This is a genomic window from Niastella yeongjuensis (genome assembly GCF_900110245.1).
In the GTDB taxonomy this organism is placed as follows: domain Bacteria; phylum Bacteroidota; class Bacteroidia; order Chitinophagales; family Chitinophagaceae; genus Niastella; species Niastella yeongjuensis.
In genome coordinates this window covers 576240-633124 of the sequence record NZ_FOCZ01000001.1, presented here as the reverse complement: position 1 = coordinate 633124, position 56885 = coordinate 576240, and the positions used below count along the sequence as shown (strand labels likewise).

57 protein-coding genes (2 of these 57 cut by a window edge) are annotated in these 56885 nt (G+C 43.6%); 37 read left to right on the top strand and 20 right to left on the bottom strand.

The annotated features are described in order from the left end of the window. Nucleotides 1-595: the 5' portion of an alpha/beta fold hydrolase gene (locus BMX95_RS02910; protein ID WP_081198919.1), read on the bottom strand. Its footprint begins 221 nt before the window's first position; 595 of the gene's 816 nt are visible here — the first part of the coding sequence; its start codon is at nucleotides 593-595; the stop codon falls past the left edge of the window. Nucleotides 596-759: 164 nt separating this feature from the next. Here BMX95_RS02910 and BMX95_RS02905 point away from each other — a divergent pair, with 164 nt between their 5' ends. Further along, nucleotides 760-1203, top strand: coding sequence for a MarR family winged helix-turn-helix transcriptional regulator (locus tag BMX95_RS02905; protein WP_081198920.1), 444 nt, complete (start codon nucleotides 760-762; stop codon nucleotides 1201-1203). Nucleotides 1204-1263: 60 nt separating this feature from the next. After that, entirely contained in the window at nucleotides 1264-3054 is a 1791-nt protein-coding gene (locus BMX95_RS02900) for an acyl-CoA dehydrogenase family protein (protein ID WP_081198921.1), read from the top strand. Nucleotides 3055-3112: 58 nt separating this feature from the next. Here BMX95_RS02900 and BMX95_RS02895 read toward each other — a convergent pair whose 3' ends face one another. Further along, nucleotides 3113-3319 carry a hypothetical protein gene (locus BMX95_RS02895; RefSeq protein ID WP_081198922.1) on the bottom strand — a complete coding sequence of 69 codons (207 nt, stop codon included), beginning with the start codon at nucleotides 3317-3319 and terminating at the stop codon, nucleotides 3113-3115. 219 nt (nucleotides 3320-3538) lie between these two features. Here BMX95_RS02895 and BMX95_RS02890 point away from each other — a divergent pair, with 219 nt between their 5' ends. Continuing rightward, nucleotides 3539-4924 carry a deoxyguanosinetriphosphate triphosphohydrolase gene (locus BMX95_RS02890; RefSeq protein WP_081198923.1) on the top strand — a complete coding sequence of 462 codons (1386 nt, stop codon included), beginning with the start codon at nucleotides 3539-3541 and terminating at the stop codon, nucleotides 4922-4924. Between the two features lie 126 nt (nucleotides 4925-5050). Here the strand turns inward: BMX95_RS02890 and BMX95_RS02885 are convergent, their stop codons facing one another. Then, nucleotides 5051-6619 carry a DUF6770 family protein gene (locus BMX95_RS02885; RefSeq protein WP_081198924.1) on the bottom strand — a complete coding sequence of 523 codons (1569 nt, stop codon included), beginning with the start codon at nucleotides 6617-6619 and terminating at the stop codon, nucleotides 5051-5053. A gap of 39 nt (nucleotides 6620-6658) precedes the next feature. After that, a complete protein-coding gene (locus BMX95_RS02880) occupies nucleotides 6659-8107 on the bottom strand; it encodes a M48 family metalloprotease (protein ID WP_081198925.1) in 1449 nt (482 codons plus the stop codon). A 116-nt stretch (nucleotides 8108-8223) separates the two neighbouring features. Between BMX95_RS02880 and BMX95_RS02875 the strand changes: the two genes are divergently transcribed. Further along, a complete protein-coding gene (locus tag BMX95_RS02875; RefSeq protein WP_081198926.1) occupies nucleotides 8224-8631 on the top strand; it encodes a Dabb family protein in 408 nt (135 codons plus the stop codon). A 9-nt stretch (nucleotides 8632-8640) separates the two neighbouring features. Next, nucleotides 8641-9048, top strand: a complete 408-nt coding sequence (locus tag BMX95_RS02870; RefSeq protein ID WP_081198927.1) for a DUF2251 domain-containing protein — start codon at nucleotides 8641-8643, stop codon at nucleotides 9046-9048. Nucleotides 9049-9061: 13 nt separating this feature from the next. Here the strand turns inward: BMX95_RS02870 and BMX95_RS02865 are convergent, their stop codons facing one another. The 6 genes from BMX95_RS02865 to BMX95_RS02840 form a co-directional block, all read right to left on the bottom strand. Further along, nucleotides 9062-9913 carry a polysaccharide deacetylase family protein gene (locus BMX95_RS02865; RefSeq protein WP_081198928.1) on the bottom strand — a complete coding sequence of 284 codons (852 nt, stop codon included), beginning with the start codon at nucleotides 9911-9913 and terminating at the stop codon, nucleotides 9062-9064. Further along, nucleotides 9879-10835 carry a glycosyltransferase family 2 protein gene (locus BMX95_RS02860; protein WP_081198929.1) on the bottom strand — a complete coding sequence of 319 codons (957 nt, stop codon included), beginning with the start codon at nucleotides 10833-10835 and terminating at the stop codon, nucleotides 9879-9881. The genes BMX95_RS02865 and BMX95_RS02860 overlap by 35 nt, the downstream gene beginning before the upstream one ends. Before the next feature lie 314 nt (nucleotides 10836-11149). Next, complete coding sequence (gene pgl, locus BMX95_RS02855) at nucleotides 11150-11872, bottom strand: 6-phosphogluconolactonase (RefSeq protein WP_081198930.1); 723 nt, start codon at nucleotides 11870-11872, stop codon at nucleotides 11150-11152. Between the two features lie 116 nt (nucleotides 11873-11988). Continuing rightward, nucleotides 11989-13518, bottom strand: coding sequence for a glucose-6-phosphate dehydrogenase (gene zwf, locus BMX95_RS02850; protein ID WP_081198931.1), 1530 nt, complete (start codon nucleotides 13516-13518; stop codon nucleotides 11989-11991). A gap of 29 nt (nucleotides 13519-13547) precedes the next feature. After that, nucleotides 13548-14963: an NADP-dependent phosphogluconate dehydrogenase gene (gene gndA / locus BMX95_RS02845; RefSeq protein ID WP_081198932.1), complete on the bottom strand. Its 1416-nt coding sequence runs from the start codon at nucleotides 14961-14963 to the stop codon at nucleotides 13548-13550. A 273-nt stretch (nucleotides 14964-15236) separates the two neighbouring features. Next, nucleotides 15237-15704, bottom strand: coding sequence for a c-type cytochrome (locus tag BMX95_RS02840; RefSeq protein WP_081198933.1), 468 nt, complete (start codon nucleotides 15702-15704; stop codon nucleotides 15237-15239). A gap of 426 nt (nucleotides 15705-16130) precedes the next feature. On the opposite strand from BMX95_RS02840, the gene BMX95_RS02835 reads away from it, so the two are divergent. Continuing rightward, nucleotides 16131-16457: an RNA recognition motif domain-containing protein gene (locus BMX95_RS02835; RefSeq protein WP_081198934.1), complete on the top strand. Its 327-nt coding sequence runs from the start codon at nucleotides 16131-16133 to the stop codon at nucleotides 16455-16457. Between the two features lie 107 nt (nucleotides 16458-16564). Here BMX95_RS02835 and BMX95_RS02830 read toward each other — a convergent pair whose 3' ends face one another. Next, the gene (locus tag BMX95_RS02830) at nucleotides 16565-17020 is read right to left on the bottom strand and encodes a sensor histidine kinase (RefSeq protein ID WP_081198935.1); all 456 of its coding nucleotides are present in this window, start codon (nucleotides 17018-17020) and stop codon (nucleotides 16565-16567) included. Between the two features lie 468 nt (nucleotides 17021-17488). Between BMX95_RS02830 and BMX95_RS02825 the strand changes: the two genes are divergently transcribed. The 4 genes from BMX95_RS02825 to BMX95_RS02810 all read left to right on the top strand — a co-directional run bounded on the left by BMX95_RS02825 (nucleotide 17489) and on the right by BMX95_RS02810 (nucleotide 21174). Further along, nucleotides 17489-18721 carry a TCR/Tet family MFS transporter gene (locus tag BMX95_RS02825; protein ID WP_081198936.1) on the top strand — a complete coding sequence of 411 codons (1233 nt, stop codon included), beginning with the start codon at nucleotides 17489-17491 and terminating at the stop codon, nucleotides 18719-18721. Continuing rightward, nucleotides 18718-19089 (top strand): YccF domain-containing protein, encoded by a 372-nt coding sequence (locus BMX95_RS02820; protein WP_081198937.1) that lies wholly within the window; start codon nucleotides 18718-18720, stop codon nucleotides 19087-19089. Before BMX95_RS02825 ends, BMX95_RS02820 begins: the two co-directional genes overlap by 4 nt. Before the next feature lie 136 nt (nucleotides 19090-19225). Further along, nucleotides 19226-20503, top strand: coding sequence for a M23 family metallopeptidase (locus BMX95_RS02815; protein ID WP_081198938.1), 1278 nt, complete (start codon nucleotides 19226-19228; stop codon nucleotides 20501-20503). A gap of 89 nt (nucleotides 20504-20592) precedes the next feature. After that, complete coding sequence (locus BMX95_RS02810; protein WP_081198939.1) at nucleotides 20593-21174, top strand: porin family protein; 582 nt, start codon at nucleotides 20593-20595, stop codon at nucleotides 21172-21174. Nucleotides 21175-21230: 56 nt separating this feature from the next. Here BMX95_RS02810 and BMX95_RS02805 read toward each other — a convergent pair whose 3' ends face one another. Further along, nucleotides 21231-23378 (bottom strand): S9 family peptidase, encoded by a 2148-nt coding sequence (locus tag BMX95_RS02805; protein ID WP_081198940.1) that lies wholly within the window; start codon nucleotides 23376-23378, stop codon nucleotides 21231-21233. A 135-nt stretch (nucleotides 23379-23513) separates the two neighbouring features. Here BMX95_RS02805 and BMX95_RS02800 point away from each other — a divergent pair, with 135 nt between their 5' ends. Continuing rightward, complete coding sequence (locus tag BMX95_RS02800; protein WP_081198941.1) at nucleotides 23514-24539, top strand: 2-oxoacid:ferredoxin oxidoreductase subunit beta; 1026 nt, start codon at nucleotides 23514-23516, stop codon at nucleotides 24537-24539. A 751-nt stretch (nucleotides 24540-25290) separates the two neighbouring features. Here the strand turns inward: BMX95_RS02800 and BMX95_RS02795 are convergent. Continuing rightward, the gene (locus BMX95_RS02795) at nucleotides 25291-26181 is read right to left on the bottom strand and encodes a cupin-like domain-containing protein (RefSeq protein ID WP_081199872.1); all 891 of its coding nucleotides are present in this window, start codon (nucleotides 26179-26181) and stop codon (nucleotides 25291-25293) included. A 166-nt stretch (nucleotides 26182-26347) separates the two neighbouring features. Here BMX95_RS02795 and BMX95_RS02790 point away from each other — a divergent pair, with 166 nt between their 5' ends. Both BMX95_RS02790 and BMX95_RS02785 read left to right on the top strand, forming a co-directional pair. Next, on the top strand, nucleotides 26348-26965 hold the full coding sequence (locus tag BMX95_RS02790) for an L-threonylcarbamoyladenylate synthase (protein ID WP_081198942.1): 618 nt from the start codon (nucleotides 26348-26350) through the stop codon (nucleotides 26963-26965). 33 nt (nucleotides 26966-26998) lie between these two features. Next, entirely contained in the window at nucleotides 26999-27601 is a 603-nt protein-coding gene (locus BMX95_RS02785) for a GNAT family N-acetyltransferase (RefSeq protein WP_081198943.1), read from the top strand. Nucleotides 27602-27823: 222 nt separating this feature from the next. Here BMX95_RS02785 and BMX95_RS02780 read toward each other — a convergent pair whose 3' ends face one another. Further along, complete coding sequence (locus BMX95_RS02780; RefSeq protein ID WP_081198944.1) at nucleotides 27824-28423, bottom strand: ribonuclease HII; 600 nt, start codon at nucleotides 28421-28423, stop codon at nucleotides 27824-27826. 86 nt (nucleotides 28424-28509) lie between these two features. Here BMX95_RS02780 and BMX95_RS02775 point away from each other — a divergent pair, with 86 nt between their 5' ends. From BMX95_RS02775 to BMX95_RS02730, 10 genes are all read left to right on the top strand, one after another. Continuing rightward, nucleotides 28510-29142: a Crp/Fnr family transcriptional regulator gene (locus BMX95_RS02775; RefSeq protein WP_081198945.1), complete on the top strand. Its 633-nt coding sequence runs from the start codon at nucleotides 28510-28512 to the stop codon at nucleotides 29140-29142. 232 nt (nucleotides 29143-29374) lie between these two features. Then, nucleotides 29375-30169 (top strand): sulfite exporter TauE/SafE family protein, encoded by a 795-nt coding sequence (locus BMX95_RS02770; RefSeq protein ID WP_081198946.1) that lies wholly within the window; start codon nucleotides 29375-29377, stop codon nucleotides 30167-30169. A 90-nt stretch (nucleotides 30170-30259) separates the two neighbouring features. Continuing rightward, complete coding sequence (locus BMX95_RS02765; RefSeq protein ID WP_081198947.1) at nucleotides 30260-31678, top strand: MBL fold metallo-hydrolase; 1419 nt, start codon at nucleotides 30260-30262, stop codon at nucleotides 31676-31678. A gap of 94 nt (nucleotides 31679-31772) precedes the next feature. Next, nucleotides 31773-32342 (top strand): YeeE/YedE family protein, encoded by a 570-nt coding sequence (locus BMX95_RS02760; RefSeq protein WP_081198948.1) that lies wholly within the window; start codon nucleotides 31773-31775, stop codon nucleotides 32340-32342. Between the two features lie 10 nt (nucleotides 32343-32352). After that, complete coding sequence (locus tag BMX95_RS02755) at nucleotides 32353-32880, top strand: DUF6691 family protein (RefSeq protein ID WP_177193672.1); 528 nt, start codon at nucleotides 32353-32355, stop codon at nucleotides 32878-32880. A 365-nt stretch (nucleotides 32881-33245) separates the two neighbouring features. Beyond that, entirely contained in the window at nucleotides 33246-33941 is a 696-nt protein-coding gene (locus tag BMX95_RS02750; protein WP_081198949.1) for a twin-arginine translocation signal domain-containing protein, read from the top strand. Between the two features lie 125 nt (nucleotides 33942-34066). Continuing rightward, nucleotides 34067-35050 carry a c-type cytochrome gene (locus tag BMX95_RS02745; RefSeq protein WP_081198950.1) on the top strand — a complete coding sequence of 328 codons (984 nt, stop codon included), beginning with the start codon at nucleotides 34067-34069 and terminating at the stop codon, nucleotides 35048-35050. Nucleotides 35051-35072: 22 nt separating this feature from the next. Further along, on the top strand, nucleotides 35073-35489 hold the full coding sequence (locus BMX95_RS02740; protein ID WP_081198951.1) for a DsrE family protein: 417 nt from the start codon (nucleotides 35073-35075) through the stop codon (nucleotides 35487-35489). 189 nt (nucleotides 35490-35678) lie between these two features. Next, the gene (locus tag BMX95_RS02735; RefSeq protein WP_081198952.1) at nucleotides 35679-36764 is read left to right on the top strand and encodes a COX15/CtaA family protein; all 1086 of its coding nucleotides are present in this window, start codon (nucleotides 35679-35681) and stop codon (nucleotides 36762-36764) included. A 96-nt stretch (nucleotides 36765-36860) separates the two neighbouring features. Beyond that, nucleotides 36861-39107 (top strand): patatin-like phospholipase family protein, encoded by a 2247-nt coding sequence (locus BMX95_RS02730; RefSeq protein ID WP_081198953.1) that lies wholly within the window; start codon nucleotides 36861-36863, stop codon nucleotides 39105-39107. Here BMX95_RS02730 and BMX95_RS02725 read toward each other — a convergent pair. Next, complete coding sequence (locus BMX95_RS02725) at nucleotides 39097-39999, bottom strand: diacylglycerol/lipid kinase family protein (protein ID WP_081198954.1); 903 nt, start codon at nucleotides 39997-39999, stop codon at nucleotides 39097-39099. The genes BMX95_RS02730 and BMX95_RS02725 overlap by 11 nt on opposite strands. Nucleotides 40000-40240: 241 nt before the next feature. Between BMX95_RS02725 and BMX95_RS02720 the strand changes: the two genes are divergently transcribed. From BMX95_RS02720 to BMX95_RS02705, 4 genes are all read left to right on the top strand, one after another. Continuing rightward, nucleotides 40241-40753, top strand: coding sequence for a hypothetical protein (locus BMX95_RS02720; protein WP_081198955.1), 513 nt, complete (start codon nucleotides 40241-40243; stop codon nucleotides 40751-40753). A 533-nt stretch (nucleotides 40754-41286) separates the two neighbouring features. Beyond that, nucleotides 41287-41793 carry a hypothetical protein gene (locus tag BMX95_RS02715; protein ID WP_081198956.1) on the top strand — a complete coding sequence of 169 codons (507 nt, stop codon included), beginning with the start codon at nucleotides 41287-41289 and terminating at the stop codon, nucleotides 41791-41793. Nucleotides 41794-41925: 132 nt separating this feature from the next. Continuing rightward, nucleotides 41926-42378 carry a hypothetical protein gene (locus BMX95_RS02710; RefSeq protein WP_081198957.1) on the top strand — a complete coding sequence of 151 codons (453 nt, stop codon included), beginning with the start codon at nucleotides 41926-41928 and terminating at the stop codon, nucleotides 42376-42378. Nucleotides 42379-42577: 199 nt separating this feature from the next. Next, nucleotides 42578-43009 carry a hypothetical protein gene (locus BMX95_RS02705; RefSeq protein WP_133053888.1) on the top strand — a complete coding sequence of 144 codons (432 nt, stop codon included), beginning with the start codon at nucleotides 42578-42580 and terminating at the stop codon, nucleotides 43007-43009. Between the two features lie 76 nt (nucleotides 43010-43085). On the opposite strand, the gene BMX95_RS02700 is transcribed toward BMX95_RS02705, so the two are convergent. Continuing rightward, a complete protein-coding gene (locus tag BMX95_RS02700; protein WP_081198959.1) occupies nucleotides 43086-44081 on the bottom strand; it encodes an alpha/beta hydrolase in 996 nt (331 codons plus the stop codon). 77 nt (nucleotides 44082-44158) lie between these two features. On the opposite strand from BMX95_RS02700, the gene BMX95_RS02695 reads away from it, so the two are divergent. The 6 genes from BMX95_RS02695 (at nucleotide 44159) to BMX95_RS02670 (ending at nucleotide 49987) form a co-directional block, all read left to right on the top strand. Further along, nucleotides 44159-44383 (top strand): DUF2905 domain-containing protein, encoded by a 225-nt coding sequence (locus BMX95_RS02695; protein ID WP_081198960.1) that lies wholly within the window; start codon nucleotides 44159-44161, stop codon nucleotides 44381-44383. Between the two features lie 144 nt (nucleotides 44384-44527). Next, nucleotides 44528-45634 carry an acyltransferase family protein gene (locus BMX95_RS02690; protein WP_081198961.1) on the top strand — a complete coding sequence of 369 codons (1107 nt, stop codon included), beginning with the start codon at nucleotides 44528-44530 and terminating at the stop codon, nucleotides 45632-45634. A gap of 185 nt (nucleotides 45635-45819) precedes the next feature. Then, nucleotides 45820-47628: a translational GTPase TypA gene (gene typA, locus BMX95_RS02685; protein WP_081198962.1), complete on the top strand. Its 1809-nt coding sequence runs from the start codon at nucleotides 45820-45822 to the stop codon at nucleotides 47626-47628. Between the two features lie 262 nt (nucleotides 47629-47890). Beyond that, entirely contained in the window at nucleotides 47891-48592 is a 702-nt protein-coding gene (locus BMX95_RS02680) for an FkbM family methyltransferase (protein ID WP_165758872.1), read from the top strand. Between the two features lie 19 nt (nucleotides 48593-48611). Further along, nucleotides 48612-49667, top strand: coding sequence for a glycosyltransferase family 4 protein (locus BMX95_RS02675; protein ID WP_081198964.1), 1056 nt, complete (start codon nucleotides 48612-48614; stop codon nucleotides 49665-49667). Nucleotides 49668-49762: 95 nt separating this feature from the next. Next, nucleotides 49763-49987, top strand: coding sequence for a hypothetical protein (locus BMX95_RS02670; protein WP_081198965.1), 225 nt, complete (start codon nucleotides 49763-49765; stop codon nucleotides 49985-49987). A 34-nt stretch (nucleotides 49988-50021) separates the two neighbouring features. Here BMX95_RS02670 and BMX95_RS02665 read toward each other — a convergent pair whose 3' ends face one another. Genes BMX95_RS02665 through BMX95_RS02650 form a run of 4 tightly spaced genes read right to left on the bottom strand, consistent with a single transcriptional unit; the run spans nucleotide 50022 to nucleotide 53684 of the window. After that, complete coding sequence (locus BMX95_RS02665; protein WP_090519270.1) at nucleotides 50022-50903, bottom strand: hypothetical protein; 882 nt, start codon at nucleotides 50901-50903, stop codon at nucleotides 50022-50024. A gap of 15 nt (nucleotides 50904-50918) precedes the next feature. Continuing rightward, nucleotides 50919-51812 carry a methylmalonyl Co-A mutase-associated GTPase MeaB gene (gene meaB, locus BMX95_RS02660; protein WP_081198967.1) on the bottom strand — a complete coding sequence of 298 codons (894 nt, stop codon included), beginning with the start codon at nucleotides 51810-51812 and terminating at the stop codon, nucleotides 50919-50921. A 37-nt stretch (nucleotides 51813-51849) separates the two neighbouring features. After that, nucleotides 51850-52875: a glycosyltransferase family 9 protein gene (locus tag BMX95_RS02655; protein ID WP_081198968.1), complete on the bottom strand. Its 1026-nt coding sequence runs from the start codon at nucleotides 52873-52875 to the stop codon at nucleotides 51850-51852. A gap of 38 nt (nucleotides 52876-52913) precedes the next feature. Beyond that, on the bottom strand, nucleotides 52914-53684 hold the full coding sequence (locus BMX95_RS02650) for a glycosyltransferase family 2 protein (protein WP_081198969.1): 771 nt from the start codon (nucleotides 53682-53684) through the stop codon (nucleotides 52914-52916). A 236-nt stretch (nucleotides 53685-53920) separates the two neighbouring features. Between BMX95_RS02650 and BMX95_RS02645 the strand changes: the two genes are divergently transcribed. The 4 genes from BMX95_RS02645 to BMX95_RS02630 all read left to right on the top strand — a co-directional run. After that, nucleotides 53921-54562 carry an LON peptidase substrate-binding domain-containing protein gene (locus tag BMX95_RS02645; protein ID WP_081198970.1) on the top strand — a complete coding sequence of 214 codons (642 nt, stop codon included), beginning with the start codon at nucleotides 53921-53923 and terminating at the stop codon, nucleotides 54560-54562. A 92-nt stretch (nucleotides 54563-54654) separates the two neighbouring features. Continuing rightward, entirely contained in the window at nucleotides 54655-55389 is a 735-nt protein-coding gene (locus BMX95_RS02640) for a type III pantothenate kinase (RefSeq protein WP_081198971.1), read from the top strand. 27 nt (nucleotides 55390-55416) lie between these two features. Next, entirely contained in the window at nucleotides 55417-55998 is a 582-nt protein-coding gene (gene lptC, locus BMX95_RS02635; protein ID WP_081198972.1) for an LPS export ABC transporter periplasmic protein LptC, read from the top strand. Nucleotides 55999-56052: 54 nt separating this feature from the next. Next, a protein-coding gene (locus tag BMX95_RS02630) for a potassium channel beta subunit family protein (RefSeq protein WP_081198973.1) crosses the window boundary here: on the top strand, nucleotides 56053-56885 show its 5' portion. 157 nt of this gene lie beyond the right edge of the window; the window shows 833 of its 990 coding nt (coding positions 1-833); the start codon lies at nucleotides 56053-56055; its stop codon lies off the right edge, out of view.

The following is a 56885-nucleotide window of genomic DNA, read 5'->3' as shown; positions in this document are numbered from 1 at the left end:
CGCGCATACAGGTCCAGCGTTCGTACAACAACCTGCGTACAGCAGTATCATTAATATAATAGCGGGTAAATTTAAAAACACTCTGGTTGATCAGCTTTAACTTATTGCCAGCCTGTAACAGGGAAAAGAACCAGCCGGGATGGTTCATGGTATATTCGAACAGGTGGTTACCAATATAAGTTTGGGTGGCCAGCCAGTACCAGAAATTCACCTTCAATCCATCAGGTGCCAGCAACACTGTTCTTTCAATTTGGATAGATAACGATTGCAATAATTGTAATGCCACCCTTCCACCCATGCTATAACCCAGTAAGGTGATGCGTTGGGTACCATCACAATATTTTTTATGCAGGGTTTCAGTAATGGCTACCAGGTCGGCAACAGAAAACTGCAGGCCCTCGTTCCATTGCGTTTTGCCATGAAAAGGAAGATCGATGGCAATGAGTGTATAGTCGGCACCAATGTATTTCCCCAAAAATTGAAACGACGCGGATGATTCGCCATAGCCATGAAAACAAAGGATCAGCTTTTGCCCGGTTCCAAACCTGCAATACTGCACTTGCGAAGACCGGTATGAAAGGACAGCAGTTTCCATGTTGCTAATTCGCCTACAATATAAGTATTAAGCGGCACTCCGTGTTTTTGCCATTCGGTTGTGCAAAAAGGATATAAAATCCGCCGCTAACAAATATTTGCGGTACAAAAAGTTGTTGAAATGGAGGGAAAATGCTAGATTTGGATAGTTGTATAAACAACTATATGGCAAACAACCAATTCAAGAGAGGCGAATTATACAGTTTTATCACTGGAAAGGCATCGACGGCTATTGCCCGTCGGCTGCAGAAAAAGTTCAATTCAGCGAATCTTAATTTAACCATTGAGCAATGGAGTGTGCTGTACCATTTATGGAAACAGGATGGCATCAGTCAGCAGGAATTGTGCAATGCTTCGTACCGCGATAAACCCAGTATTACGCGGTTAGTAGATAACCTGGAGAAATTGCAACTGGTAAAAAGGGTTTCATCGGAATCGGATCGCAGAATGAACCTGATTTATTTAACGGGGCGTGCGCAAAAGCTGCAGGACCAAACCATGGAACTGGCCAATGAAACTTTGCTGGAAGCGCTGGAGGGAGTATCTCCGGATCGCATAGATGTGTGCCGGGAGGTTTTGCAGATAGTATATGATAATCTGGCTGGTTGAGGCGGTTTCACTTTAAATAACGATTGTAATATCATTTACCCAACAATAAACATTAGTCGTATGAGCTCCACCACACAACAAAACATACTCAAAGGCGGTGAATGGCTTATAAAGGAAAGCTCCCCTTTTGATACCTTCATCCCTGAAGATTTTTCAGAAGAACAGCAAATGGTAAAAGACATGTGCGCTTCGTTTCTCGATGCCGAGGTATTACCAATCCTCGACCGCATTGATAAACTGGAACCGGGTCTTATGCCTTCATTAGTGACCAAAGCTGGCGAACAGGGGTTACTGGGCGCTTCCATTCCCGAACAGTATGGTGGGTTGGGTAAAGATTTTATCACCTCCAACCTGGTAGGTGAAGGTTTAGGCGGCGGTTTTTCATTCTCCGTCGCCGTATCGGCCCACATGGGCATAGGCACCCTGCCAATCCTCTATTTCGGGACCGATAAACAAAAAGAGAAATATATCCCCAAGCTGGCTACAGGCGAATGGAAGGGCGCTTATGGCCTCACAGAGCCCAATAGCGGCAGCGACGCATTAGGTGCCAAAACAACGGCTACATTAAGCGCCGATGGAAAACATTACCTTTTAAATGGCCAGAAGTGCTGGATCACCAATGGTGGTTTTGCAGATGTATACACCGTGTTTGCCAAAATAGACGGCGATAAATTTTCAGCCTTTATTGTGGAAAGAGGTTTTGAAGGGTTTACCCAGGGAGCCGAAGAACATAAAATGGGTATCAAGGGATCTTCAACCGTGCAGTTGTACTTCCAGGACTGTAAAGTACCGGTTGAAAATCTGCTGGGCGAAATCGGGAAAGGACACATTATAGCCTTTAATATTTTGAACATAGGCAGGTTGAAATTGTGTGCAGCTGCGCTGGGCGGTGCCAAACGGGCCACTACCACCAGTATTCAATACGCCAATACGCGCGAACAGTTTAAAACCCCGATCGCTACATTCGGCGCTATCAAAAATAAGCTGGCAGAAATGGCCATTACCATGTGGGTAGCCGAAAGTGCTTTGTACCGCACTGCCAAATGGATCGACGACAAAGAGCATGAACTACTGGCCGCCGGCAAATCATTCAGCGAATCAGTTCTGGGAGGTGCCGAAGAATATGCCATCGAATGCGCCATTTTAAAAGTATTTGGCAGTGAAACACTCGATTTTGTAGTGGATGAAGGCGTACAGATCCATGGTGGTAATGGTTACAGCGATGAATATGTTATTTCAAAAGCTTACCGCGACAGCCGCATCAACCGCATTTATGAAGGCACCAATGAGATCAATCGCCTGTTAACGGTTGATATGGTATTGAAACGTGCCATGAAGGGCCGGTTAGACCTGATGACGGGCGCTATGAACGTACAAAAGGAATTGATGAGCATACCCGACTTTGGCAACGGCGACGAAGAAGTATTTGCCAAAGAGAAAAAGCTGATCACCAATTTTAAAAAGGCCATTCTGTTAACTGCAGGCGCTGCTGTGCAAAAGCTGATGATGAAGATCGAGCAGGAGCAGGAAATACTAATGCACATTGCCGATATGGCAATAGCAACCTTTGCCGCCGAAAGCGCCCTGTTACGCGCCATGAAGCTGGCTGATCGCAAAGGCGAAGCCGCAGCTGCCTTTGAACTGGATATAACAAGAACTTATTTATACGATGCCGCCGATCTTATTAACAAACATGGCAAGGATGCCATTAATGCGTTTGCAGACGGCGACGAACAGCGGATGATGTTATTGGGATTAAAACGCTTTACAAAAGTAGAACCCTTCAATAGCAAAGAAGCCAAACGCCGCATAGCTGCGAAGCTGATTGCCGATAGCAGGTATCCACTGTAAACTTATTTATCTGGACGGTAAATACAACCCTTTTGCCTTAGCGGGTAGAAGGGTTTTTTTATAACACTTCTTCCCCTTCTCCGCCTTCATCCTGTTTAAAGGCTGCACGGGCCAGCAATAAAAAACCAGCAGCGGCATGAAGTATAAAACAGGAATGCGAAACTCTATCGTTATAACCAGTTCTGGTGAGCATAATGGTCATGGAAGCTATAACAGCCAGAAAACAAACGATCAGCAAGCTGTTTACAAAGGGTATGATACGCATAGGGTTTGATTTTGTAGCACGAAATTCAGTTTGAAAATAATATCTGTCTTGCAATTATTATAACTTTTGGCAAAAATCAATTGGGTTTTGTAGCCAGTCTAAGGGTTTGCCCCGGTGCTATCAGGGTTTGGCAGCCCTAAATACACATTAAGCCACAAGGTTTTGCGAAAGACAACATGGATTTTAAACCCTCGCCGTTTTTCGGTTATTTTTGTCGCCATGAACTGGCAACAACTTACTAGCAGCAAACGGAGTGGCTCTGAAAACAAAACTGCGTATACGGATGCAGTACGTACTTCTTTTGTACGGGATTACGATCGCCTGATATTTTCAAGCGCCTTCAGACGGCTGCAAAATAAAACCCAGGTATTCCCGTTACCCGGGCCCGGCGTGTTTGTACATAACCGCTTAACGCATAGCCTGGAGGTGGCATCGGTAGGCCGGTCGCTGGGTAAAGCCGTGGGAGATGCCCTTGCGCAGAAATATCCACTGGAAAACGATTACTTCCACGAGTTCTATAAATATGAATTGCCTTCGGTAATTGCTGCCGGTTGCCTGGCGCATGATATCGGCAATCCGCCGTTTGGGCATTCGGGTGAAGAAGCTATCCGCACCTTTTTCCGGGACCTGACGGGAACGGAAAAGGCGCAGTTTTCGGAATTGCTCAGTGAGAACCAGCAACGAGATTTTCTTTTTTTTGAGGGGAACGCCAACGCCTTCCGCACCCTTACGCACAGTTTTAATGAAAAATCGGCAGGCGGTTTCCGGTTAACTTATGCAACACTGGCTTCCATTGTAAAATATCCATCCGATTCACTGAGTGGGTTTAATAAAGAACAGCTGGTAACAAAAAAATCAGGTTTCTTCGATTCCGAAATAGAAACCTATAAACATATTGCCAAAGAACTGGGCATTCCCCGTCTGCATGAGTCAAAAAACATTTTTGCCCGTCATCCATTTGTGTACCTGGTTGAAGCAGCCGATGATATCTGTTACCGCATCATTGATTTTGAAGATGCGCACCGGCTGAACATCATTTCCATAGATACCATTAAAGAACTGTTCCTGCAGTTTTTTGATAACGAAACCGGGTACGATGCCCGGGAGCGCGTGGCACAGGTATTTAACGATATAAACGACAACAACCAGCGCGTGCAGTTCCTGCGCGCCAAACTCATTAACCTGCTCATTAACCGGGTTACCAATGTGTTTATGGAAAAAGAAGAAGAGTTGTTGCAGGGCACCTTACAGAAGTCATTGATCGATTACCTGCCTGAATCGGAATTACAGTTGATAAAAACCATCGACGAATTTTCCATCGAGCATATCTATAACCACCGGTCGGTGGTGGAAATTGAAATTGCTGGTTACAATGTAATTGGCGGACTGCTGAAAGAATTCTTTGCCGCGGTGATCAGCCCTAAATCGACCAAATCTAAAAAACTGTTGCAATTGATCTCACAACAGTTTGTAATTACCGGCGAGCGCGACAGGCTGTACAACGATATGCAGTCGGTGGTTGATTTTATTGCCGGTATGACTGACCTGTTTGCCGTTGATGTTTATAGAAAGATCACTGGAATTGAGTTTCCGCAAATACGATAACGAGGTAGGATGTAAGAAACAGGAAGTACGAAGCTCGCGATTTCTTAGCTCCTGCTTCATAAAGTTTAAAAGCAAAGGGGCTGTCAATATTTTGACAACCCCTTTGTAATCCTGGTAAGAACCTAATTAGTTCACCTTCTCAATATGCATATCGAGGCGCTTATCCTTTTTAAAGTATTCCAGGATCATTACCGAGCCGGTTTTGGCTGGTAAAATACGCATGCTGCTTGAAGAGGTTTTAAGGTTGATCTTATCGGTAGTGATGTTGTTGTTATAGTAACTGATGGAATTAAAGGTTAACCCTTTATAGTCTTTGGAGCGTACATAGTCAGTGTACCCTACCACAAATGTACTGTGCGCTTTATCGGTTTGTGAAAAAGCATAGTCAAAGCCGTTGTACACATATTTGATCTGGTAAGCCAATAACTGTGCACTCATAAAATCGCCACCCATCAAATTCATGCTGTTGCTGTTTTTGTCATAGATCTGTGCGTTTACCACGTCGAATTTATTGTCGAACTGCATCATAACCATATCGGTTATCTTTATTTTGGTGGTGCTGTTGGAGCTGCTGTAACCGCCCGCCATGGCACTTAATGCAGTAATTCCGATACCCACGGCATCGGCTACTCTTTTATAACCTTCGCCAATGGCAAAGATCTTACCATCGTTTGTTTGCAGAATTCTATGAAAGAAGATATAACCCAGGTCATCTACCCGGCCGCGGGAGTCGATCTTTAAATGTTTGCTGATGTCGCCATCCCAACTGTTGTATTTGGCATTGGTGATCTTTCCCTGGTTATTCAGGATCCATACACCCAGGCCTTTGCTTTTATCTTTTAGTACATTGTCTTCTTTATCGAAATATGGTCCCATGAGCATAAAGTTGTCTGTGTTGCGCAAAGAGGCAACGTTCATGGGAAAGAAATTGAATTTTTCAATATTGGTTTCGAATTCAAAGGCTTTTTTACCGTTGTGCAAGTAGATGCCCAACAGCCAGGCCTCGTTTTTATTCGACATTAATTTGGCCCTTTTCATTACCTGAAACACTACCACACTATCGGTATATCCCAGGAATTGCGGACTGGCTATTTTCTCCGGATCTTCAGGATTGTATGTCCATTGGCTCTTTTTATCTGTTTGATAAAAGTGCACTTCATAAGTATATTGCCTTCCTTCACGCAGGGGTGTTGTGGTAATAAACCCTCTGTTGCCAATGCCAAAGATGCTTTTGTTCTGGGTTTCTTCTGTATTGGCGGCAAGTACCTGTTCGATGTAAGCTTTTGACTTTTTATCGATTGGTTGTTGATAGCTGTTTTTTTGTTTGCCATCAACACCATACGTGCGGTAATCGAGCAGTTTTTGATCGGAGTCATAGAACATGAACATGATGTCGGAACCGTTGTACGTTGATTCTATGAGCTGAATGTACTTGGAGTCGGTGAATTTGATGCTTTTCACCTTATTCACATTTTCATCCAGGATCTGCAGGGTATATTCATTGGTGTTTTTATCGATCTTGTCTGATTGATAAAACAGAAAATATCCTTTTATTTCTTCTGCCTCGATAATGGGGCCCGAGTTACGCAGGTATACCGATTTAATGTTATCGATACTTAGTTTTGACTGGGCAAAACTGATTTGCTGCAGTAACAGCAAGGCGATCAGCATCGCCAGGGTAGCTTGTTTTTTCATGATTATTAGTAAATGATGTTTAAAGGTTTTGGAAACGAGTTAAAAATGATATTTTCCTGAAGGGAATTGTTTTTTGTACATATCGATCAGTGCCTGTTTTTCATCAGGCTTGTTGAAATTGGCCTTACTTTCAATTAATGCTGCCAGAAAATCTTCATTCGACATGAGCGTGTTTTGATTGTGCAGTAAATAATAATAACTGAAGGCGCCCAGGTCGGTCAAACGCACGCGTTGTATAAATTCCAGTAAGTCATTATAATTCTTATCTCCATAAGGGGAAGGCATATCTACTACTTTGCCAAGCGTATGGTTCTTTTGTGCAGTAAATAATTTATTGATGCACCGGCCGGTATTGGTGATCAAATAAGGGTTGGCAGGCTGTGTCTGCAACATCTGCAGGGTAAAGTGCAGGCTGCGCGAAACATCGTCTGACCGGTACAGGTAATCAATGATCTCATAATCGAAATCATGCTGCAGTTGTTTGAATTCTTTTTCATTCACCACAAATGCCCGGCTATCGGGTTTGTAATATTGCTCCACTTTGCTTTTAAGCAGGCTGATGCGTTTGCTGCAATCGGGGTGCGTTTTTAAGGAGTCTCTTTCTTTTTGGCTTTCCTGTTCACTGCTGGCGGCCATGGTGCTGAATAGGGATTTTTCTTCCTGCATCCATTTTGCCTGAAAGGGGTATTCCTGAAAATTAAATACCCGGTTTAAAGCAGGTGCTACATTGTACTTTTCAACGTCGATGCTATCCAATAATGCCAGACAGGTTAGTGACTCACGTACATCGAACGGAGTATTTTTCAGCCATTCAACGGCCATGCTATCAGCCTGAGCTTCATGTTCGCGGCTATGCTGGCGGCTGTTAAAGGTTATTGATTTTGTAAGATTGTCGAGTTGTTGATTCTTTTGATACTGGCTTTGATTGATCTTTTTAAGCTCTTTCTGAAACTCGTCGGAATATACCGTATTTACATAGTTGTTAATAGCGTTGTTGCTGTGGTTTAAATACAAGTGCGCCAGCTCGTGGCACAATACAAACGCTGCCTGGCTTTCATTTTGTAACTTATAAAACAGGCCAATATTGAAAATGATGGTACCTTCGCCCAGGCTGCTTGCATTGGGCCACCAAGCCCTTGAAAAGGCTATCCGGGTTTCCATGGAACCAATGGCCTGGTTTGATTTTATTACCTCATGTAGTAAGGACTGCAAATAACCGTTGGCGCCAGCTTCCGTTATAAGCTCCTTTCGATCGTACATCTTTTTGATGTTCTCATAACGGCTTTTGAAGATATCCTCGAAGTACTTTTTATTTTTTCCCTGTAGGGCCGACACGTCGCTTTTATACCGTTTATCGGTAGCATCGATCCATTCTTTGGTTTTATTGGCGTCGTCTACAGGGGAATTGTAATAAGTAAGATTTTGAGCAGTAACGCTGTTAATGTAACAGCATACAATCAGGCAGATAACAGTATTAAAGGGTTTCATGGGCGTTAGTCCAGGTATGGTCAAAAATATAATATTCTATTAGAATATCAGAATTAATTAACTAAAAACTTATACTGGCTACAGGTCATTTCATAGCTTTACTAAAACCTAACAAAATGTCTACACGACGCGAGTTTATTAGTAATACCGGAAAAGCGATGTTTGCCGGTGGATTGGTTACCTTAGCGGAAAATGGAGATCCCCGTATGATCGAGAACAAATTCATCCACCACGTTTATTTCTGGTTAAAGAATGCCGATAGCAAGGAAGATCGCGCTAAATTATTGGAAGGCTTGCACAAGCTGTCTGCAGTAAAAACCATCAAAAACTTTCATATTGGTCAACCCGCCGATACCAACCGCGACGTAATTGAGCGGGGTTACGTGTTTTCGTGGTTTTGTCTGTTTGAAAATGGTACCGACCAGGCAAGCTACCAGGTAGATCCTATTCACCTGAAATTTGTTGAAGACTATTCGCACTTATGGAGCAAGGTGATCGTGTATGATTCTGTAGATGCTAAATAACGTGCGCACATGAACGGATACTTACTTAGAGAGCAGGCCTATACGGCTGGTGAGGCAATCTTTATTGATTGTGTTAACGATATAAACAAGTTTGCAGTTGCATTTGAGGACGACACTGATACCGGGTATTTTTATGCATATGCACTTGATGGGGAAGGAAAACAGCTGATCCTGGATGCGCTGCATATTTACAACATCGAGGAGGTGCCGGCGGAGCAGCGAAAGGGTATTATCAGAATTATATGGTCGAAAGACTGGCAATGTTGCGCCCTGGTGATCAATAACTATTGTCATGCCATCTTTGATTTTAAAAATCATGGCGGGTACTGCCGGAATGAGTTTCCGGAGCCTAATCCTTTCTGGACAAAAGGAAATAGGACGCTAACCAATGAAATGGTAGCGGCCCTGTTTAAGTAAATGTCTGATTGCTTTATTTCGCCAAAGGTGCCGTCTGAGCGGTTTTTTGCAAATCAACCGTGGGCTGATTTATTTGCCGTGGTTGTAACGACCTGGTTGTTGAAAGCATGTCCCACATGGTGGTAAAATCGCCCTCCAGTTTTAGGTCTTTAATGAGGCGGTATAAGCGTTGTTGCATTTTTTCGCCCGACCATCTTTTGGCATAACCTGGTATTTCAAATTCCCAGATGTCCGTAAACTCCCAGGGATGAAAATACAAACACAGGTATCCATCTTTGTTCAGGGCTTTTATGGCCAGGCTTTTAAACAGGCTATAGGGCATATTTTTAAAGGCAAGCCAGAACAGAGGTATGCGCAGGCGCGGACTCACAGATGCCGGTATACGCAGCATATTTTGATCGAGGTAGGTGGTACGCGGCAGGTGAAGATCATTATACCGGCCTGGTATCCAGGTAGGGTTTACAGAAGAATCGTAGCTGTACCCCGCGGCTATCACATCAGCCATAGGTACTTTTTTCAACCGTGGCATTCTTAACCCATAAACGGGTTGATTGGTAATATCTTCCAGTTCAAGCCGGCTTTGCAGCAGGTCTTCGGTTTTATACCGGGAATGAAAAAAAGTATGGGATGCTATTTCATGCTTTCGCGAAATCAGGCGAATGCTATCGGGATACCAGGAGGCAAAATTAGCTGTTGTAAAAAAAGTACAGGAAGTATCGGCGCCATTTATAATGGCCATAGTAGCTTGCAAGCCCTTGAAGCCTGTTTCCATTTGTTCTTCAATGGAAAGGTGTTGATTATACTCCAATGGCATATCAAACTCTTCTACATCAAAACTCATCAATATGTATCGCTGACGGCTCATGTATGTTTGATTCTTTTACAATGTAAACAGGTCGGTGTTTGTTTTGCATAAATAGCTTGCCCAGGTAAATGCCAATGATCCCAAGTATCATCAGCTGTAGGCCGCCAAAAAATACAACAGTTACAATCAATGAGCTCCAACCTGAGATGGTGTAGCCAAAATAGTAACTGTACAAGGCATAAGGTATATATAAGGTCGATAAGGCTGCAAATGTGAAGCCAATATAAGTTGCTGCGTATAATGGTCTGATACTGAAGGAGGTTATGCCCTGTAAGGCAAACCGTATCATTTTTTTGGATGTATACTTCGAAGCGCCTGATTTACGCTCGTTCGGCTCATATTCAACCGGAACCTGTTTGAACCCGGCCCATTTTACGAGGCCTCTGAAAAATGGTTCAAATTCAGCCAGGCCACGCAATACATCAACCACATTGCGGTTCATTAACCGGAAATCGGCAGTGCCTTTTTCAATTTTGATATCACTCAGCCAGTTTAATACCCTGTAAAAGAGATTGGAGGTAACTCTTTTTAAAAAGGGCAGCTTTTTATCTTCTTTTCGAACGGTATAAACTACGTCGTAGCCTTCTTCCCATTTTTCCAGCAGGGTGGGTATCAGGCTGGGCGGGTGTTGCATATCACCATCCATGGTAATTATGCAATCTCCATCGGCTTTGTCTAAACCGGCCTTTATGGCGGCCTGGTGACCAAAATTGCGGGAGAAGGAGATATAACGGACGTGATCGTCCTGAAGAGCCAGTTTTTTTACTTCATGTAAAGTCAGGTCACTGCTGCCATCGTCAACAAACAGCAGATTATAGCGGTAGGGCAGGTCGGCAAACGTGCGTTTGATGGCCTTTGCCATTACGCCTACATTTTCCCTTTCATTATGTACCGGAACAATGATAGATACGAGTTTGGTCATGCCGTCATTGTTTTTTGATGGTAAATAATCAGGTTGCAGCTTGAGTTCCAGGAATTTAGAAAGAAAGAGAGATGATTACAGGGTGGAGCTTGCCTTACAAATGCAAAGGCAACTTGCATGAATGGTACGTGCAAGTTTTCGTTTGGGCAATTGGCTGGTGCTTTTCGACTGGGTATTAACATCTCAATGACTACACTAAAAACCGGACTTTTGCCTTTTCCCCTATGTAGGAAGGCAAAAATTTATCCAATTCAGTGAAATAAAATCCTAATTCCTGAGATGTTGAAAATCAGTAAAATATATATACTTAAATGTTAGGCTTGAACTTTGCTGGCAGCAGCTTCATCCACAAACCAGTGTAATTGGCCACTGGCTGGTTGAATGATCTGGGAAGGATACTGGTCAATATTGGGAGCTCCTTTTAAAACTTCAAATAAGGCGTTGGCTTTATTGGCGCCGAAGGTGAGAAAGGCCACTTTGCGGGCCCGGTTTACGATGGGGGCCGTTAGGGTGATCCGGTACATTTGCTGGGCATCGAGATAAAAAGAGGTTACCCAGGCTTTTTGTTCATGTATAACAGGGGTGTGTGGAAAAAGCGAGAGGGTATGGCCATCATCACCCATACCATTTAAAACCAGGTCGAATGACGGGCCGTCGTTGCCAAAGTATTTGTGCAGGATGGCTTCATAGGCTTTGGCCGATTCTTCAGGTGAGAGGGTCGTGTCCATAATATACACCTGTTCACGCACAACGGGCACTTTGTCGAGCAAATGCTCAAAGGTCATTTTTGCATTGTTGCGGTTATCGGCAAAAGGTACTGCACGTTCATCGCCCCAGAAAATATGCATTTTGCTCCAGTCAATACGTTCCCGGTAAGGCGCAGCCGCCAGTAACTCGTACAGCTGTTTGGGCGAATTACCGCCTGTTACCACCCACGTAAACCGATCCTGTTGCTGCAGGGTAGTTTCTATGTTGGTAGTGATCCATTCAGCGAGAGCGTGGCTAACCTCATCAGGTGTTTTGTAAATGTGGAGCATGGGAGCTTTTGTATTTCTATGCGATAATAAGTTTCAGTGACAGGTTTCAAGTTTCAGGATACAGGGGCAGTTCTCAAAATTCCTTGAAACCTGCCACCTGTAACCTGTAACAGTATTTAAACTCCTGCCTGCACACCCTGGTGGGCCTGGGGTAAAGTGATCCAGTTGCGGCCATCACGGGCGATGAGCGCTTCTGCATCCTCGGGTCCCCAGCTATCGGGTGCATAGTTTGGAAAATCAACCGGTGGCCTGCTTTCCCATGCTTCCTGTATGGGCATAACTACTTTCCAGGCAGCCTCTACCTGGTCGCTGCGCATGAACAGGGTGGCATTGCCCTCCATTACATCCAGCAACAGGGTTTCATATGCTTCGGGATCATTATCGCCATAAGCTTCCTTATAATTAAAGGTCATATCAACCGGGTTCAGTGCTACGGTTTGTCCGGGGCGTTTTGCCTGGAAACGTAAGCGGATATCCATTTGCGGTTGAATGCTGATGGTAAGTCTGTTGGGCCTCCAGGTTAATGCCGCTTCCGGCGGGAATGCGAAACTGGGCGCCTGTTTAAATTGAATGGTGATCACGGTTGACTTTTCATGTAGCCGTTTACCGGTGCGTACATAAAAAGGAACATCCTGCCAGCGCCAGTTATCGATATAGAATTTTACCGCAGCAAAAGTATCGGTAGGTGAGGCGGGATTTATTTTATCCTCATTGCGATAGCCGGGTACTTTTTTGCCCTGCATCCAGCCATCGGAGTATTGACCTCTTACGGCATATTTGTGTACATCTTCCTTTGTGTATTTGCGAAGGGCGTTGAGTACATCCACTTTTTTGTTGCGGATCTCATTAGCGTCGAATGAAACGGGCGCTTCCATGGCCACCATACACAACAATTGCAGAATATGGTTCTGCACCATGTCGCGCAGGGCTCCGGAACGTTCGTAATAATCACCCCGGTTTTCGAGACCAACAGTTTCTGCGGCGGTGATCTGAATATGATCGATGTAATTCCGGTTCCAGATGGGTTCAAACATCACATTGGCAAAACGCAGGGCCAGAATGTTTTGAACGGTTTCTTTACCCAGGTAGTGATCAATGCGATAGATCTGCGTTTCATCGAACATCGACTTCAGCAACTCATTCAGTTCATGTGCACTTTTCAGGTCATGTCCAAATGGTTTTTCCACTACAATGCGGGTGCATTTGGTATCGTGGCAAATATTTAAAGGGCCCAGTTTGCTGGCAATTTGAGGTACCAGGTGCGGGGCTACCGACATATAAAAAATAACGTTGGGATGTTCGCCGTACTCCTGCTCTTTTTGCTTTACGATCTCAGCAATTTTCTGGTAGTCGGCATCATTACCGGCATCCATTTGCAGATAGGAGATACTTTTCGAGAACGTTTCCCATTTGCCGTTTTTATCATCTTTTCGGCGGGAGAATTGTTGAATGCCATCGTACAGGTGTTTCCTGAACTTCTCATCGGTATAAGGCGTTCTGCCAATACCGATGATGTTGAATTTTTCAGGCATCCAGCCATCGATGAACAAATTATATAAAGCGGGAGATAGTTTGCGCTGATTTAAGTCGCCACTGCCACCAAAGATGAACAACAATGTAGCTGGCGGAACTTTATGGTCTGTCATATTCTAAATTGAAGGTTCAATATTAATTATTACTTCGCCCATTCGGTATGGAAGGTTCCTTCCTGATCGATACGTTGATAAGTATGAGCGCCAAAATAATCGCGTTGGGCCTGCAACAGATTAATAGGTAACTGCTTGCTGCGATAGGTATCGAAATAGCTCAGGCTGCTCAATAAGGCTGCGGCTGGTAACCCATGCTGTATAGCCATAGCTGCAACGGCCCGGGTACCGGTTGCGTTTGCATTCAAAATTTTGGCTACCTCAGCATCTAATAACAAATTCGACAACTCTGGGTTCGCTTTAAAAGCATTAGCAAATGTTGGCAACAATACAGAGCGAATGATACAACCACCACGCCAAACGCTCACTACCTGCGGCATGGGTATTTGCATATCGAGATCAATACCGGCGCGGTGCAATTGTGCCAGCCCTTGTGCATAACATATAATGGTAGCAAACAACAGGGCGTCGTGAACCTCTTGAATGAATTGTTCCTTGGGGGTACCAATTAAGCCGGTTTGTTGGGGATATAAGGCAGATGCCTGTACCCGTTCAGCCTTTAGTGCCGAGAGGTTGCGCATGGCAACGGCCGTATCGATGGTAGGAATAGGAACACCCAGGTCCATAGCGTCCTGCGAGGTCCATTTACCTGTGCCTTTGGCGCCTGCTTTATCGAGGATCATATCCACGAGGCGGTTGGGCGTTTTATCGTCGGGTTGTAAAAAGATGTCGGCGGTAATTTCAATAAGGAAAGAACGCAGATCACCTTTGTTCCAGGTATCAAAAACAGTGTGTAATTCGTCGTTGGAAAGGCCGGCACCGCGATGCAGCAGATCGTAGGCCTCGCTTATCAGTTGCATGATGGCATATTCAATACCATTGTGCACCATTTTAACATAATGACCGGCTGCGCCTTTACCCAGGTGGGCTACGCAGGGAACGCCATCAACTTTTGCTGCCACGGCTTCCAGCATGGGACGCACGTGTGGGTATGCTTCCGAATCGCCACCAGGCATAATGCTGGGGCCGGTACGGGCGCCTTGTTCGCCACCCGAAACACCCATACCCATAAAATGAATGCCTTTACCCTGCAGGTAGGTAACACGTCTCAGGGTGTCGGTAAAGTGGCTATTGCCACCGTCGATGATGATATCGCCTTTTTGCACCAGGGGCAGCAGGCTTTCAATAACATCATCAACCGGTTTACCGGCAGGAACAAGCATCATGATCTTTCGGGGAACAGCCAGCTGGTTCACCATGTCCTGCAAAGTGCCTACTCCTTTAACAGTAGTACCTGCAGTAGCGGCTGATTCCAGCGCGGAAGTTTTCTGATTGTCTTTATCAAACCCGATAACTTTAAAACCGTGATCGGCCATGTTAAGCAGAAAGTTTCTGCCCATAACACCGAGGCCAATCATACCGAAATCAAATTGTTGTGCACTCATTGCTAATAGATAAGAGTGCAAAAGTAGGCAAATTGCAAATAGGCGGCATGCGAATGGTAAAATTGAAAATTATCAAATTATTGCCGGGTTAAAGAATACCGATGCATAAAGGCAAACAAATACGGTGAAAATCGTTGGGCGTTATCTAACGGAAACGTTTCCGTAAAAACTAAACCTGTCAGGTAGATATAAGCTTGCTAAAATTTAAGCTAATAACCACGCCTGACAGGTTTAAATTCCTTTTGGTCCGTATTAATGTGGAATTAAAGGTTGTTAATTACTGGCCGGTTGTGGCGCAGATTGTTGAGCGGGCGTTGGTGGGGGCGCCTTTTTTTCTTCTTTGGGTGCATTCGCTTCCGGGTGTGGGCTACCATGGTGGCAGCTAAAACAACCTACTGGAGGAACGGGGTGCTCTTCGTCCTTTTTGTAATGGAAGAACTTTTTGTTAATACGCTCTGTCATGCGCATCATATCGCGGGCAACATTTTTTTCACCCTTTTCATCGCTGGCAAAATCCAGTTTTTTCGGATTGTCTTTTTGAGCGGCGTGACAAAAACCACATTTTACGCCCAGTGAACTGTTAAACATATGCATTACACTGTCCAATTGTTCATGGGTAGTGTTTTTGGGCAGCACCTTCAGGTTTTTGAATGTAGGATCGGCTGGAGCGCTGGCCGCAATGCCTAATACTACCAATGCAACCAATGTACCGGCAACCGTAATTTTCTTTTTAAAAAACATAGCAGGTGGTGTTTTAGCTATTGTAATGGGTTATAAAAACTTGTGATACAAGATACAGGATTCAGGTCACAAGACAAGGAGCAGTTTCCCGGGTTGGGATGAATATTATGTTAAGCGGCGAACATTCTGATATGGTAATTGTTCATATGGTGGTGGGCGATGTTTTTATTTTAATGCAATTTTCATTTGGGTGTGCTTATTCAAATAATCCCTGCGTTAAGACTAAATTAACTTGCCGACAACGATCAGAATCATTGTTATTCAACGCGAATCAAGTATCTTTGCATAGAGTTTTGAGTGATAATAGCATTCGGTAAGTGAACGATATATCTCGCTACGCATTTCTGCTAATAGTTGTTAGTCTTCCTTTACTCCCTGCTTTACCTCAGATCCATTAATAATTTTTAACCAATTTTAGTTAGTAGTATGAACATTTATGTTTCTAATTTAAGTTTCAACGTAACAGATGATGATTTGGAAGGCTTCTTTGCTGAATATGGCGAGGTAACTTCTGCCCGTGTAATTACGGATAAATTCACTGGCAAAAGCCGTGGATTTGGATTTGTTGAAATGCCAAATGATGAAGCTGCCAGAAAGGCAATCACTGAATTGGATGGTGGTCGCGTAGAAGGCAGAGAGATCAAAGTTGCAGAAGCTCGTCCTCGTGAAGAGCGCAGCAACAATGGCGGAAATGGCGGCGGTGGAGAAAGACGTTCATTTAGCCGTAACAACAGCTATAACAACCGTTATTAATCCTGTTAGGTTAAAATAATTTAAGCCCCGATGGTAAAACCGTCGGGGCTTTTTATTATAACAGTGGTAGCTTGTTAAATAGGGTTTAGGGATTACAATATTAATAATCAGCAAATGGTTTGTACCGGCGCTGCCATGTAAAAAGTGAGCGTGGTACCTTCGTTGTGCTGATTGTAAAAACTGATATTACCGCCAAGTTGCCGGGCTGCCTGAACTACGTGCGAAAAACCGTTTGATACAGTACTGTAGAAATAAGTGCCGTTATTACGAACACGGATCTGCACCCCTTCCTTGTTACAAACTGCTTCCACCCTGATACAAACATTTTCAGTACCATTAATTGCACCGCTTAACAGATTGCCCAGTACATAGGCCAACAAATTTTCATCGGTCTGAAGATGGAATGTTTGATCCACGTCGTTAATAATAAAACTTCTTTTACCCGTAACAAGTGGTAAAAGGCCTACCATTATTTGATCTACCAGTCGATGAAGAGGAACCGGTTCTGTTGCTACAGTTTGAGTAGATGGTACGGGGTGGGTGTAGTGAATCAGGCTTTTCATTCAAAGGGATTTAGATTGATCATTAAAAGACTCCACAGGGTACGATTGAATAAGTGATAATAGCTGTTCGGATCATAAATAAAAACCTTAACCAAAGACTCCGTATAAAAAAGGCGCACAAATTAACGAACTAAAAACGTTAAAAAGACAATTGAGGATATATTCTTGCGAAATTCTTAGCATAAATCAAGTTAACAATATACATGGTTACCTGTAATGCGGCTTTTTTCAGCGTAATTGAAGGCTACATGGAACAGTTTGTGTACAGTATTGGCAAATAGCTGCATAACTTTGAAACTCCCCAATGCTGTAAAAAATGTGATGCCTGCCCAACATTTCAATCGAATTTTTTATAATGCGTGATAAGGCAGGTAATTACCATTGCAGGTCAACCATTAATTACGTGCCTTAAATAATTATACTACCATAGTTAAAAAAAGCCTGTTACTTTGCACCAACTTTTTTAGTATGAAACCTGTTCGCTCTGCTGCTATCAAATTCATTTTTATTACGGTTCTTGTTGATGTAATTGGCTGGGGATTAATAATACCGGTGATGCCGAATTTAATTTCCGGGTTAAAACATGTATCTGTAAACGAAGCAAGTAAATATGGTAGCTGGCTGGTGGGCGTTTACGCGTTGATGCAATTTGTGTGCGGGCCCATACTGGGCAGCCTGAGTGATAAATATGGTCGCAGACCTGTGCTGTTATTTTCTTTATTTGGTTTTGCTATTGATTATTTATTCATGGCAATGGCACCTACTTATGCCTGGTTATTCCTGGGGCGTGTGGTGTCGGGCATAACAGGCGCAAGTTTTAGCACCGCGTACGCATACATTGCAGACATTAGTACCAACGAAAACAGGGCAAAGAATTTCGGGATGGTAGGCGCTGCCTTCGGACTGGGTTTTATTATCGGTCCTGCCATTGGCGGGCCATTGAGTAGACTGGGATTACGGGCTCCTTTTTATGCAGCAGCCATTTTGTGTTTGCTGAACTGGTTATATGGATATTTTATTTTACCGGAATCACTGGATAAAGAACATCGCCGTGCATTTGACTGGAAACGCGCCAATCCGCTTGGTTCATTGATGCAATTAAAAAAATATCCTGCTATTGGCGGACTGGTAGTATCCTTGACAATAGTGTATTTGGCGGCCCATGCGGTACAAAGCAACTGGAGTTATTTTACTGCCTATCGGTTTCAATGGAGTGGATCAACGATCGGTTATTCATTGGCGCTTGTTGGCGTACTGGTTGCGTTGGTACAAACTGTAGTGATGCGTAAATTGAACCCGAAACTGGGTAACGAGCGCAGCATATATGTTGGATTATTACTGTATTCATTGGGCATGTTCCTGTTTGCATTTGCCAATCAAAGCTGGATGATGTTTGCCTTTTTGGTACCTTATTGTTTGGGTGGAATTGCAGGCCCGGCATTGCAATCTACCATTGCCGGTCATGTGCCTGCTAATGCCCAGGGTGGGTTGCAGGGAATACTGGGTGGTTTACAAAGTGTTACTTCTTTTTTTGGTCCCTTGATAATGAACAATCTTTTTAATTACTTTACACAGGATTCGGCGCCATTCCATTTTCCGGGGTCATCTTTTTTCCTGGGAGCTGTGTTGATGTTAGTAAGCGCGTTTATGGCGTATCGTTTTTTATATAAAGAAAAACATGTAATACCTGCATCATCATGAATTTACTGGGCAACATTATATGGCTGGTTTTTGGCGGATTAGCCGCTGCATTGGGTTATGTCTTAGGCGGTTTTGTATTATGCCTTACAATAATCGGTATTCCCTGGGGCGTGCAATGTTTTAAACTGGCCACTGTGGTGTTATGGCCCTTTGGTAAAAGAATTGTTCCCAAACAATCCGGAGCAGGCTGTTTATCGCTCTTGTGTAATATCATCTGGCTTTTGTGCGGTGGTTTATATACCGCATTGGTACACCTGGTTTTTGCCGCTATTTTCGCAATGACCATCATTGGAATTCCTTTTGCACGCCAGCATTTGAAATTGATGGAACTTTCCCTGTTGCCATTTAGCAGGGAGGTTGTGGGGTGATTGGATATATCGTGCTTTATTAATGTTTATAACTGCCTGACTTTAAAATGAAACAAAAAAGTCATGCGTTTAAACATGGGTGGGCACTGTTTTTGCGCTTGAAATGGCCGCCTGGAAAACCGGCAAATAAACATATATGTTTACACACAGGGATTGGGGTATTGCTTTTTCACTTATGGCCATATTAATTGTGGCGGTAATTGTATTGAGCAGTTTGAACCTTTCTTTACCCGGAGAAAAAGCACCTCAGGCAAAAAGAGATACGGCTGTAATTATAGTGCCACGCCGGTTTGGCCTGGCCCTCGATTCATTTAATGTTACTGAGAGCATTATTCAAAAAAATGAATTCCTGGCTTCCATCCTGGAGTTGTATAACGTAGATAGCAACACTATCAAAAAACTGCAATCAAAATCGAAATACGTATACGATGTACGTAAAATGAAAGCCGGTTCCCAATACACTGTTTTTTCTACAAAAGATACCATTCAAAAGGTTTGTTATTTCGTTTATCAGCCTAACGCCATCGACTATGTCTTATATGATCTTACCGATTCTGTAAAGGTGATAACAGGTAAACGGCAGGTTACAGCGCGGTTAGAAACCGCTTCCGGCATCATCAATGGCTCGTTATATGAAACCTTTCAAAAATCAGGTACCGATCCTGCATTGGCTATGAAGTTGGCCGACCTGTATGCATATACCGTGGATTTCTATTCCATTCATGATGGCGATTACTTTAAGGTGTTGTATGAGCAGCGGTATATAAAAGATGAACCTGTTGAAACCGGCGCCATTCAATCGGCCGTGTTCTCCCATAATGGCGAAAAGTTTTATGCTTTTTATTATAAACCCGATTCAACAGATGCCGGTGACTACTATGATGAAAAAGGAAAAAGTTTGCGCACCTTGTTTTTAAAAGCGCCGCTTAAATTCAGTCACATCACTTCGGGCTATTCCTTAAGAAGGTTTCATCCGGTTCAAAAAAGATGGAAGACACACCTGGGTACTGATTATGCTGCACCCGAAGGAACGCCCATCATTGCAACAGGAGATGGCGTTGTAATAGAATCTGAGTACAACAATAACAATGGCAATTTTGTAAAGATAAAACACGACGATACTTATACTACTCAATACCTGCATATGACCAAGCAGGCAGTGCGCGCAGGGCAAAGTGTACGCCAGGGTCAGGTTATTGGCTATGTAGGAAGTACCGGTCTGGCTACCGGTCCGCACGTATGTTACCGTTTCTGGAAGAGCGGAAAACAGGTGAACCCATTACAACAAACATTCCCGCCATCAGTACCATTACCCGATTCAGTTATGACCCGCTTTGGCGATTATGTACTGAAACAACAGCAGCAACTGAATACCGTAAACATCGGGGCAGTGCAAACACTTTCCATGAATTAATTTATAGAATTGATTAACAGGTTCATTGATCAGCAGCCTGCAAACTGGCATACGCTTTGAAAACGGAGGGGCAATAAACACCTTCAAACATGAAAAAGTATGTTTTGCCCTTTGTTTTGTTTTGCCTGATTGCGTACAGTTCTCACGCTCAAAAAATGACACCCGGTATAAAAGGCGGACTTAATATTACTGATGTTACCAGCTTCAATGGTGACAACAGATTGAGTGGACATGTGGGTTTGTTTTTGCATAGCCGCATAACCTCCAAATGGGCTTTTCAACCTGAAATATTATATTCAGGGCAGGGCCAGCAGTTCCCGGTGGGCCTCAGAGATGAAGCGACGCTGGCACTTAGTTATATCAATATTCCGCTTATGTTCCAGTTTTATCCGGTAAGACAGTTTTATGTAGAGTTTGGTCCGCAAATAGGGTTTTTATTATCAGCAAATAGTAAGAATGATGAGGATAAGGTTGAAATTGATGAATGGTTTAAAAAAGTGGATGGGGCCATTTGCTTTGGTGCAGGTATACAGGTTACGCCGATGTTAGGCTTTTATGCCCGCTATAACGCCGGTATTGCTGATATTTCAAAGAACAACAACGGACTTTTAAATAACCGCGACCATTACAACCGAGTAGGTCAGATTGGCATTGCTGTAAAGCTGAAATAATTTCAATAAAAGTTATAGGCAGCATTATGAGTAATTCATAATGCTGCATTTTTAAATTAGTTGATCCAGCGTTCAAAAAACTCCCAGGTGCGTAACATTTGATCAATGCGTTGCCGGTTGTCGCCACTCCGGGTTATTTCATGCGTGGCATTGGGATGCCGTACATATTCAACCGGGCGGCCCAGTACTTTCAGGCTCCGGTACAACATTTCGCTTTCAACAAAACCGGTGCGGCGGTCATTATCGCCATGAAAGATGATATAAGGCGTGGTAATGTTCTGTACATAATTGATCGGTGATTCCCGTTGAAGATTTGCCTTTGTTGCTGCCTCCCAGGGATAGCCGCCAAAATAGTTGGGTACCAGCCGCCAGGCATTTCCTTCCCCAAAGAAAGTGTTGAGGTCATATACGCCCCGTTGCGAACAGGCCGCTTTAAAACGATGATCATGGGCTATGATCCAGGCTACAAGATAACCGGCATACGATCCGCCGGTAACAACCAGTTTTGAAGTATCGGCCCAGCCTTCGGCAATGGTTTTATCTAAAGCGGTTAATACATCGCTGGTTGGGCCCTTACCCCAGTCGTTGATATTGGCTCGCAGAAAATTCTCGCCATAGCCGCCGCTACCACGGGGATTACAATAAACAACACCATACCCCTTGCTACAAAAGAACTGGTATTCGTGCCACATGGTGTTTTCGCCCGGTCCCCACATAGCTGAAGGGCCGCCATGGATCTCCAATAATAAGGGGTATTTTTTGCCCGTTTCATAGTTAACCGGTTTCATTACCCAATACTCTACCGTCATGCCTTTGTTATTGGTAAATGTTTTTTTTTCAGGCAAAGAGAGCTGTCTGGCTTGCACCCAGGGCTCATTAAAATTACTGATACGCTGTGCGTGCTGGCCACTGGCGTCTGCCAGGTACAATTCAAAGGGATTGGCTGTTTCGGTTTTCACAAACACCAGCTTGTTATTGAGCACGTCAAAACTGCTGATGCCGCTGTTATAATCGGTTAACTGTTCAACCTTCTTAGTGCTTATGTTCAATTGGTACAGGGGAAAGCCTCCATTGCTGGGTGCTGTAAAATAAAGGTATTTCTCATCGGCACTCCACAACAGGTCGTCCTTTGACCGATCGAAGGGCAGTATGATCATATCTTTTGCGGTACCATTTACAGGCATAATGGCCAGTTGCGGAATTTTAACCTGGTTAATGCCTGAAAACTGAAAGGCCAGCCATTTGCCGGAAGGGGAGAGGGTGGGCGTGATATATTGCTTCCCTTCTTCACCCAATATTTTGCGAAGCTGACTGCCATCAGCATTTGACATAAAAATCTCATTCTCCTGCGAGCGGTTGGGATGTTGTAAGGAATCTACATCACCCGAAAGGATGAGCTGTTTTCCGTCTGGCGTAAAATCAACTTTCGAAAAGGAATAAAATCCATGGGTTACGGCAGTGGGAACATCGCCGGGTTGTATACCGGTAACAAAATAAATATTGAAATTGAGATCGCCATTGATATTACGTTCGTCCTGAAAATTGAGCTTGTTCATCACCCGGGCCTTTTTATCGGTAACGTTGTTGTTTAGATAAGCTCTTACTTCTTCCAACGTACCATCGGGATCGGGTTTGGCCTGGCTGGTTTTCAATTGTTCATTATGTGTAAAGCCTGGTTTTTCCAATGGCCATTCGGGAATGGCGCTTTTGGCGTTCAGGATAGAATCCTTTAAAAGATCTGGGAGGGGAATATTGGCCGTAAAGAGAATTTGTTTGCCATCAGGGCGCCATTTAGGGGTACCGGCGCCATACTTATACTTCGTCAATTGTATGGCCTCTCCCCCGTCGAGCGAAAGCAAAAAGATCTGCGGCTTGTTATCTGCCGTTCTCACAAAAGCCAGTTGCTTACCATCGGGACTCCAGGCGGGTTGAGAGGCGCTTTCTTTGGCCGTTAACTGCCGGGGTGTTGCATTGCCTTCAGTGGAAACCATCCATAGCTGGCTTACGTATTTATATTCCAGCTTACTATCGCCATCATTTTCTATAGTTGTTACGGTAAAGGCGGCCTTACTGCCATCGGGAGAAAGGGTGATGCTGCCGATGGATTGTATTTTGAGCATATCTGTAACGGAAACAGCCTGTTTGGTTTGACCCAGCATTTTGAGCGAAATGAGCAGCCAAATGCACGTCATAAGTCTTTGCATGATAAGGAGTTTTGTAACTGAATGTATGAATTCATGAATATTTGGCGCTACCGCTTATATATTAACAATTTGAGCGATGAATAAGGGTTGTTCATTTTCGCTTAATTGCGATAATTTTGTGCTAATTATATATCTATGAGTGAAACTACAATACCCGCTCTAACGCCGAAAGATTTTGCCACCGACCAGGAAGTACGGTGGTGCCCTGGATGTGGAGACTACTCCATTTTGGCGCAAGTGCAGAAGATTATGCCGGGTCTGGGACTTCCCAAAGAAAACATTGTAATTATTTCTGGTATCGGCTGCAGCAGCCGCTTCCCTTATTATATGAACACGTATGGTATGCACTCGATCCATGGCCGGGCTACAGCCATTGCCAGCGGATTGAAAGCTGCACGTCCGGAATTAAGCGTCTGGATCGTTACCGGTGATGGGGATGGCTTAAGTATTGGTGGTAACCACACCATCCACTTGCTGCGCCGCAATTTTGATGTGAATGTGATGCTGTTCAATAATCAGATCTACGGGTTAACCAAAGGTCAGTATTCACCCACATCGGAAAAGAATAAGGTGACCAAGTCAACGCCATTTGGCAGTATCGATCATCCGTTCAACCCACTGGCACTGGCCATGGGCGCCGATGCTACGTTTATTGCGCGTTCAATGGACCGTGATCCTAAACACCTGCAGGAGTTATTGATTAGAAGTCATAAACACAAAGGGGCTTCCTTCCTCGAGATCTATCAAAACTGTAACATCTTTAATGATGGCGCTTTTGAACAGTTCACAGAAAAATCTACCAAACTCGATAACACCTTATTCCTGGAGCAGGGCAAACCGTTGATCTTTGGTGCGCAATGTAACAAGGGTATTAAGCTGGATGGTTTTAAACCGGTAATTGTTGACCTGAACGAAGGCGCTTCTGCCGATGACCTGTGGGTGCATGATGAAAGGGATTTCTATAAGGCGCAGATACTGGTACGCATGTTCGATGATCCTCGTATAGAAGGTCATTTGCCTCGTCCGTTTGGCGTGTTTTACGAAGCTGATCGCCCCTGTTATGAAGATGTAATGCAAATGCAGTTGGATGAAGTAATGGCAAAAGGTCCCGCCAGCCTCGACAAATTATTAAGAGGTAGAGAAACCTGGACTATTGCGTAAGCGTCAAAAGCGCACATTCCGATAATATAACAGATACGCATATCTTTTAAGCTCCCCGATTTCGGCCAGGCCGGCATCGGGGATTTTTTATTTCTAACCTGTACCAGTGGTGGTAGTTAGCATAAGTATATAAAAAAATGGAGCCAGCGATGGATATCGCCGGCCTGTGCTTACCTCTGAAACCACAAAAAGAAAGAAGTTAAGCAATATGTTGTGATACAATAAATTTAATGATAGTGGGGTTCAATGGATGATGGACAGAATGGGTGTATATAAATAAGAAGGTGATATATCGGTACATGCAGGCTTAAATGCTGTTTGCATGTCAGGGATTAACCCCCTTCTACGGTTTAGTAAATTAAAGCTGGCTGCTTATACGGAGTAAGAGCAGTTAGTTTCAGTTACTGGTACAATCTTTTTTGCAGTTTCTAATTCACAAATGGTCAGCAACACGTGATCAGGTAAACAGAGATAATTAAAAAGGGTGGCGGACAATATATGGCACGAACAGGTTAATATTCGTACTTAAAATAGTTCTATTTATTAAATGGAAATTGGAGTGGTTGGAAATCGGGAGATTGGATTAGTACTTAGTGGGCGTTGCCGGTGAGAATATTAATTCAGCACATAGCCCGGTAAAAATAAAGACTGTTTTCTATAAAATCAATATTTTTCTTAAAATTTTTTAATGTCTGGTCAGCCAGCTTATTTTCTTAAGTTGGATCAAATCACACTTAAAATATCGGGCATATTAGTATCTCACATCAGAGGCTTCCAATTCCTTTTCTGCTGCCTTCAACAGGCTGGTTTTTTTATACGCATACCACCATTTGGGAGCCGTTCTCTTCATCAATGTATCGATATTACGCATCCCGATCAAATTCCAGGCGCCTCTCAGCTTGCCACTGATTGAAGCTTGTAAAGCCCTCAAACTCATTGCAAAACCACTGTCAAGGTATTCCATGTGATGCCAGTAACCAGCAGGCATGAACAGGGTATCGCCGTGGTTCAGGATCACCTCATACCCTTTGGCCAGCTTCAGGGCAGGAAACTGAGTATAGTCGGGATTGCCGTTTTTGTAATAGTTCGAAAAATCGGCCAGGCTCAAAACCTCAAAAGGCTTGCGGTAAAGCTTATGTTGCTCTTCGAAGGGGAATAACAGCACCCGCTTGCGGCCGGTAAACTGGGTGTGCAGAATGTGCGACATGTCGATGTCGAAATGCATGTGCGTAATGCTGGTGGCACCGCCAACAAATAACATGGGGTATTTTTTAACGAATCCCTTCATTAAATGATCAGGCCAGGTAAAATCTTCCGTTAGCTGTGGTGCATGATCAAAAATATTGAAGAGAAAAATACGCCAGGCGGCCGGCCCCTTACTCACCATGTCGACGTACTCACCAAAAGTTTTGTAATCGTCAGCTGTGTTGATGGGGGTGAAAGCGTCACTCTTAATGTTGTTGTACAGCCCAACTCTTTTACTACCTACTATTTCTTTAAAATAATCCCAGTTCCATTTGGTTAAGGCTGGCCAGTCTTTGGCCATTTTGGTAATAACAACTGGTTTCAATGGCAGATAGTAACGCTGCTGAAAGTCTTCTGCGCCGATGTGGTCAACGCGGTCAACAGGTTGTAGTTGCATGAAATTAGTTTGCTCAAATTTAATATTAAATTCATTTTCGGCGCATGAAGTGGTGCTGAAAACATGTACGGCTTTAACATTTATATAAATAATCACATGTTTAAACAGGGCGCATAAATTGCCTGTAAGGTTATGAGACTTTAGTTAAAAAGTATAATTTGCCGTTATGTTGTTACATCTTCATCCAGAAAATCCCCAACCGCGTAACATTTCCACTATCGTGAAAGTTTTGTCGGAAGGCGGAATAATTATATATCCAACCGACACGATCTATGGTTTGGGCTGTGATATTTTTCAGCACAAAGCTATCGATCGCATTTGTCGCATCAAAAATATCGACCCGCAAAAAGCGCAGCTTTCGTTTGTGTGTTACGATCTCAGCGATTTGAGCCGGTATACAAAAAGCATCAGCACCCCCATGTATCGCTTGTTGAAGCATTACCTGCCGGGTCCATATACTTTTATTTTACCTGCCAGTAAGGAAGTTCCCAAGATCCTGCAAAGCAAAAAGAATACCATCGGGCTACGCATTCCCGATAACCTGATTGCCCGCACTATTGTAAAAGAACTGGGGCATCCGATCCTGAGTACGACCTTACCTGGTACCATGGTGGAAGAGTATACCGATCCCGAGCTCATGCACGATAATTTTGAAAAGCTGGTTGATGTGGTGGCTGATGGCGGTATTGGCGGCATGGTCCCTTCCACCGTTATCGATTGTACCGGCGATGAACCGGTATTGATCCGCCAGGGAGCAGGCGAATGGGAAAGTCAGGAGGTGTGAAATGGAACCATATAAAAATTGCCTATAAATAGTATGAGTACAGACTATCAAAAATTCTTCCCTGATCATTTTACGCTGGAAACACCCCGGGTATTATTGCGATTAATGACGCCTGCCGATTATGAGGCATTTTTGCCCCTTGCCAAAGACAAGGAGATCTGGCGTTATTTTCCACAGGACCTCAGTAATGAACAGGAGTTATCAGCCTGGATGCAAAAATTATTTAATGAGAGGGAAGCAGGCCTTAGAATGCCGTTCACCGTTATTGACAAACATTCCAACGAAATTGTGGGCAGCACCAGTTACCTGAGTATTTCATTGTACGACAAGCGACTTGAAATAGGAAGCACCTGGCTGGGTACTTCGTTTATAGGAACGGGTGTGAACCGCCAGGCGAAGTTCGCCCTGTTGTCATTTGCCTTTGAGGTTATGAAAATGGAGCGGGTAGAAGTAAAAACCGATAACCTGAACGAACGAGCCAAAGCAGCCCTGCTGAAAGTGGGCATGAAGCCAGAAGGGATTTTACGCAGCCATATGCTCATGCATGATAACCGCCGACGCGATACCATTTATTTCAGCATCATCAGAAGTGAATGGGAAGAACGGAAGATGAACTTTTTCCCGGAAATGATATAAATTATTAATCCCGTCTTCCCGACTGGTCGGGAGACGGGATTAATATCATTACAACTTAAAATCATCTGTTAACTGTTCAAAACTGCTATATACAAAAGCGCGAAGGTCATAAGCAAAACGTCATGGGGAGCCTTTTTGTTCATGCCGGTGACGCCTTATTTTTTACGGATAAAAAATAGACTGACGACAATCAGTAAAGTTTAAATAACCGGGAAAATGAGGTTACATATCCAGCTCAAGCTGATTGCTGGTTAACGAGAAGGAGCGGCGGTGATAAGGGGTAAGCCCAAACTCTTCAATGGCTTTTCGGTGTTCAGCCGTGCCATAGCCTTTATTGGTGATCCATTTATACTGCGGAAAATCGGGATGCAGGTTACGCATAAAATCGTCACGGTAAGTTTTGGCGAGAATACTGGCTGCCGCAATGGAGGCGTATTCCGAATCGCCTTTTATAATACACTGGTGGGGAGTGCGTTTGTATTTAGTGAACCTGTTGCCGTCGATGATGAGAAATTTCGCTTTGGTCTTTAACTTTTCAATGGCCAGGTGCATAGCCTTAAAGGAGGCGTTTAGGATATTAATACGGTCAATTTCCTCATGATCTACACTGGCTACCTGGTAACTGATGGCATGTTTTTCAATAAAACTCCTCAATTCATACCGGTCTTCTTCATTCACCTGCTTGCTGTCGTTCAGCTTTTCGTGGTAAAAACCCTCCGGTAAAATAACCGCAGCGGCAAATACCGGTCCTGCCAAACAGCCGCGACCTGCTTCATCGCAGCCGGCTTCAACAAGTTCAGTTTGGTAGAAAAGTTTGAGCAAGTTTTTTATTTGAGCCCAAAAATAAGGGATGCCTTTATTTAAATATTATTTATCAACTTTGTTTTTTTACACATCACATTCCCAATATGGAATTAAGCACAATACCGCTCGCGTTTCCAGCTTTTGAAAAAGAATTGCAACTTGAAATACAGGAGCAGGGGGAGATCCGTTTTTTCAAAACAGATGAGCAATTGATGCGTACCGGCCAGTATTTCCGGTCAACCATGCTGATCCTGAACGGACTGGTGAAAATTTACCGGGAGGATGATGATGGCAATGAGTTCTTCATGTACTACCTGCAACCAGGCCAGGCATGCGCATTATCTATGGTGTGTGCTGCGGAGCATAAAAAAAGCGCCATAATGGCAAAAGCGGCAAAGGATACAGAAATTATTGCCATACCATTGGAGTATATGGAAGAATGGATGGGGAAATATAAAAGCTGGAGTCAATTCGTGATCACTACTTATCGTTCCCGCTTTGAAGAATTACTAAGCACCATCGACCATATTGCCTTTCGCGGCATGGACGAGCGCCTGGAATTCTACCTGAAAAAACACCAGGAGACCCTGGGTACTAATCTCATTCCGCTCAATCACCAGGAAATTGCCAATGAACTCAATTCTTCCCGGGAAGTTATTTCACGCCTGCTTAAAAAAATGGAACAATTTGGCAAGGTAAAGCTCAATCGGAACGCTATTGAAATTATTCAATTGTAATTCGAATAACTTAAAGAGCATCGAACGTTTGTCTTGATTCATTAGAAAACATTTTTAATAGAACTGTTTTTGTAAGAAGCTTTCTTTATACAACAAAAACATATTTGATGGCCAGCAACCTTATTGTGACCTTCGTCACCTATCATGCTTTTAATTTGCCGCATCTTCACCCAATGATTGCATGATCATGTTAAAACCTGTCTATTGTTGTTTTACCGAATTATTTATTTAAATGGAAATAGCCGGTTATTTAGCAGCCGTATTAATTGGCGTGTCATTAGGGTTGATAGGTGGCGGTGGTTCAATACTTACCGTACCAGTATTTGTGTACCTGTTGCATGTGCATCCGGTATTGGCCACCACATATTCCTTATTTGTAGTAGGCAGTTGCAGCCTGGTGGGCAGCGTTCGCTCTTACTATAAAAAACTGATCGATTTTCAGGTGGTAATGTATTTCGGCCTGCCCTCGCTGTTATCGGTATTTGTTGTACGGCGGTTTGTGTTACCCATGATCCCCGATCATTTATTCAACATTGGAGAACTGGCCGTTACCAAAGGCGTCTTTTTGATGGTATTGTTTGCTTTATTAATGCTGGCTGCCGCTGCCTCTATGATAAGATCAGCCGGCAAACCACCAACACCCGGAATTAATAAAGAACGAAAAAGTGGACTGCTGATCCAGGGATTATTGATTGGCGCAGTTACCGGTTTACTGGGCGCAGGCGGTGGCTTTTTGATCATTCCGGCCCTGGTGTTGATCAGCAGACTGCCTATGAAGATAGCAGTGGGTTCATCACTGACCATTATGGCCATTAGTTCTTTCTTTGGGTTTTTCAGTACACTGTCGCATTATAATATAAACTGGCCGCAGTTATTGTTGTTTACAGTTATTGCAGTGTTGGGGATTTTTGCAGGGACCGCATTCTCAGATAAAATACCCGGCCAATCGTTAAAAAAAGGATTTGGGTGGTTTGTACTGGCAGTTGGTTTATTTATATTGGTGCACGAGTTGTTCTTTTTTAGTTAAAGTAATAGCGTTAAAACGCTTTGTGATAAAAGTCATATTCTATTAAAACCATTATACAGATATTACGTTGATTATTTAAACAGCATTGTTATGAGGATAGAACAAATTTATACCGGTTGCCTGGCACAAGGAGCATATTACATCGAAAGTGAGGGAGAAGCAGTGGTGATTGATCCGTTGCGTGAAATAGACCCTTATGTTCAAAAAGCCAATAGAAATGGTGCCACTATAAAGTATGTTTTTGAAACGCACTTTCATGCTGATTTTGTTTCGGGCCATCTCGATCTGGCAAAAGCAACCGGTGCAACCATTGTATATGGCCCTACCGCCACGCCTTCGTTTAAGGCTCACATTGCAACCGATGGTGAGATTTTTAATATAGGCAACATCACAATTACAACCCTGCATACACCTGGCCATACTATGGAAAGCACTTGTTATCTATTGAAAGATGAACAGGGTGTTGCAGTTGGTTTGTTCAGCGGTGATACGTTGTTCATTGGCGATGTTGGCCGTCCTGATCTGGCGCAAAAAGCGAATCACATTACCCAGGAAGATCTGGCTGGTTTATTATTCGACTCGCTGCGTAATAAGATCATGCCCCTTCCGGATACTTTGACGGTTTATCCGGCACATGGCGCTGGTAGTGCCTGTGGCAAGAACATGAGTAAGGAAACTACCGATACATTAGGTCATCAGAAAGAAACGAACTACGCGTTGCGTGCCAGCATGACCAAAGAGGAATTTATAAAAGAAGTTACAGAAGGATTAACTGCGCCTCCTCAATATTTTCCTTTGAATGTGCAATTGAATAAACAAGGGTATGAAAGCATTAATGAAGTATTGAAGAAAGGTACGCATCCATTGGGCGTGGAAGCTTTTGAAGCAGCCGCCAACGAAACCGATGCGCTTATACTCGATACCCGCGACCCGCAAACATTTGCAAAAGGATTTATTCCCAATTCAATCAATATTGGCATCGATGGCAATTTTGCGCCCTGGGTTGGTGCACTGATCCCTGATATTAAACAAACCATTTTGATCGTAGCAGAAGAAGGCCGTCAGCAAGAAGTGGTAACCCGCCTGGCCAGGGTTGGTTACGATTATGCCATTGGTTATTTGGAAGGTGGTATTAATGCCTGGAAAAAAGCAGGAAAAGAAATTGATACTATTACTTCCATTTCAGCAACTGAACTGGCAGCCATTCAGGAAGCTGATGCCAACATAAACGTATTGGATGTACGTAAGCAAAGTGAGTATGAAGCCGAACATATTAAGTGTGCGGTAAATGCCAGCCTCGATTACATCAACGACAGCATGCAGCAGGTAGATAAAAACAAAACCTGGTATGTACATTGCGCCGGCGGTTACCGGTCCATGATCTTCATATCCATCCTGAAAGCGCGCGGGTTCGATAACCTGATAGATATAAAAGGCGGATTCAAAGCCCTTAAAGAATCAGGAAAGTTTGCGATAACAGATTTTGTTTGTCCAAACACAATGTTGTAACCGCACCTCATAAAAAATCAGTAACTTATAGCTGTGTGATTAATGTCGCACAGCTTTTTTTATTAAAGCCCCATCTTTACAAAAATTATTCATCATGCAATTCCTTGAATGGATTAAACAGCCCTGGCCCTGGTATGTGGCTGGCCCGTTGATAGGGTTGGTTGTTCCGCTGCTGTTGATCATGGGTAATAAATCATTCGGCGTTTCTTCTTCATTACGACATATTTGTGCCGCCTGTATACCGGCTGATATTCCTTTTTTTAAATACAACTGGCGTAAAGAAACCTGGAATCTGTTTTTTGTAACTGGTATTTTGTTGGGCGCCATCATAGCTACACAGTTTTTAAATAGTGGTAAACCCATAGCGGTTAATCCCAAACTGGTGAGCGAACTGGCGCAATATAAAATTCATAATTATTCCTCTATCGTTCCTGTAGACCTGTTTAACTGGCCGGCGTTATTAACAGCGCGTGGATTTATCTTACTGGTTGTAGGTGGTTTTTTAGTGGGCTTTGGTACGCGATATGCCGGTGGTTGTACTTCGGGCCATGCCATTATGGGGCTTTCAAACCTGCAGTGGCCTTCCCTGGTAGCAACCTGTTGTTTTATGATTGGTGGGTTTATTACTGCCAACCTTATTTTACCTGCCATCTTAAGCCTGTAAAACATTGACTATGGAAACAAAAGAAGAAATGACACAACCTGTAATAGTAAAGGAAGCCAATACCGATTTTGAAGTACGATCGCTGGATACTATTTGTATCAATGAATCGCGTATAGAGCATTCGTGGTGGCACTTGTTGAAATATTTAGTTGCCGGCTTGTTGTTTGGTATTCTGTTAGTTAAAGCAGAAGTGATCTCCTGGTTCCGTATTCAGGAAATGTTTCGCTTGCAAAGTTTTCACATGTACGGGGTAATTGGTGCTGCTGTAGTAACGGGCATGATTTCAGTTTGGCTCATCAAAAAATTCAAGGTTAAAACAATATATGGCGAACCTATTGACTTGCATCCCAAGCAATTCAATAGGGGACAAATCTATGGCGGCTTATTATTTGGCGCCGGCTGGGCATTGACCGGCGCATGTCCCGGCCCATTGTACGCCTTAATAGGAACAGGTGCTACCGTGATAATTGTTACTTTAATAAGTGCTATTGCAGGTACCTGGGTGTATGGCCGTTTGCGCGAAAAATTGCCACATTAATTTGGTGGCTAATATGTAATATGACTATCTTTAATCTGGATTTAATGTGACTGATCATACCAACCTATCTGAGCAGCGGGGATTCCTTCCTTGTAATGGTCCAATATATAGTTAACCTCGTCCTTTCTATTATTTTGAATAAATAAGCATTCCCTTTAGAACCCAGCCGTCACCATTCTACTGAATAACCAAGTCGGGTATTAATTACACTGCGGAATTATTTGTACCAACACAGGATGTTGCGTCGCATTGTGCCTACTCCATGAATGAGTTGAACCAGCAGTCCATGCCGGCATGTTAACACGCCTGTACCTGTGTGATATGTATTTCAGTCTTCCTTTTCAATAACTAAAATTCGACTGTATATGCAAACCAATAATTCTAATTCGGGATCACGTCGTGACTTTATAGGTAAACTTGCTGTAGGCGCAGCTGCGCTTGGTACAGCCTCCCTGGCTCCCTTTCAAACTCAGGCCATACCTGAACTGGCCAACCATGAATATGCCGATTCTGAAGAATGGTTTAATAAGATAAAGGGTAAACACCGCATTGTGTTTGATGCTACACAGCCGCATGAAATGATGCCATTTGCCTGGCCAAAAGTTTTTTTACTAACAAATGCTGCTACGGGCACGCCTGAGAAAGATTGCAGTGTAGTAGTGGTGCTTCGGCATGATGCAGTTGGTTATGCTTTACAAAACGAAATGTGGGAAAAATATAAATTGGGCGAAATCTTCAAAGCCAATGATCCGCTCACAAAAGCACCCGCTACCCGTAACCCGTTCTGGAAACCCAAACCCGGTGATTTTAAAGTGCCTGGTTTAGGCAACGTGGCTATTGGTATAAATGAACTGCAGGATAGTGGGGTTATGTTCTGTGCTTGTGAAATGGCCATAACCGTTTACAGCGCCGTAGCAGCAGACATGATGAAAATGGATGCCGCAGCTATTAAAAAAGAATGGCTTGGCGCTGTACTGCCCAACATACAGGTAGTGCCTTCAGGTGTTTGGGCATTGGGCCGCGCACAGGAACATGGCTGCACGTATTGCTTTGCCGGTTAGGAATATACCCTAACGTTTTCGATAATCCCCTTTCTTAACCCCGTCTATTATACAGGTATTATGTTGCATGCCGGGTTACTGCCCGGTATGCAACATTACTGTTACAACGATCTGCTTGTTATATCATGAACCGTAAATTGTTAATTGCATTATTGGCGATAGGAGTACCGGTTGCTTTTTGGGTGAATATTAAATACCGGGTACCGGAAAATGTAAAACAAAAAACAGCCGCGTTGGCATCAGCTGCACCCGAAATGCCCTGGCAGCCACCTGATAGTAATACTATCCCGAATACGCCGGCAGGTAATCAGGTCCGCTATGGTCGCGATCTCATTGCCCGTACCTCCTGGTACCTGGGCCCAAAAGGAACGGTAGCACATATATCCAATGGAATGAACTGCCAGAATTGTCACCTGGCGGCTGGTACCAAACCATGGGGTAATAACTACAGTGCCGTAGCCTCCACCTACCCTAAATACCGCGACCGCAGCGGCAGCGTAGAATCTATTGAAAAAAGAGTGAACGATTGTCTGGAAAGAAGCCTAAACGGAAACGCATTGGACAGCAACAGCCGCGAAATGCAGGCTATTGTGGCCTATATGCATTGGTTGGGTACCGGGGTGGCAAAAGGCAAAAAGCCATTGGGCTCAGGAATTAATTCATTGAAAAACCTCAACCGGCCGGCTGATCCAGGCAAAGGAAAAATCGTGTTTATCGAAAAATGCCAGCTCTGCCATGGAGCCAATGGCGCAGGAGTGCGCGATACAGCAACAGGTGTTGGTTATGTGTTTCCGCCATTATGGGGGCCCGACAGTTATAATATTGGCGCCGGATTGTTCCGGTTATCAAGGATGGCCGGTTATGTAAAAGACAATATGCCGTTTGGTGTTTCATACGGTAAATCTCAGTTAACAGATGAACAGGCCTGGGATGTGGCCGCTTTTATAAATTCACAACCGCATCCGCATAAAGACCTGTCAAAAGACTGGCCGCAGAAAAACAGCAAACCAATTGATTATCCCTTTGGTCCGTATGCAGATAGTTTTTCGGTTCAGCAACATAAGTACGGTCCGTACGACCCTATAGCATGGGCTGCTAAGAAAAAATAACCTCACTTTTAAATCAACGGGTATGATTACAAATAAAATGTTGATCGTATTGCTGGCGCTGATGCCGGTATATACGCTTGCACAAACCGGGACGTACAAGGTAATTTTTGATATAACCAGCGGTGATACCGCTGCCTACAAAACAGTGATCAGACAAGTACGGGGTATATCACAGTCGCGGCCAGACGCCCAGCTGGAGGTGGCCATTTATGGTGATGCGCTGCCAATGGTCATGAAAGACAAATCCAATATTGCCGATGCTATTCAGGAACTAAGCAGTAACAAAAAAGCCAGTTTTAAAGTTTGTAATGCCACCATGAAGCGGAACAACATCGATAAAAGCCAGTTGTTACCCGGAGTAGATGTAGTACCGGATGCTATTTTCGAAATTGTAACCAAACAACAGGAAGGGTGGGGGTATATTAAGGTAGCACATTAATTGAGTAGTGGCATAATTGTGTTAAAAGACAGTTACAGGTTTCAGGTGGCAGGTTACAAGGAGAGAACCTGTATTTGCCCTACAACCTGAAACCTGCAACCTGGAACTTGCTCTTAGGGATCTTAAAGCTGAACCTTCTCCTTTGTTTCTTGGTTTCTTGTGGCTTTTGGGTATTACCTTTGCGCCGCAATGAATACCATATCTAATGAACAACGGGCCAACCGGGCAGTATCCAACTGGATATTTTTAGGGGTGATCATGTTATTGGTGCAGGTGGTATTGGGGGGAGTTACCCGCCTAACCGGTTCGGGCTTATCAATTACCGAATGGGACGTAGTTACCGGTGCTTTACCCCCGCTGAATGAACCTCAGTGGCTGGAAAAGTTTGCCAAATACCAACAATCGCCCCAATACCGGTTGCTGAACTCCGATTTTACCCTCTCCGACTTTAAATTCATCTTTTTTTGGGAATGGTTTCACCGCTTGTGGGCCCGGCTGATTGCCGTAGCCTTTGTAGTGGGTTTTGTATACTTGCTGGCGAAAAAGTATATAAAAAAGGAGATGGTAAAGCCCCTGCTCACCCTTTTTGTTTTTGGCGCCTTGCAGGGAGCCATTGGCTGGATAATGGTAGCCAGCGGATTGACGGGTGATGCGGTGTATGTACGCCCCACCAAACTGGCCATGCATTTTATTTTTGCCCTCGCTTTGATCAGTTACGCTTTCTGGCAGGGATTACAGATAAAAGTGCCTGCCGGCAAACGCATCAATCTTCCCGGTATACATAAATGGTCGTGGGCCCTGATTATTCTCTTATTTGTACAATTGATCTTTGGCGCCTTAATGGCAGGTCACAAGGCGGCCACTGCCGCGCCTACCTGGCCTACCATCAATGGCAGTTGGGTGCCTGCAGGAATGCTAAAAGAAGAGCCGGTAACCCTTAATTTTTTTGAGAATAAAATCACCATCCATTTTGTGCACCGGGGACTGGCGTACGCGTTATTAATTTTGATAATAATTTATTCCACAAAAGTTTTCCGCATACAATCAAACAGTGAAATATTTACCCGGGCCCGTCGTATACCACTGATACTGGTAACCCTACAGGTATTATTAGGTATTCTATCGGTGTTAACCAGTACCGGCATAATACCCAGCCATTGGGGAACGTTTGAATGGCTGGCACAGTTACACCAGATTACGGGAATGTTATTACTGCTGAGCCTGGTTGCCATGTTGTTTCTCACCCGGCAATCATTCTTTAAGCAACCTTCATAATCTTGGCACTGTCTTTTCGTTTAAGTAGTATATTGGGAATGGAGCCGGTTTACTCCGGCCGTTCGCGTTTAAGACTATTTTAATGCCAGGGTTAGTATGAAACTTTTTTTGAAAGGAATATATCACTCTTTTCCGGTACAACTGGTGATGCTGCACTTTAAGAAATTTCAGGTGTTGCTCATCTTTTGGTTTGTTTTGTTCAGTACGGTGAACGGTACCTTTATGAAATCATTCGGCGCTGATTCCCTTTACCTGGCGCCGGAATACCTGGGAAACGTAAGCATGCTGGCTGCCCTGTTCGTGGGCCTCGCCATTGGCGTGTTTATTATGAGCTGGAATATTACCACCTTTATCCTGTTCAGCCGCCATTTTCGCTTTCTGGCTACCACCAGCAATCCTTTTTTGAAATATTGCGTTAACAATGTGATCATACCACTTGTATTTCTGCTTTTTTATTTCTTAAGGGCAGTGGAATTTGAGCGAAACAAAGAACTGATGACATATGGGGAAATTACCCTGTTGGTGCTGGGATTTTTGAGCGGTTTGATCCTGATCGTGGTTATTTCCCTTTTCTACTTTTTCAGGGCCGATAAAAATATCATCCGGCGGCTTACCCCGGTGATCAGTAACCCCCAGTTATTCAAGGCGCAATTCAAAAAAGAAGAAATGCGGCTCAACCAAAGCCGGTTAATAAAAGTAGAAACCTACCTGAACGCGGTGCTCAGGATCAAAAAAGTGCGCGACGTTTCGCACTACAGCCGGGAGTTTATTGAAACCATCTTTAGCCGGCACCACTTTGCCGCAGTGGTATCTATTTTCATTGCTTTTATTGGGCTTATTATCATGGGCTTTTGGTTAGACAGCCCCCTGTTTCAGTTACCTGCCGCCTCAGGCATTACCCTTTTCTTTGCTATTTTGATTGCCGTGTCGGGCGCCTTCTCTTATTTTTTGCAAAGCTGGAGCATTCCCTTCCTGGTAATGTTGTTTGTTGTAACAAACGTATTATACCGCTACGAAATAATTGATCCCAGTAATAAAGCCTACGGCCTGAATTATAAAAACAAGGCGGAACGGCCTTTATATGATTCCGATAATTTGTTGTCGTTATGCACACCGGAAAAAATGGAGCACGATAAACAACAATTCATTTCCATATTGGAGAACTGGAAAAAGAAACAAGCCGAAGCAAAACCATTGATGTTTGTGATCACTACCAGTGGCGGGGGCAATCGCAGTGCTACGTATACCATGAATGTGCTGCAACACCTCGACAGCATGACCCATGGCGATTTAATGAACAAAACTGTGCTTATTACCGGTGCTTCGGGCGGAATGCTGGGCGCTACCTATTTCCGGGAATTGTGCCGGGAAAGGTCGGCTGGTAAGCCTATCAATGTGCAGGATAAAATGTACCTCAACGATATTTCAAACGACCTGTTGAATCCGTTGTTTACCTCATTTGTGGCCCGCGATCTGGCGGCGCCGGCACAACGGTTTAAAGTAGGCCCGTATGAATATATAAAAGACCGTGGCTATGCTTTTGAACAAAAGCTGAATGCCAATACAAGGGGCATGCTGAACAAACAGTTGAAAGACTGGTACGAAGATGAAAAGAATGCCCGCATACCATTGATGTTGTTTAACTCGGTGGTTACGCGCGATGGCCGTAAAATGGTCATCAGCACCCAGCCCATCAGCTTTTTAATGCGGCCTGCTTATGATAGCATCCATTTAACAGATGCGGACCCCGATGCCGTAGATTACCAGGCCTTGTTTGCCAAACAGGATCCCCTGAACCTGCGCATGCTCACCGCTATGCGCATGAATGCAACCTTCCCCTATGTGTTGCCCAATGTGTGGTTACCCAGCGAGCCGGTGGTTGATGTAATGGATGCAGGTTTGCGAGATAATTATGGCCAGGAAACTGCCCTGCGTTTCATACAGGTATTTCAGCAATGGATCCGTGACAACACCGCCGGGGTGGTGCTCATCCATATCCGTGATCGTAAGACGGGCGGGTGGGAACATCCCTATGAAGCTACCAACATAACAGAACTGGCCACCAAACCCATGTTATTGCTTGAATATAACTGGTATAAAATGCAGGAGTATAGCCAGAACGACATGATGGGGCTTGCCCAGTCTATATTGGGTAGTTACTTTAACAATGTTACTTTCGTATACGTGCCTGAAAAAAATGAAGCCCGGGCGGCTTTAAATTTCCATCTCACCAAAAGCGAGAAGAAAGATATTGCCAGTGCATTGAGCAGTCCCGGTAATCAGCAGGCGTTTTCCAAATTTGGCCAGTTAATAAAAACTTCCCATTCACTTACTATACGTTAGCCGCATGTATTAATTTAAAATAATGCGGTAAAACTTTTATATGCAGGTTCCGCTGGCATTCCCAGGGCTCCCCGTCAATATGTATAGGCGCTTCGGCCGGGTTGCTGATGGTCAGTTCATCGGTTTGAAAATAGATCACCGGCGAGTTCATGGAGTTTTCAATACGCCTGATACGGCCAGTCAATACCTGTCGCATAACGGTTAACAACAACAGGGGTTTTGCTATTTTCTTTACGATCACCACATCAAGTAACCCATCGCTTAAAATAGCCTGCGGGGCAATAGTGAAGTTATTGCCAAATTGATTGCTGTTGGCTATACTCAGGAAGAAAGCCTCTGTAGAAAATTCGAGTTTATTGGCATTTACCCGGAACGGGAAAGGTTTGGCGCGTAAGAAATGGCGGGAAGTCAACGAAACATAGGTGCCCAGTCCCCTTTTGGGTTGATCGGCAAATTCGTGAGCTACCTGGGCATCAAACCCCAGTCCACAAAGCATGCAGGCAAAATGTTCATTTACCATAAAACCATCGGTTAAAAGGGCTTTACCGGTAAAAACGATCTCCAGGGCTTTTTTACTGGCTTTTGGAATGCCGGCTGCCAGCGCCAGTCCATTGCCCGAGCCCATGGGAATAATACCGAATTGCACTCCGGTGTGCGCCAGGGCTTTAACTACCTGGTTCACCGTTCCATCGCCACCGCAGATCACTACATCAGTTACCTGCTCCTTTTCTATTTTTTCCTGCACAAAATCATAGTTGGCGTCGGCCGTTGTGGGCAGTATTTCAAAGGGTATTTGGCGTTTTTGGGTTTCCCGGGCAATCAACTCTTTTAAGGAAGATTTGCCTTTGGTACCGGAAATTGGGTTAATAAGATAAATAATCTTTCGCTGCATGTTGTCTAATTACAAAGGGCAAAGATAATCCCCCAAAGGTTCATGATAGGTTAACTTTCTTCTTTTTGCTGACAGGCGTCCATTTTCGACAAACGGCCTTTTTACCTGCCAAACGCCACAATTGCCTTTTTTTAAACGGTTGCCGAAAAGCTGCCAGGTTCATCTAATTTAAAAATTGCCTGGTCAATAAATAAGTTGCTTTGTTATGTAGAACGTTAATCTTACATCAAATAATATAGCCATGAAAAATGTAATTGTAACAATCAGTATCGCGGCGGTCCTGATAACCGGGTCTGCAACTGCCCAGCAGGTAAACCGGCCTTTGGCAACAGAAGGCATGCAATCATTGCAAATGAATACCCGCAATATCAGCAGGGTGCATGTACGAGCCATGCGCGATTTCTTAAAACGCGATAAAACAGCTTCTAATGTTGATTGGATGATTGTTGAAACCGGTTACGTAGCAAGGTATACCGATAAGAGCAACAGCAATTGCAGAACAGTTTACAACAACAGAGGGGATTTTGTTTATACCATTAGACAGTATTACGAAAATAAAATGCCGCGCGATATCAGGAGCATCGTAAAAAGGGAGTATTACGATTACACAATTACCCTGGTGGAACAAATTGAAGAAATGCGAAAACCGCTTGTTTATGTAGTTCACCTGGAAGATGCCACTACGTTAAAGAATGTACGCGTAAGTGAAAGGGATATGGAAGTAATGACAGAGTACATGAAAAGCAAGCCCTGATAAGCCAGTCAGATCGGTGTAGTGACCAAAACAGCTTCAGGCTACAAGCCTTGAGTCGCAAGCAATTAACACTCTTTCTTTGCTTGATGCTTACAGTTTGTAACCTGGAGCTGTATTATTTTATGCCCATTCTCCGCAATGATTGAAAATAAGGTTGTAACATAACTTACCGCAGCAGCGTCCTACTTAAAAAATAAAAACAATGCTACAACCCAATATAATTAATCATTATGCGTTTGTGCAGCGGAGTTCTCAAATAAGCGTTATTGATACATATTCAGATTACCGCGATTGTTTTTCCATAATTCCCAATTAACATAACCTTAACCGCAAATAAGTAACGCGCTGAAACATTTCGCAAATGCTGTTCAGGAGCGGTTCAGGAACACAAAAATTTGTCGTATTAACAATTAAACTATTCAAGGGCTAAAAATTAGCTTATCATGTTGCGGGCTCCAATACCATTTCGAAACAACCGCTTATGTAAGCAAATAAATTGCACTGGATTGTTTAACCTTAAATAAAGTATAGCAATGAAAAAAATAATTATGGCCACCAGTTTATCTGTGTTGGCATTAACGGGATGTGCTTATTCCCAACAGGGACATACACTGGCAGCTGCCAGTGTGAGCTCATCATTTAAGCCAAACAGCCATTATTTGAACGATGTAAACATCCGGGCAGTACGTGATTTCGTAAGCCGGTATGGTGATGCAACAGATGCGGCATGGCATAGAAGTAATGATAATTACATAGCGGTGTTTTATAAAGATAGTATACAGCACCGCGTTATATATACCAACCGGGGCGACCTGAGTTATATAATGAAGTATTATGAAGAAAACCGTATGCCACGCAATATACGTGCACAGGTAAAAAGCACCTACTTCGATTATAAGATCTATGTGGTACAGGAAATAGAAACCCCTGAGCACCCTGCCGTATACATTGTAAATCTTCAGGGCGATACCGACTGGAAAAAAGTAAAACTCTGCCAGGGCGAAATGGAAATAATGGAAGAATTCAGAAAGGGAAAATAAGCCGGTTGACAACAGCTAAAGCATTGTTAATGCACGTTTAATACAGGCATGGGGCTTTAACATACCCTTTGTAAACGACATACGCTGTTTTCCATCTATTACAGTATAAAAACAAAATGGAGGAAACAGATTATGAAAAAGATTTTTACACTTGCAGCCATCCTGTTTAGCATAACAACGTTTGCAGCTCCTGGTCCTAATGACAGTAAAGTAGCTATCCGCAGTAATAGCGACGCTTATATACAGGTATATATCGATGGTAAACAATACAACGTAAATCAAAATGGGTTTGCCTTTGATAATATCAGATCAGGCCGTCACCAGATTGAAGTATATAAGATAGATAACTATGGCAGGTTCAGGAAACGTCCACAAAGAGTGTATAGCAATGTAACCTTTGTTAAACCCTGGGAGTCCCTGAACATTAACATCGACCGTTCTGAATGTGTATTGGTACAGACCCGTTTAGACCGCGATGACCACCGGGGTGGATATAATGGTGGTGGATACGACAGAGGTGGATATGACAGAGATTACGGCCGTGGACCGGTTTATAACGACCGCGATGACCGCAACAGACACTAAGCTCTATTACAGATAACCAATGGCCCTGACGGTAACGTCGGGCCATTTTCATTTACAATGGTATATCTATAATACTTGTATTGTTTATAGCTTACCGCTTAAAGTCTACAACTGTATTTTTCCGTTTAACATTCCTTTAGTAAACAACTTCTTTCCAAAGCCATCTATTATACAAACAAACAATTGGAGGAAACAGTATATGAAACAGATTTTTACCTTTATCGCTGTATTGTTTAGTATTAGCAGTTTTGCTGCTCCCGGTCCTAAAGCTTCTAAAATTTCTATATCTACCGTTGACAAAAACGTAACACAGGTGAAGATTGACGGTGTGATCTATAACATGAATAATACTTTTGTTTTGGATAATATTCGTACCGGTAACCACACCATCAGTATTTATCAAATGGAAAAGGTTGGTTTTAGAAGAAATACAAAAACTATTTATAACAGCTCGATGTCAGTAATGCCTGGTCAAACCATCAACATCGACATTAACCGTAATGGTAAAGTAGTGGTTAAAACTACTACCGATAAGGTTGACAGGAATGACCGTTACGATCACAACGATCGTAATGATAACAACCATTACAACGACCACGATAACAGAAACAACAATAACGGAAGACACTAATTAGGGTGAATAAAAAGAAAAAAGGGTCCCCGACGCTACTGTCGGGGACCCTTTATCTTATAACAAGTTTACCGTATTATAATGGCTTTATGCCCAGAACTTCAGTCATAAAGCGTTCTGTTTCTGTTTCAACGCCGGGTACATCGTTCGATCTGATCGACGAACCAATTACGTGGTCGCCTGCATTCGGCATTGCCACTTCCCGTTTTTTATCGTTGGGGGTGCCCAGTTCTGCAAACATGGTTTTAATAGCGCTTACTTTCACGGTGCTGTCCTGGTGAACAGTGTCTTTATAATAATAAAGGGTGAGGGTGGGCTGCGTTACCTTTTCGAATGTTTTCTTGTTCATGGTTGTTTCCAGCAACTCCTGCAGGCTAACAGCAGCTTCAATACGGTAGTGGTAAGTCCAGTATTTACGATACGCTTCGCGGTGATCATCCGAGTCGAGGTATTTAGAACTTTTAACCATTCTGGCCACCTGTAAACCCCAGGGGTTATTTAAGATCCAGGCGGTACCGTCATTGATCTCAATATTGGGTGACATCAGGATCAGCGCAAATACATCGGGATAGGCTGCAGCCAGTTGAAGGGCCAGCGTACCACCGGTTGAGGTGCCAACCAGAATAACTTTATTACCCAGCTGTTTGCCAATGGCCAGTGCCTGTTTGGCGCTTTCCCAGTAATTATCTGCGGTTAAATTAACCATGGGCTCGGTAGTATCGATACCATGTTCGGCCAGGCGGGATAAATACAGATTACAACCGAACTTTTTAGCCAGGTCACGATGAACGGGATCGCCTTCACCCTGCGAGGCGGTAAACCCATGCAGGTATACCAGTGCATATTCAGTTTTATTCTTTAATGAATCATTGGCCCATACTACCCGGGCTTCATTATCAGGTTTAATTTTATGACCGGCCTCCTGTTGTTGAATGTAACTGACAAGAGCGGCAGGTTCAGCCGGAACAGCCGGTATAGCAGTGGAATAAACTGGTGTTGAAGGGTGGGGGCCTAACAAGTATACAAGGGCTAAAATTGCCGCAACCAGAAGGACCCATTTTATTTTACGCATATCGTAAATTTGGCGCTGAAATTAACGGCTTTTTATATACCGGAAAAGCATTGAGGGTAATTTAAAATGATTTTTTTATGAATTCGGACACCGGCAAGTATTTGATACTCATTGGCGGCGCTGTGGTGATAATAGGGCTGGTCATTTATTTCTTCCACGACAAGCTCCATTGGATCGGTCATTTGCCGGGTGATATCCGGATTGAAAAAGAAAACTTTCGCTTTTATTTTCCCATTACAACAATGATTATAGCCAGTGTTGTTATAACGGTTGTGCTTAGTATTATTCGAAGGTTCCTGTAATGGATCGGTTGTTTGCCACCGGTACCCATAGCCAAATTAAAATAAGGTATCAACCGCACATAGTTGATAAATTTTTAATTCCTTTGTACTTTCCTTCCTGTAGAAAGACCGCAAACAGATTCCCCTTCTTTATTAATCGTTTGTATGACCCAAACTAACCGGTTCATTTCTTTGGATGTATTTCGAGGCCTGATCATTTGCCTGATGATTATTGTAAATACCCCCGGCAGCCACGACACTATTTTTGCGCCGCTGGAACATGCAGCCTGGAATGGGTTTACCCTCGCAGACCTGGTTTTTCCTTCATTTCTGTTTGCCGTGGGCAATGCGCTGTTTTTTACCATGCAAAAATCAAAAACCCTTTCCCTGGGGCAGGTGCTGGCTAAAATAGGCAAACGCACCGGGTTGCTTTTTTTATTGGGTTTTCTGCTGTACTGGTTCCCGTTTTTTAAAACCAATGAAGCAGGCCATGTAGTGTTCAAAACATTTGCAGAAACAAGGGTAATGGGCGTATTACAGCGAATTGCGTTGTGTTATGGCATCGCTTCGTTATTGCTCTACTACTGCAAACCTAAAGGTGCCTTCCTGGTTGCAGTGGGGCTGTTGATTGCCTACCAGGGTATCCTGTTCTGGTTTGGCGAACCCGGGCATGAACTGAGCATGGTAGGCAATGCGGTAACGAAATTAGACCTGTGGTTGCTGGGCCCTGCCCATATGAACCATGGCGAAGAGGTGCCGTTTGAACCTGAAGGAATTTTAAGCACCCTGCCGGCCATTGCCAATGTGGTAGCGGGCTACCTGGTGGGCTGGTATATTCAATCTGCCGGCAAAACAAAAAAGATGCTGGCCTGGTTAACGGGCTCAGGCGCCGCCCTGACACTGCTGGGGCTTTGCTGGGGTATTGTTTTTCCCATCAACAAAAACCTGTGGACCAGTTCTTTTGTTTTATACACCGTAGGGTTGGATTGTTTGCTGCTGGCTGCTATAATTTACATAGTTGATTTTTTGAATATAACCCGCTGGACCCGGTTTTTTGAAGTGTTTGGAAGAAATGCACTGTTCATTTATCTGCTATCTGAGGTGGTAGCCATCCTGCTGCGGGCCTCCCACCTGTACAAATGGATATTTAACCATTTTTTCAGTTTTCCCGGTTTGTATACAGGTTCGCTGGTATTTGCCATTTGGTTTATGCTAATGTGTTGGCTCACAGGCTTGATTTTAGACAAGCGAAAAATTTACATCAGGGTTTGATCCGGCGATCCATAAAAACCCGTATTTACCCGAATTAATTGTACATAAAGTTTCCGCTTTTGCTTGCCCCGCCCGTTGATTTGGCGTACCTTTGCGCCTCGTTTGCCTTTGCTGCGAAAAAAGCATTCAAAGGCATTCATTATTAAGAATTTAAAAAAACATTTCCCGTCAGGAAAAAGGAATTTATGGATATCAGAAATATCGCCATTATTGCCCACGTAGACCACGGAAAAACTACCCTGGTAGACAAAATCTTACACGCTACCAAAGTGTTTCGTGATAACCAGGAAACTGGTGAGTTGATCATGGACAGCAATGATCTGGAAAGAGAGAGAGGTATCACCATATTCAGTAAAAACGCGGCAGTAACGTACAAAGACGTTAAGATTAACGTAATTGATACCCCTGGCCACGCCGACTTTGGTGGTGAGGTAGAACGCGTATTGAAAATGGCGGATGGTGTGTGTTTGCTGGTTGACGCCTTTGAAGGGCCTATGCCACAAACCCGCTTCGTATTACAAAAAGCACTGCAGTTAAACCTGCGCCCGATTGTGATCATCAACAAAGTTGATAAACCTAACTGCCGTCCTGATGAAGTGCACGATGCAGTATTTGAATTATTCTTCAACCTCGATGCTACTGAAGAGCAGCTGAACTTCCCTACTTATTACGGTAGCGGTAAAAACGGCTGGTTCAACGATTCATTAACTCCCTGCGAAGATATTACCCCGCTGCTGGATGGTATCATTAAACACGTACCACCGCCAGCTGTAAGCGAAGGTACTCTGCAACTGCAGATCACTTCCCTGGATTATTCTTCTTTCCTGGGTCGTATTGCCATCGGTAGAGTAGCCCGCGGCACTATAAAAGAAAACCAACCCATTTCATTGGTACAAGCCGATGGAAGCATAAAAAAGACCCGTGTAAAAGAATTATATGTGTTTGAAGGCATGGGTAAGAAAAAGGTAAGTGAAGTAGTTGCCGGTGACCTCTGTGCCGTTGTAGGTATCGATGGATTCAACATCGGGGATACCATTGCCGATTTTGAAAACCCGGAAGCGTTACCTGTTATCAGCGTTGACGAGCCTACCATGAACATGACATTCTCCATCAATAACTCACCATTCTATGGTAAAGATGGAAAATTCGTTACCAGCCGTCACCTGCGCGACCGCTTAATGAAAGAAACTGAAAAGAACCTGGCGTTAAGAGTAGTAGACAGCGAAGGCGGCGATGCCTTCCTGGTATATGGCCGTGGTATCCTGCACTTAGGTGTATTGATCGAAACCATGCGTCGTGAAGGGTACGAGTTAACTGTAGGTCAGCCTCAGGTTATCGTAAAAGAGATCGATGGTAAGAAAAATGAACCATATGAGGTACTGGTAGTTGACGTACCACAGGAATTTGCTTCAAAAGTAATTGACCTGGTAACCCGTCGTAAAGGCGAAATGCTGGTGATGGAAACCAAAGGTGACATGCAACACCTGGAGTTTGAAATTCCTTCACGTGGTTTGATAGGTTTACGTACACAAATGCTGACCAACACGCAAGGTGAAGCTGTAATGGCCCACCGCTTCAGCGAATATAAACCCTGGAAAGGTCCAATCCCCGGTCGTAACAACGGTGTGTTGCTGGCCAAAGAAAATGGATCTTCAACCGGTTACTCACTCGATAAACTGCAGGATAGAGGATCATTCTTTATCGACCCAGGTGAAGAGATCTATGCAGGTCAGATCATTGGTGAGCACATTAAACCAGGCGACCTGGTAGTGCAGATCACCGAAGGAAAAAAACTCACCAACATGCGTGCCAGTGGTAGCGATGCTGCAACCAACATTGCACCTAAAATTCAGCTTACCCTGGAAGAGTGTATGGAATATATTCAACAAGATGAGTGTATTGAAGTAACGCCTAACTTCATTCGTATGCGTAAGACCATACTTAATGAAGAAGAAAGAAAGAAACAGGCGAAGTCAATGAAAGCCGAAGCTTAATATACGTATATAAGTTTTTCTTGTAGAAAGGGGCTGTCAATAATGGCAGCTCCTTTTTATTTGACTTAGAAATAAAAAGGCTATTTCAACTACGGGTTAGAGTGCCTTATTTAAAGCACTATGTTCTACGGAATTTCTTATATTGCAAAACTTTACTTTAACTATGGTTAAAAATTCAATATCCCGATACAAAAACCTGTTTCGCCATATTAGCAACTGGTCCGGTTACTTTACAAGAAAACTCAAAAAGGGATTCAGCCCAATGCAGTTTACCACCAGGGGTAATCCAATTCACTTCCGGGTTCCATCTACCGGTCTTTACCTGGTCTTTAAAGAGATTTTTGTTACCGACTTCTACGATATTGACAACCTGGTAAAAAAGCTTCCTGCCAAACCTTTGATCATTGATATCGGTGCCAATGCCGGGTATTTCAATATGATACTGTTTTCCAAGGTAAAAGACGCTACCGTATATGCATACGAGCCTATTCCGGTGAACTATGAACTATTCAAAAAGAATATTTCAATCAACCCTGGTCTGGAAAAACAAATACACCTGTTCAATAAAGCAGTAACAGGAACACCCACTGAAAGTGTGGAATTGTTTATGGAACATTCAGCTGATAATTCAGTTATTGCTTCCATCTATTCCGACTTTGATCAACAAAACAAGTACAGCCTTAAGGTGCCTGGCATTTCACTGGAGGAGATCATAAACGGCAATGGTTTCAGCCACATCGATTTGTTAAAGGTAGATTGCGAAGGCAGCGAATACCCTATTATCTACGAAACACCTGCTGCTGCATGGTCGAAAGTAGACAGGTTAACCATTGAGGTGCATAACCTGGATGATGATAAAAGAAATCATAAATACTTGGGTCAATTTTTACAAAAACAAGGCTTTGATGTGCAATCGCAATTTGTACATGCCAATTGTTATGTACTGGATGCTGTTCGTAAATAAAGCGTTATTATTTTAATAAATGAATCGTATAACTTTTGATTGTGTACCTGGCAAGAGTGTAGTGGGGGGAATATATCAGTTTGTTCTGAATACGGGCAAAGCCTTGATTCAGCAGGTAGATCCTGCCCGGGAGGCACTTAGTTTTTATGTTCATAAGGACGTGCCCGATTTTTTGGGTAAGGATCAGCGCTATATTATTCAGAAGAAATCACATCGCTTATTTCAAAGTCAGTTGCAGGACTGCGACGTATGGCACAGTACCATACAGGACGCAAAAATAATACCCCGCAACCGGCGTATAAAGGTGGTGCTTACCATCCATGATCTCAACTTTTTGATCCAGCGGAAAGACCAGCCTGGCAAAATAAAAAAATACCTGGGCCGGGTGCAGGACAATATTAACCGTGCCGATCATATTGTTTGTGTTTCTGAGTTTACCCGGCAAACCGTGTTGCAAAACCTGAAGACGGATGGCAAGCCGGTTGACCTTGTTTACCAGGGTTCTAAAATAAAAGAGTTTCCCGGTTACGATACACCGGTGTATCGTCCCGTACGGCCATTCATCCTGGCTGTAGGCGCCCTGGTGCCCAAAAAGAATTATCATGTATTGCCCTGCCTGTTACAACATAATGATTATGAACTGGTGATTGCCGGCACCCGCCATGAAGAATATGTGGCGAAAGTAATGGAGCAGGCAGCCTTGTTTGGAGTAACTGACCGGGTTCATTTACTTGGAGAAATATCTGATGAGGACAAGTATTGGTATTTAAAGAACTGTACGGCCGTGGGTTTTCCTTCACTGGCTGAAGGGTTTGGTTTGCCACTGGTAGAAGGCATGTATTTCAGCAAACCGGTATTTATTGCAACCAGCACCAGCCTGCCTGAAATTGGGGGTGGCCTCACCTATAACTTTGATCATTTTGACCCGGAATATATGCAGTCGGTATTTGAAAAAGGCATGCATCATTTCGAACAAACAAGGCCAATACAAGCCCTTCACGAAAGGGCATTGAATTTCACCTGGGACAAAAATGCGGCCGGCTATTTATCTATATACCGCAAACTGGGTCAGTAAGCAAATATTGCTGGTCCATCACCAGTTTTTGGCCTGGACCCCGCCTCAAAGCGAAATCAAAATTTCTTTGTAATTTGCAGTGTAATTGAATAGTTATGGGAAGAGGAAGTTTGATCCTGACAGCATTATTATTGCTGTTTTTTATAGTTCCGGCCGATCTGTTGGCACAATGCTCTATCTGTACAAGAACGGCCGCCCAATTAGGAGAGAGACCCGCCAAAGCCCTGAATGCAGGCATAATTTACCTCGGTCTTACCCCCTTTGTTATCATAGGTTATATTGGCTATCGCTGGTGGCAGAATAACAAGATAGAAGATTAACCAACATCCTGATATAGTAATTTATTATCTCTGATTACTTATTCCGATTCAGGTATTGGCCATTTTTTGGCGGAAACAGTTTGTCAACACGGCGATGCAGTTTCTCAGCCGTACTTCTTCGTTTGATGTAAATGGGTATTTGCCCCAGATCTAACTGAGCAATTCCGGCGATCATCTCATCTATACTTTTACCCCTGAACTGTTGTTCGGCCACCCATGATAAAATGAACTGGTCCCAATCGGGTTTATTGCTCCAGTAATGTGCAATCCAGGGTTTTGAATCCCCAATAGCATTATATACATGCGGCAGCGTAGCCGAAAAGGAAAATTGTTCGCACAGATAAAGGGGACCGCTGTTCGCACAGATAGCATCGCATATTTGCAGCACCATCTCAAGATCTTTACCGTTTTGCAAATTAGGAATGGCAATTACCCCTGCATTGCGCATATGATTAGTTGGCTTGAATTGAAGCCCGGCATAGGTTTTTCCCTGTACTGCTTTCCAAACCCGTTGGATATTTTTAGCTGGATGTGTTGATATTTCTCCTTCATCTTCGTGCATGTAAGGTTTGCCTTTCAGCAGATCGGTTTTTAAATCAGTAATATCCCTGTATAAGAATGTATCTGTATCGCAATACATGACCGGGCTGCCTGCATACATTTCAGCCACGTGTTGAAGGGCTTTTATTTTGACCCGGAAGAAATAGTCATACGGTCCTTTCCATTCTTTTATTATTTCCGGTGTTACCGTAATAAGGTTTACATGACCCTTTAAATGGTTATAGAAAGAGGGCGAATCGGTAATTATGTTTATAGAATCAATTTCATTACGCTCCTGCAAGAACGACATTGCCGAGAATGCAGCCTGCAAATGATGATGAAAATGGTTCCCAAAAGTGCAATACAGTAAATGCATAGCTATTAAAGGGTTTTAATAGAACCGGGTTATAAACGAATACACGTTCGTTATATTTTCTTTTTGAATGGCTGTCAGCAGGTCGTCTTTTCTAATATCCTTCATGCGATGTTTTTGCAGTAGGTGCCAGGCTTTTTCAGCAAGTAGTCTGTATTTCTTTTCTGTTGTTTGCACCTGTTTGAACCTGCTATTGATGGCATCGACTAATTCAACGATACCCTTTTTTTGTGAAGCTATCGTTTTTATTACTGGTATCTCGATAGCTGTTTTATGAAATGCCGGCTGTAACATACTTCTCAGGTTCCGGTAAAAAGTATCTGCATCTGGCCGGTCGGCTTTATTTACCACGAAGATATCGGCTATTTCCATAAGTCCGGCCTTCATGGTTTGCACTTCATCACCTGCTTCGGGTACCAGCACTACTACGGTCACATCGGCCAGCGCAGCAATTTCTACTTCACTTTGTCCAACCCCCACCGTTTCAACAACGATGTAATCAAATGGCGCCGCTTTCAGCAACTCGGTTATTTCAATGATTTGCGGATGCAGTCCACCCAGTGAGCCTCTGGTAGCCAGGGAACGGATATACACATCGGGATGGTTATACCATTCGCTCATGCGTATACGATCGCCTAAAAGGGCGCCCAGGTTAAATGGGGAAGAAGGGTCAACACATAATACTGCCACTTTTTTATCGTTCCTGACCAGCTCTCCTATAAGTGCATCCGTTAAGGTGCTTTTTCCTGCCCCGGGAGGTCCGGTTATACCAATCACGGGTGTTCCGGAGGCTGGTAATGCCTGTAACAATGCTACATACCCCGGCACTTCATTTTCAACATAAGAAATGCCCCTGGCAATACTTTTGGTATTGCCCTGTTGTATGGTAGTTAATAATTGCTGCCAGTTCATGTAAAACAGGTTTAGTACAAAATGTGCTGGCTACGGTTTATTGTTGTTTGGCTTTTTTTAGCTCGTACTTCTTTATCAGTGTTTCCCGCAGCCAGGCTGCTGGAATGTCATTAATGCATTGACAGGCGCTCTTATTGTCTCTGCATGCTTCGCATTGTTTATTCAGTACAAAAACGGTGGCGTTAGGTCCCAGTGGCGCCCAGCGGCCCGGGTGAACCGGTCGCATGGGTGGATAAATACCCAATGCATCTTTACCCAATGCGGCTGCAATATGCAAAGGTCCGGTGCTGTTGGCTACCAGTCCATCACATTGCTTTATAAACGCCATAAACTCAGTAAGCGACATTTTACCGGTTATATCGGTAACCAGGTGGCCTGCTTTGTCGAACAACCCATGCAGCAGTTCCCTTTCCTTCGCTGTACCGGAAATAAAAATATTGAATGCGGAAGGAGGCAGCAATTGAATAAGCTCACAAAACCTTTCCAACGGCCATTCCCGCGCACTGCCCTGCGATTTCGGATGTATGATCAGGTTGTATTTGTCCTTTTGGACTAAAGCTGTCAGGTGAGCGGGAAGCGGTTGTATTTTGGTGAGTCCTGTTAAGTTCCCAATTTGTTGCAGCGAATAGTTTTCTTCAATACCCAACGCTTTTAATAAGATCAGGTTTAGTTGTGCCTCATGCAGGTCTGATTTTTTGCGGCTCAATTTGACCAGCTTATTACAGGTGAACCAATGATACAGGCGGTTGGTTGTTCCAATGCGCAGTGGAATGCCGAGCGCCTTCGCTCTTTTTGCAATACGCGATACAGGAAATACATGCAGGATGCATTCAGCCGGTTGGCCGCCCACCAATACTTTGTTCTGCAAAAAATTATCTACATCGATAAACTCATCCACATAACCACAGGCTTCGATAACCGGTTTTGTGTAAGATTTTCCCATGAACCCGATAGTTATATCGGGAAAATGCTTTTTTAATACGCCTGCCACGGGCAATGTCAAAATCACATCGCCAATGCTGTCTGTGCGGCTGATAATTATATTGCGGGGAATTTTTTTCAATATGTTCTTATTAATCGTTTAAATAAATTGTGTTGAAATTATTTGAGCGGCTTTTTATTGGCGCCGGATAATTCCCACAATTTTACGTACCGGGCAAAAGCAGCATACGCATGCATGATCGCTAAAATAAAACCGTGCAGGCCATCCAGAAAACCTCTTTTAAAAATATAGGATTGTATAAAGGTCATTAACGGGCTAAAAATGATCTTGAAGATAGATGCTTTTTTCCCTCTTTTAATATAATCCTGGGCAGCCAGGTTTGTGTAGTAATTTATCTTCGATATATGTTCTTCAACCCGGTAATAGGTGTAATGCAACAGATGGCCTTTTAAAGCGGTTGTTTTTTGACCAGGTGCTATGACCAGCGTTTCATGTACATCTTTTTCATCCCAATGAGTGTTGGCCCTGTTGAACAACCGTATTTTTTTATCAGGGTAATCAGCACCATGCCTGATGAATTTACCATAGTAATAGTTGAACCGGGATAGTTGGTATATGCCCTGCAAACCCTTTCTTTTTTCTTCAAGAATGGCTTGTGTTAGTTGCTCATCGAGGGCTTCATCGGCGTCTATTGATAGAATGTAATCATGGCTTGCTGCATTATTGCCAAGGTTCTTCTGGGGACCATAACCCAGCCAGTTTTGTAGTATGACTTTGGCCCCGGCCTGTTGGCATATGGCAACGGTATTATCGGTTGAATTGCTATCTACCACAATAATTTCATCTACCACCGGCATTAATGAATCAAGGCACCGTTTAATATTTCTTTCTTCATTTTTAGTAATAATAACCGCTGTAATGGCATTCATTGAATTGGTATTTATTATGACGGTGGTTCGGCTGGTTAAATTTATACAGAATGTACAGGATCAATTACGGGATTATCATTAATTACTAACGCGGTAATAAATCCCGGAATTTTCATAACTTTTAATTAAATACGGTGTTAAAGAAAAATGCAATAAGCTTTGCAAATGTAGCTGAATGTGGAATATATTTTACAGTTTTAAAAACATTGTATTAGATTGCAAACCGCGTATTTTATATGACTAACTTCATTCCCATATTCCCCCTGAGTATTGTAGTTTTTCCAGGCGAAAAGGTACATCTCCATATTTTTGAGCCGCGTTATAAACAATTGATAACTGAATGCTTCGAAACCAAAAAATCATTTGGTATCCCCTCAGTGGTAAATAACAGGTTGCAGGAAATGGGCACCCTGGTGCAGGTGAACGAAATAGTGCAAACGTATGAGAATGGCGAAATGGATATTAAGACCGAAGGGTTGCGCATTTTTCGCATTTTAGAGATAATTAAACAGGTGCCCGAAAAATTATACAGCGGGGCCATTGTAAACTATCCCGAAAATGACGACGCCGGTAACAGGGAGCTGATGCAAAAAGTAGTGAACGGGGTAAAGGAAATGCACCGCCTGTTGAATATTTCGAAAGATTTTAAAAAACCCGAACAGGATTTAAAATCTTACGATGTAGGGCACCATGCGGGTTTGTCGCTCGAAGAAGAATATGAATTTTTGGGGTTGATGAAAGAACTGCAACGCCAGGAATTTATTAAGCGGCATTTACAAAAAGTATTACCCATGTTGCTGGAAATGGAACAGTTGAAGGAAAAGGTAAAATTGAATGGGCATTTCCGTAATTTATCGGCTTTTGATTTTGATTTGTAACAGGCCCTGGTAGAATCTTTTTTGGCGGAAACAAAAAAATCACATTTCTTCATCCGGTATTTGATCCAGGAAACCGTTAAAATCTATACAGATTGGTTCATACAACTACGCTTTGTTTTGATTTCGGCAATACCCGGTTGAAATGTGCCGTGTTTAATAACAGGGAATTACAAGAGGTGCTGATTCTGGAAAATGACAACAATGACACCATTCAACACCTGATTGAAACCTACAAACCTGCCAAATCAATACTGTCATCAGTAGTACATCACAACCCGGAAATGGAACAACTGCTGACTGCGGCTTCCAGGTTTCATAAACTAAGCCATCAGTCAAAAATACCCATCACCACACCGGTAGGAAAACCGTCTGATATAGGGGCCGACAGGCTGGCGCTGATGGCAGCCGCCGTTGATCTTTTTCCCACACATAACAATCTGGTAATAGGGCTGGGGAGCGCAATTACTTATAACTTCGTCAATAAGAACAAAGAGTTCCTGGGGGGCGGTATTTCGCCAGGCATGGAAATGCGATTTAAATCGTTAAAAATGTTTACGGCAAAGCTTCCCCTGGTTGAAAAAGACTGGAACTTACCATTGATAGGCTATGATACCCGCACCAATATACTTAGTGGCGTAATTCTGGGAATGGCCAAAGAGATAGATGGAATGATAGATGCCTATGCAGAAAGATACCGGAACTTTAACGTGGTCTTAACCGGGGGCGATGCACCCTATTTTGTGTATCATTTGAAAAACAGGATATTTGCAGACCCTGACCTTATTTTCAAGGGACTTTATGCTATCAGCGAACACAATAATGTGTAACAGAATGAAGTTGTTAGCAAGAGAAATATGCGAAGAACCAGCACTACATATTATTTTATTACTGCAGCCCTGTTGATGGGTTGTTTTTTTGCATTTACCTCCTGTGAAAACGATGAGAAGGAGGTTGATAAATTGTTTCAAAAGCAGGTAGCCGTTGAAGAAGCCAGGAATGTAGAAAGCTATTTAAGCCAGGCAGGTACCGTAAAGGCCAAACTCACCTCACCGTATATGCTTCGGGTACAGGTTCCCGATTCACCTTATATGGAATTTCCCCGCACCATGCATGTGGATTTTTATAACGACAGCACTGTTATAGAAAGCACGGTGGACGCCCACTACGCCAAGTATGTGGAGTTTGACCACAAAGTACTGTTGCGCGACAGCGTACTGGTGCAAAGCATCAAAAATGGCGATACCTTGCGTACACAGGAACTCTGGTGGGACCAGGATAAAAAGGAATTCTACACCGATAAACCCGCCCATGTATACCAGCGCGATAAAATAATCTTTGCCCAAAGTGGGTTGCGCGCCGCCCAGGATCTCACTACCTACACTTTTTACAAAAGCTCGGGCCCCATGCTGGTACCCAGCAATGGAATGCCGCAGTAAAATTTTGCCGGCTAATTTGCTGAAGCCTTACATTTGGCTCCTAAACACATTATTATGGAATATAGACGATTGGGCCGGTCGGGCGTGCAGCTGAGCGTCCTTTCATTTGGCAGCTGGGTAACATTTCACAAACAAATAGAGGATAATAGCGCAGACACCTTAATGGGCATAGCCTATGATGCAGGTATTAATTTTTTTGATAATGCAGAAGGGTATGCCGGTGGGGAAAGCGAAAAAATGATGGGCCGGGTATTGAAGAACAAGAACTGGGACCGTACCTCGTACACGCTGTCATCGAAAGTATTTTTCGGCCTGCATGGAAAGAACAATAAACCTAACCAGGCAGGCTTAAGCAGAAAACACATTGTAGAAGCCTGCCATGGGGCATTGGAACGCCTGCAGCAGAATTACCTCGATCTGTATTTCTGCCACCGTCCCGATCCCACCGTGCCTATCGAAGAAGTGGTTTGGACCATGCACAACCTGGTACAACAGGGCAAGGTATTATACTGGGGAACCAGTATGTGGAGTGGGGCAGAGATCATGGAAGCCCATCGGGTAGCACAACAATACTGCCTTATTGGGCCCGTTATGGAGCAACCGCAATACAATATGTTCGAACGCCATAAAATGGAAATGGATTACCTGCCCGTGTTTCAGAATGTGGGGCTGGGAACCACCATTTGGAGCCCGCTGGCAGCCGGCTTCCTGACCGGGAAGTATAATGATGGCATTCCAGAGGACTCAAGACTGGCCATACAGGGCTTTGGCTGGTTGCAGGACAGATGGCTCCAGGATGAGAAAATAAAAAAGGTAAAACAGCTTGCCACACTGGCCAAACAACTGAATGTTTCGCTGGCGTCACTGGCCATTGCATGGACTATAAA

What these genes read in the sequence shown, in the direction of transcription:
- BMX95_RS02905 (WP_081198920.1), top strand. Translation starts at nt 760, where the DNA reads ATGGCAAACAACCAATTCAAGAGAGGCGAATTATACAGTTTTATCACT.
- BMX95_RS02900 (WP_081198921.1), top strand. Translation starts at nt 1,264, where the DNA reads ATGAGCTCCACCACACAACAAAACATACTCAAAGGCGGTGAATGGCTT.
- BMX95_RS02895 (WP_081198922.1), bottom strand. Translation starts at nt 3,319, where the DNA reads ATGCGTATCATACCCTTTGTAAACAGCTTGCTGATCGTTTGTTTTCTG.
- BMX95_RS02890 (WP_081198923.1), top strand. Translation starts at nt 3,539, where the DNA reads ATGAACTGGCAACAACTTACTAGCAGCAAACGGAGTGGCTCTGAAAAC.
- BMX95_RS02885 (WP_081198924.1), bottom strand. Translation starts at nt 6,619, where the DNA reads ATGAAAAAACAAGCTACCCTGGCGATGCTGATCGCCTTGCTGTTACTG.
- BMX95_RS02880 (WP_081198925.1), bottom strand. Translation starts at nt 8,107, where the DNA reads ATGAAACCCTTTAATACTGTTATCTGCCTGATTGTATGCTGTTACATT.
- BMX95_RS02875 (WP_081198926.1), top strand. Translation starts at nt 8,224, where the DNA reads ATGTCTACACGACGCGAGTTTATTAGTAATACCGGAAAAGCGATGTTT.
- BMX95_RS02870 (WP_081198927.1), top strand. Translation starts at nt 8,641, where the DNA reads ATGAACGGATACTTACTTAGAGAGCAGGCCTATACGGCTGGTGAGGCA.
- BMX95_RS02865 (WP_081198928.1), bottom strand. Translation starts at nt 9,913, where the DNA reads ATGAGCCGTCAGCGATACATATTGATGAGTTTTGATGTAGAAGAGTTT.
- BMX95_RS02860 (WP_081198929.1), bottom strand. Translation starts at nt 10,835, where the DNA reads ATGACCAAACTCGTATCTATCATTGTTCCGGTACATAATGAAAGGGAA.
- pgl (WP_081198930.1), bottom strand. Translation starts at nt 11,872, where the DNA reads ATGCTCCACATTTACAAAACACCTGATGAGGTTAGCCACGCTCTCGCT.
- zwf (WP_081198931.1), bottom strand. Translation starts at nt 13,518, where the DNA reads ATGACAGACCATAAAGTTCCGCCAGCTACATTGTTGTTCATCTTTGGT.
- gndA (WP_081198932.1), bottom strand. Translation starts at nt 14,963, where the DNA reads ATGAGTGCACAACAATTTGATTTCGGTATGATTGGCCTCGGTGTTATG.
- BMX95_RS02840 (WP_081198933.1), bottom strand. Translation starts at nt 15,704, where the DNA reads ATGTTTTTTAAAAAGAAAATTACGGTTGCCGGTACATTGGTTGCATTG.
- BMX95_RS02835 (WP_081198934.1), top strand. Translation starts at nt 16,131, where the DNA reads ATGAACATTTATGTTTCTAATTTAAGTTTCAACGTAACAGATGATGAT.
- BMX95_RS02830 (WP_081198935.1), bottom strand. Translation starts at nt 17,020, where the DNA reads ATGAAAAGCCTGATTCACTACACCCACCCCGTACCATCTACTCAAACT.
- BMX95_RS02825 (WP_081198936.1), top strand. Translation starts at nt 17,489, where the DNA reads ATGAAACCTGTTCGCTCTGCTGCTATCAAATTCATTTTTATTACGGTT.
- BMX95_RS02820 (WP_081198937.1), top strand. Translation starts at nt 18,718, where the DNA reads ATGAATTTACTGGGCAACATTATATGGCTGGTTTTTGGCGGATTAGCC.
- BMX95_RS02815 (WP_081198938.1), top strand. Translation starts at nt 19,226, where the DNA reads ATGTTTACACACAGGGATTGGGGTATTGCTTTTTCACTTATGGCCATA.
- BMX95_RS02810 (WP_081198939.1), top strand. Translation starts at nt 20,593, where the DNA reads ATGAAAAAGTATGTTTTGCCCTTTGTTTTGTTTTGCCTGATTGCGTAC.
- BMX95_RS02805 (WP_081198940.1), bottom strand. Translation starts at nt 23,378, where the DNA reads ATGCAAAGACTTATGACGTGCATTTGGCTGCTCATTTCGCTCAAAATG.
- BMX95_RS02800 (WP_081198941.1), top strand. Translation starts at nt 23,514, where the DNA reads ATGAGTGAAACTACAATACCCGCTCTAACGCCGAAAGATTTTGCCACC.
- BMX95_RS02795 (WP_081199872.1), bottom strand. Translation starts at nt 26,181, where the DNA reads ATGCAACTACAACCTGTTGACCGCGTTGACCACATCGGCGCAGAAGAC.
- BMX95_RS02790 (WP_081198942.1), top strand. Translation starts at nt 26,348, where the DNA reads ATGTTGTTACATCTTCATCCAGAAAATCCCCAACCGCGTAACATTTCC.
- BMX95_RS02785 (WP_081198943.1), top strand. Translation starts at nt 26,999, where the DNA reads ATGAGTACAGACTATCAAAAATTCTTCCCTGATCATTTTACGCTGGAA.
- BMX95_RS02775 (WP_081198945.1), top strand. Translation starts at nt 28,510, where the DNA reads ATGGAATTAAGCACAATACCGCTCGCGTTTCCAGCTTTTGAAAAAGAA.
- BMX95_RS02770 (WP_081198946.1), top strand. Translation starts at nt 29,375, where the DNA reads ATGGAAATAGCCGGTTATTTAGCAGCCGTATTAATTGGCGTGTCATTA.
- BMX95_RS02765 (WP_081198947.1), top strand. Translation starts at nt 30,260, where the DNA reads ATGAGGATAGAACAAATTTATACCGGTTGCCTGGCACAAGGAGCATAT.
- BMX95_RS02760 (WP_081198948.1), top strand. Translation starts at nt 31,773, where the DNA reads ATGCAATTCCTTGAATGGATTAAACAGCCCTGGCCCTGGTATGTGGCT.
- BMX95_RS02755 (WP_177193672.1), top strand. Translation starts at nt 32,353, where the DNA reads ATGGAAACAAAAGAAGAAATGACACAACCTGTAATAGTAAAGGAAGCC.
- BMX95_RS02750 (WP_081198949.1), top strand. Translation starts at nt 33,246, where the DNA reads ATGCAAACCAATAATTCTAATTCGGGATCACGTCGTGACTTTATAGGT.
- BMX95_RS02745 (WP_081198950.1), top strand. Translation starts at nt 34,067, where the DNA reads ATGAACCGTAAATTGTTAATTGCATTATTGGCGATAGGAGTACCGGTT.
- BMX95_RS02740 (WP_081198951.1), top strand. Translation starts at nt 35,073, where the DNA reads ATGATTACAAATAAAATGTTGATCGTATTGCTGGCGCTGATGCCGGTA.
- BMX95_RS02735 (WP_081198952.1), top strand. Translation starts at nt 35,679, where the DNA reads ATGAATACCATATCTAATGAACAACGGGCCAACCGGGCAGTATCCAAC.
- BMX95_RS02730 (WP_081198953.1), top strand. Translation starts at nt 36,861, where the DNA reads ATGAAACTTTTTTTGAAAGGAATATATCACTCTTTTCCGGTACAACTG.
- BMX95_RS02725 (WP_081198954.1), bottom strand. Translation starts at nt 39,999, where the DNA reads ATGCAGCGAAAGATTATTTATCTTATTAACCCAATTTCCGGTACCAAA.
- BMX95_RS02720 (WP_081198955.1), top strand. Translation starts at nt 40,241, where the DNA reads ATGAAAAATGTAATTGTAACAATCAGTATCGCGGCGGTCCTGATAACC.
- BMX95_RS02715 (WP_081198956.1), top strand. Translation starts at nt 41,287, where the DNA reads ATGAAAAAAATAATTATGGCCACCAGTTTATCTGTGTTGGCATTAACG.
- BMX95_RS02710 (WP_081198957.1), top strand. Translation starts at nt 41,926, where the DNA reads ATGAAAAAGATTTTTACACTTGCAGCCATCCTGTTTAGCATAACAACG.
- BMX95_RS02705 (WP_133053888.1), top strand. Translation starts at nt 42,578, where the DNA reads ATGAAACAGATTTTTACCTTTATCGCTGTATTGTTTAGTATTAGCAGT.
- BMX95_RS02700 (WP_081198959.1), bottom strand. Translation starts at nt 44,081, where the DNA reads ATGCGTAAAATAAAATGGGTCCTTCTGGTTGCGGCAATTTTAGCCCTT.
- BMX95_RS02695 (WP_081198960.1), top strand. Translation starts at nt 44,159, where the DNA reads ATGAATTCGGACACCGGCAAGTATTTGATACTCATTGGCGGCGCTGTG.
- BMX95_RS02690 (WP_081198961.1), top strand. Translation starts at nt 44,528, where the DNA reads ATGACCCAAACTAACCGGTTCATTTCTTTGGATGTATTTCGAGGCCTG.
- typA (WP_081198962.1), top strand. Translation starts at nt 45,820, where the DNA reads ATGGATATCAGAAATATCGCCATTATTGCCCACGTAGACCACGGAAAA.
- BMX95_RS02680 (WP_165758872.1), top strand. Translation starts at nt 47,891, where the DNA reads ATGCAGTTTACCACCAGGGGTAATCCAATTCACTTCCGGGTTCCATCT.
- BMX95_RS02675 (WP_081198964.1), top strand. Translation starts at nt 48,612, where the DNA reads ATGAATCGTATAACTTTTGATTGTGTACCTGGCAAGAGTGTAGTGGGG.
- BMX95_RS02670 (WP_081198965.1), top strand. Translation starts at nt 49,763, where the DNA reads ATGGGAAGAGGAAGTTTGATCCTGACAGCATTATTATTGCTGTTTTTT.
- BMX95_RS02665 (WP_090519270.1), bottom strand. Translation starts at nt 50,903, where the DNA reads ATGCATTTACTGTATTGCACTTTTGGGAACCATTTTCATCATCATTTG.
- meaB (WP_081198967.1), bottom strand. Translation starts at nt 51,812, where the DNA reads ATGAACTGGCAGCAATTATTAACTACCATACAACAGGGCAATACCAAA.
- BMX95_RS02650 (WP_081198969.1), bottom strand. Translation starts at nt 53,684, where the DNA reads ATGAATGCCATTACAGCGGTTATTATTACTAAAAATGAAGAAAGAAAT.
- BMX95_RS02645 (WP_081198970.1), top strand. Translation starts at nt 53,921, where the DNA reads ATGACTAACTTCATTCCCATATTCCCCCTGAGTATTGTAGTTTTTCCA.
- lptC (WP_081198972.1), top strand. Translation starts at nt 55,417, where the DNA reads ATGCGAAGAACCAGCACTACATATTATTTTATTACTGCAGCCCTGTTG.